The organism is Morganella sp. BCCO 40_0007 (genome assembly GCF_032989665.1).
GTDB lineage: Bacteria > Pseudomonadota > Gammaproteobacteria > Enterobacterales > Enterobacteriaceae > Morganella > Morganella sibonii.
This window is the reverse complement of the sequence record NZ_JAVBIN010000010.1, coordinates 1-57,671: the sequence shown is the minus strand read 5'-3', so window position 1 is coordinate 57,671 and position 57,671 is coordinate 1. Positions and strand designations below refer to the sequence as shown.

50 protein-coding genes and 6 tRNA genes are annotated in these 57,671 nt (G+C 52.0%); 14 read left to right on the top strand and 42 right to left on the bottom strand.

All coding sequences use genetic code 11. The features are described 5' to 3' along the window. The first annotated feature begins 195 nt into the window (after positions 1-195). The gene (locus tag R5268_RS13090) at positions 196-636 is read left to right on the top strand and encodes a hypothetical protein (RefSeq protein ID WP_317419586.1); all 441 of its coding nucleotides are present in this window, start codon (positions 196-198) and stop codon (positions 634-636) included. Between the two features lie 83 nt (positions 637-719). Here R5268_RS13090 and yigL read toward each other — a convergent pair whose 3' ends face one another. Genes yigL through recQ form a run of 3 tightly spaced genes read right to left on the bottom strand, consistent with a single transcriptional unit; the run spans position 720 to position 4,384 of the window. Beyond that, positions 720-1,523: a sugar/pyridoxal phosphate phosphatase YigL gene (gene yigL, locus R5268_RS13085; RefSeq protein WP_025154637.1), complete on the bottom strand. Its 804-nt coding sequence runs from the start codon at positions 1,521-1,523 to the stop codon at positions 720-722. A 21-nt stretch (positions 1,524-1,544) separates the two neighbouring features. Next, entirely contained in the window at positions 1,545-2,546 is a 1,002-nt protein-coding gene (gene pldB / locus R5268_RS13080) for a lysophospholipase L2 (protein WP_107680524.1), read from the bottom strand. Between the two features lie 11 nt (positions 2,547-2,557). Next, positions 2,558-4,384, bottom strand: coding sequence for an ATP-dependent DNA helicase RecQ (gene recQ, locus R5268_RS13075; RefSeq protein WP_046894235.1), 1,827 nt, complete (start codon positions 4,382-4,384; stop codon positions 2,558-2,560). Positions 4,385-4,767: 383 nt separating this feature from the next. On the opposite strand from recQ, the gene rarD reads away from it, so the two are divergent. Together rarD and R5268_RS13065 are read left to right on the top strand one after the other, a co-directional pair. Beyond that, positions 4,768-5,664 (top strand): EamA family transporter RarD, encoded by an 897-nt coding sequence (rarD, locus tag R5268_RS13070; protein WP_046894351.1) that lies wholly within the window; start codon positions 4,768-4,770, stop codon positions 5,662-5,664. 52 nt (positions 5,665-5,716) lie between these two features. Beyond that, positions 5,717-6,226: a DedA family protein gene (locus R5268_RS13065; protein WP_046894234.1), complete on the top strand. Its 510-nt coding sequence runs from the start codon at positions 5,717-5,719 to the stop codon at positions 6,224-6,226. A gap of 9 nt (positions 6,227-6,235) precedes the next feature. On the opposite strand, the gene corA is transcribed toward R5268_RS13065, so the two are convergent. From corA to lptM, 7 genes are all read right to left on the bottom strand, one after another. After that, on the bottom strand, positions 6,236-7,186 hold the full coding sequence (gene corA, locus R5268_RS13060) for a magnesium/cobalt transporter CorA (RefSeq protein ID WP_025154632.1): 951 nt from the start codon (positions 7,184-7,186) through the stop codon (positions 6,236-6,238). A gap of 112 nt (positions 7,187-7,298) precedes the next feature. Further along, the gene (gene uvrD / locus R5268_RS13055) at positions 7,299-9,470 is read right to left on the bottom strand and encodes a DNA helicase II (protein WP_052926761.1); all 2,172 of its coding nucleotides are present in this window, start codon (positions 9,468-9,470) and stop codon (positions 7,299-7,301) included. A gap of 85 nt (positions 9,471-9,555) precedes the next feature. Beyond that, positions 9,556-10,272, bottom strand: coding sequence for a 5-amino-6-(5-phospho-D-ribitylamino)uracil phosphatase YigB (yigB, locus tag R5268_RS13050; RefSeq protein ID WP_317419593.1), 717 nt, complete (start codon positions 10,270-10,272; stop codon positions 9,556-9,558). Then, positions 10,272-11,189, bottom strand: coding sequence for a tyrosine recombinase XerC (gene xerC, locus R5268_RS13045; RefSeq protein WP_317419594.1), 918 nt, complete (start codon positions 11,187-11,189; stop codon positions 10,272-10,274). Before xerC ends, yigB begins: the two co-directional genes overlap by 1 nt. Continuing rightward, positions 11,186-11,896, bottom strand: coding sequence for a DUF484 family protein (locus tag R5268_RS13040; protein WP_317419595.1), 711 nt, complete (start codon positions 11,894-11,896; stop codon positions 11,186-11,188). The genes xerC and R5268_RS13040 overlap by 4 nt, the downstream gene beginning before the upstream one ends. Positions 11,897-11,920: 24 nt before the next feature. Next, the gene (gene dapF / locus R5268_RS13035) at positions 11,921-12,745 is read right to left on the bottom strand and encodes a diaminopimelate epimerase (RefSeq protein ID WP_107680519.1); all 825 of its coding nucleotides are present in this window, start codon (positions 12,743-12,745) and stop codon (positions 11,921-11,923) included. 44 nt (positions 12,746-12,789) lie between these two features. After that, entirely contained in the window at positions 12,790-12,981 is a 192-nt protein-coding gene (gene lptM / locus R5268_RS13030) for an LPS translocon maturation chaperone LptM (protein ID WP_046894228.1), read from the bottom strand. Positions 12,982-13,060: 79 nt separating this feature from the next. Here lptM and cyaY point away from each other — a divergent pair, with 79 nt between their 5' ends. Next, complete coding sequence (gene cyaY, locus R5268_RS13025) at positions 13,061-13,378, top strand: iron donor protein CyaY (protein WP_107680531.1); 318 nt, start codon at positions 13,061-13,063, stop codon at positions 13,376-13,378. Positions 13,379-13,417: 39 nt separating this feature from the next. Here the strand turns inward: cyaY and R5268_RS13020 are convergent, their stop codons facing one another. After that, positions 13,418-16,018, bottom strand: a complete 2,601-nt coding sequence (locus R5268_RS13020; RefSeq protein ID WP_107680518.1) for a class I adenylate cyclase — start codon at positions 16,016-16,018, stop codon at positions 13,418-13,420. A gap of 676 nt (positions 16,019-16,694) precedes the next feature. Here R5268_RS13020 and hemC point away from each other — a divergent pair. Genes hemC through R5268_RS13000 form a run of 4 tightly spaced genes read left to right on the top strand, consistent with a single transcriptional unit; the run spans position 16,695 to position 20,955 of the window. Further along, positions 16,695-17,636 carry a hydroxymethylbilane synthase gene (hemC, locus tag R5268_RS13015; RefSeq protein ID WP_112549911.1) on the top strand — a complete coding sequence of 314 codons (942 nt, stop codon included), beginning with the start codon at positions 16,695-16,697 and terminating at the stop codon, positions 17,634-17,636. Further along, positions 17,633-18,370, top strand: coding sequence for a uroporphyrinogen-III synthase (locus R5268_RS13010; RefSeq protein WP_218454751.1), 738 nt, complete (start codon positions 17,633-17,635; stop codon positions 18,368-18,370). The genes hemC and R5268_RS13010 overlap by 4 nt, the downstream gene beginning before the upstream one ends. A 20-nt stretch (positions 18,371-18,390) precedes the next feature. Next, positions 18,391-19,743 (top strand): uroporphyrinogen-III C-methyltransferase, encoded by a 1,353-nt coding sequence (gene hemX / locus R5268_RS13005; RefSeq protein WP_166708801.1) that lies wholly within the window; start codon positions 18,391-18,393, stop codon positions 19,741-19,743. A 3-nt stretch (positions 19,744-19,746) separates the two neighbouring features. Beyond that, positions 19,747-20,955, top strand: a complete 1,209-nt coding sequence (locus R5268_RS13000; RefSeq protein ID WP_182106152.1) for a heme biosynthesis HemY N-terminal domain-containing protein — start codon at positions 19,747-19,749, stop codon at positions 20,953-20,955. 972 nt (positions 20,956-21,927) lie between these two features. On the opposite strand, the gene R5268_RS12995 is transcribed toward R5268_RS13000, so the two are convergent. From R5268_RS12995 to trxA, 18 genes are all read right to left on the bottom strand, one after another. Further along, positions 21,928-22,004: transfer RNA gene (locus R5268_RS12995), tRNA-Pro, on the bottom strand. Between the two features lie 22 nt (positions 22,005-22,026). Further along, positions 22,027-22,113 (bottom strand) — tRNA-Leu (locus tag R5268_RS12990). Between the two features lie 36 nt (positions 22,114-22,149). Continuing rightward, positions 22,150-22,225, bottom strand: a tRNA-His gene (locus R5268_RS12985). A 66-nt stretch (positions 22,226-22,291) separates the two neighbouring features. Further along, positions 22,292-22,368 (bottom strand) — tRNA-Arg (locus R5268_RS12980). 146 nt (positions 22,369-22,514) lie between these two features. Next, positions 22,515-23,276, bottom strand: a complete 762-nt coding sequence (gene wecG / locus R5268_RS12975) for a lipopolysaccharide N-acetylmannosaminouronosyltransferase (RefSeq protein WP_046894221.1) — start codon at positions 23,274-23,276, stop codon at positions 22,515-22,517. 9 nt (positions 23,277-23,285) lie between these two features. After that, on the bottom strand, positions 23,286-24,641 hold the full coding sequence (gene wzyE, locus R5268_RS12970; RefSeq protein ID WP_046894220.1) for an ECA oligosaccharide polymerase: 1,356 nt from the start codon (positions 24,639-24,641) through the stop codon (positions 23,286-23,288). Then, positions 24,638-25,726, bottom strand: coding sequence for a TDP-N-acetylfucosamine:lipid II N-acetylfucosaminyltransferase (locus tag R5268_RS12965; protein ID WP_052926756.1), 1,089 nt, complete (start codon positions 25,724-25,726; stop codon positions 24,638-24,640). Before R5268_RS12965 ends, wzyE begins: the two co-directional genes overlap by 4 nt. Next, on the bottom strand, positions 25,723-26,976 hold the full coding sequence (gene wzxE, locus R5268_RS12960; protein WP_107680514.1) for a lipid III flippase WzxE: 1,254 nt from the start codon (positions 26,974-26,976) through the stop codon (positions 25,723-25,725). Before wzxE ends, R5268_RS12965 begins: the two co-directional genes overlap by 4 nt. Before the next feature lies 1 nt (position 26,977). Beyond that, positions 26,978-28,108 carry a dTDP-4-amino-4,6-dideoxygalactose transaminase gene (rffA, locus tag R5268_RS12955; protein WP_046894217.1) on the bottom strand — a complete coding sequence of 377 codons (1,131 nt, stop codon included), beginning with the start codon at positions 28,106-28,108 and terminating at the stop codon, positions 26,978-26,980. Beyond that, positions 28,095-28,820 (bottom strand): dTDP-4-amino-4,6-dideoxy-D-galactose acyltransferase, encoded by a 726-nt coding sequence (gene rffC / locus R5268_RS12950; protein WP_317419596.1) that lies wholly within the window; start codon positions 28,818-28,820, stop codon positions 28,095-28,097. The genes rffA and rffC overlap by 14 nt, the downstream gene beginning before the upstream one ends. Continuing rightward, positions 28,798-29,679: a glucose-1-phosphate thymidylyltransferase RfbA gene (gene rfbA / locus R5268_RS12945; protein WP_107680512.1), complete on the bottom strand. Its 882-nt coding sequence runs from the start codon at positions 29,677-29,679 to the stop codon at positions 28,798-28,800. The genes rffC and rfbA overlap by 23 nt, the downstream gene beginning before the upstream one ends. A gap of 9 nt (positions 29,680-29,688) precedes the next feature. After that, positions 29,689-30,768, bottom strand: coding sequence for a dTDP-glucose 4,6-dehydratase (gene rffG, locus R5268_RS12940; protein WP_187143535.1), 1,080 nt, complete (start codon positions 30,766-30,768; stop codon positions 29,689-29,691). Further along, positions 30,759-32,021 (bottom strand): UDP-N-acetyl-D-mannosamine dehydrogenase, encoded by a 1,263-nt coding sequence (wecC, locus tag R5268_RS12935; protein ID WP_054425268.1) that lies wholly within the window; start codon positions 32,019-32,021, stop codon positions 30,759-30,761. Before wecC ends, rffG begins: the two co-directional genes overlap by 10 nt. Beyond that, a complete protein-coding gene (wecB, locus tag R5268_RS12930; protein ID WP_052926753.1) occupies positions 32,018-33,148 on the bottom strand; it encodes a non-hydrolyzing UDP-N-acetylglucosamine 2-epimerase in 1,131 nt (376 codons plus the stop codon). The genes wecC and wecB overlap by 4 nt, the downstream gene beginning before the upstream one ends. A 109-nt stretch (positions 33,149-33,257) precedes the next feature. Further along, positions 33,258-34,313 (bottom strand): ECA polysaccharide chain length modulation protein, encoded by a 1,056-nt coding sequence (gene wzzE, locus R5268_RS12925; RefSeq protein WP_046894212.1) that lies wholly within the window; start codon positions 34,311-34,313, stop codon positions 33,258-33,260. Positions 34,314-34,341: 28 nt separating this feature from the next. Further along, on the bottom strand, positions 34,342-35,418 hold the full coding sequence (gene wecA, locus R5268_RS12920) for a UDP-N-acetylglucosamine--undecaprenyl-phosphate N-acetylglucosaminephosphotransferase (RefSeq protein ID WP_107680510.1): 1,077 nt from the start codon (positions 35,416-35,418) through the stop codon (positions 34,342-34,344). A 197-nt stretch (positions 35,419-35,615) separates the two neighbouring features. Beyond that, positions 35,616-36,875, bottom strand: a complete 1,260-nt coding sequence (rho, locus tag R5268_RS12915; protein ID WP_046894210.1) for a transcription termination factor Rho — start codon at positions 36,873-36,875, stop codon at positions 35,616-35,618. Between the two features lie 473 nt (positions 36,876-37,348). Then, positions 37,349-37,675, bottom strand: a complete 327-nt coding sequence (trxA, locus tag R5268_RS12910; protein WP_046894209.1) for a thioredoxin TrxA — start codon at positions 37,673-37,675, stop codon at positions 37,349-37,351. Positions 37,676-37,794: 119 nt separating this feature from the next. Between trxA and rhlB the strand changes: the two genes are divergently transcribed. Continuing rightward, positions 37,795-39,090 carry an ATP-dependent RNA helicase RhlB gene (gene rhlB, locus R5268_RS12905; RefSeq protein ID WP_107680509.1) on the top strand — a complete coding sequence of 432 codons (1,296 nt, stop codon included), beginning with the start codon at positions 37,795-37,797 and terminating at the stop codon, positions 39,088-39,090. An 8-nt stretch (positions 39,091-39,098) separates the two neighbouring features. Next, the gene (gene gppA, locus R5268_RS12900) at positions 39,099-40,607 is read left to right on the top strand and encodes a guanosine-5'-triphosphate,3'-diphosphate diphosphatase (RefSeq protein ID WP_317419597.1); all 1,509 of its coding nucleotides are present in this window, start codon (positions 39,099-39,101) and stop codon (positions 40,605-40,607) included. 17 nt (positions 40,608-40,624) lie between these two features. On the opposite strand, the gene R5268_RS12895 is transcribed toward gppA, so the two are convergent. Beyond that, entirely contained in the window at positions 40,625-40,846 is a 222-nt protein-coding gene (locus R5268_RS12895; protein WP_182106164.1) for a DUF6500 family protein, read from the bottom strand. After that, a complete protein-coding gene (gene rep / locus R5268_RS12890) occupies positions 40,843-42,873 on the bottom strand; it encodes a DNA helicase Rep (RefSeq protein WP_046894205.1) in 2,031 nt (676 codons plus the stop codon). The genes R5268_RS12895 and rep overlap by 4 nt, the downstream gene beginning before the upstream one ends. Before the next feature lie 387 nt (positions 42,874-43,260). Between rep and R5268_RS12885 the strand changes: the two genes are divergently transcribed. Continuing rightward, on the top strand, positions 43,261-43,782 hold the full coding sequence (locus tag R5268_RS12885) for a hypothetical protein (protein WP_218454756.1): 522 nt from the start codon (positions 43,261-43,263) through the stop codon (positions 43,780-43,782). 409 nt (positions 43,783-44,191) lie between these two features. On the opposite strand, the gene R5268_RS12880 is transcribed toward R5268_RS12885, so the two are convergent. Next, positions 44,192-44,671, bottom strand: a complete 480-nt coding sequence (locus R5268_RS12880; protein WP_107680504.1) for an Hcp family type VI secretion system effector — start codon at positions 44,669-44,671, stop codon at positions 44,192-44,194. A gap of 159 nt (positions 44,672-44,830) precedes the next feature. Beyond that, a complete protein-coding gene (gene ilvC, locus R5268_RS12875) occupies positions 44,831-46,306 on the bottom strand; it encodes a ketol-acid reductoisomerase (RefSeq protein WP_317419599.1) in 1,476 nt (491 codons plus the stop codon). A 254-nt stretch (positions 46,307-46,560) separates the two neighbouring features. Between ilvC and ilvY the strand changes: the two genes are divergently transcribed. After that, positions 46,561-47,457 carry an HTH-type transcriptional activator IlvY gene (gene ilvY, locus R5268_RS12870; RefSeq protein WP_054424112.1) on the top strand — a complete coding sequence of 299 codons (897 nt, stop codon included), beginning with the start codon at positions 46,561-46,563 and terminating at the stop codon, positions 47,455-47,457. On the opposite strand, the gene ilvA is transcribed toward ilvY, so the two are convergent. The 6 genes from ilvA to ilvL all read right to left on the bottom strand — a co-directional run bounded on the left by ilvA (position 47,434) and on the right by ilvL (position 53,987). Continuing rightward, the gene (gene ilvA, locus R5268_RS12865) at positions 47,434-49,002 is read right to left on the bottom strand and encodes a threonine ammonia-lyase, biosynthetic (RefSeq protein ID WP_317419600.1); all 1,569 of its coding nucleotides are present in this window, start codon (positions 49,000-49,002) and stop codon (positions 47,434-47,436) included. The genes ilvY and ilvA overlap by 24 nt on opposite strands. A 2-nt stretch (positions 49,003-49,004) precedes the next feature. Next, the gene (gene ilvD / locus R5268_RS12860) at positions 49,005-50,855 is read right to left on the bottom strand and encodes a dihydroxy-acid dehydratase (protein ID WP_107680501.1); all 1,851 of its coding nucleotides are present in this window, start codon (positions 50,853-50,855) and stop codon (positions 49,005-49,007) included. A 63-nt stretch (positions 50,856-50,918) separates the two neighbouring features. Then, complete coding sequence (gene ilvE, locus R5268_RS12855; protein ID WP_046894200.1) at positions 50,919-51,845, bottom strand: branched-chain-amino-acid transaminase; 927 nt, start codon at positions 51,843-51,845, stop codon at positions 50,919-50,921. Positions 51,846-51,857: 12 nt separating this feature from the next. Further along, positions 51,858-52,136, bottom strand: a complete 279-nt coding sequence (ilvM, locus tag R5268_RS12850) for an acetolactate synthase 2 small subunit (protein ID WP_004234381.1) — start codon at positions 52,134-52,136, stop codon at positions 51,858-51,860. Beyond that, positions 52,133-53,779, bottom strand: a complete 1,647-nt coding sequence (ilvG, locus tag R5268_RS12845) for an acetolactate synthase 2 catalytic subunit (protein ID WP_317419601.1) — start codon at positions 53,777-53,779, stop codon at positions 52,133-52,135. The genes ilvM and ilvG overlap by 4 nt, the downstream gene beginning before the upstream one ends. A 109-nt stretch (positions 53,780-53,888) precedes the next feature. After that, on the bottom strand, positions 53,889-53,987 hold the full coding sequence (ilvL, locus tag R5268_RS12840; protein WP_079549161.1) for an ilv operon leader peptide: 99 nt from the start codon (positions 53,985-53,987) through the stop codon (positions 53,889-53,891). A gap of 487 nt (positions 53,988-54,474) precedes the next feature. On the opposite strand from ilvL, the gene R5268_RS12835 reads away from it, so the two are divergent. Then, positions 54,475-56,007 carry a YifB family Mg chelatase-like AAA ATPase gene (locus tag R5268_RS12835; protein WP_317419603.1) on the top strand — a complete coding sequence of 511 codons (1,533 nt, stop codon included), beginning with the start codon at positions 54,475-54,477 and terminating at the stop codon, positions 56,005-56,007. A gap of 50 nt (positions 56,008-56,057) precedes the next feature. Here R5268_RS12835 and R5268_RS12830 read toward each other — a convergent pair whose 3' ends face one another. Beyond that, positions 56,058-56,396 (bottom strand): DUF413 domain-containing protein, encoded by a 339-nt coding sequence (locus R5268_RS12830; RefSeq protein ID WP_004234373.1) that lies wholly within the window; start codon positions 56,394-56,396, stop codon positions 56,058-56,060. Positions 56,397-56,514: 118 nt separating this feature from the next. On the opposite strand from R5268_RS12830, the gene hdfR reads away from it, so the two are divergent. After that, positions 56,515-57,327, top strand: a complete 813-nt coding sequence (hdfR, locus tag R5268_RS12825; RefSeq protein ID WP_317419602.1) for an HTH-type transcriptional regulator HdfR — start codon at positions 56,515-56,517, stop codon at positions 57,325-57,327. A gap of 185 nt (positions 57,328-57,512) precedes the next feature. On the opposite strand, the gene R5268_RS12820 is transcribed toward hdfR, so the two are convergent. Both R5268_RS12820 and R5268_RS12815 read right to left on the bottom strand, forming a co-directional pair. Beyond that, positions 57,513-57,588, bottom strand: a tRNA-Trp gene (locus R5268_RS12820). A 6-nt stretch (positions 57,589-57,594) separates the two neighbouring features. Then, positions 57,595-57,671 (bottom strand) — tRNA-Asp (locus R5268_RS12815).

Below are 57,671 nucleotides of genomic sequence, written 5' to 3'. Positions count from 1 at the left end.
TCATCTTAAATCAATTATCTGGCAACCATTTTAAATAAAATAAATACAAGTAAGTTAAATTTAGGATGGTGGAATATTGGTATATCTCCGCCAACACGCACCCATGAGACAAAAAGAACTGACGATATTACTTTAGCGGGTAATTATATAAGATAGTTTATTCAGCAGCGGGAGCTATTTTTTTCTGATTACATTATGTGTGATAACGACGATATCCTGAATTCAATTAAAAGTTCGTTTCAAAGTGCATTAAATATTGTAGCAATAAAGGAACATATTGAATCTGAAGTATTTTATATACTTAACTTAGTTAAAGAATCAACAAGTAACATCGTATATCCGGAAATTAAAAACATTGATAAAGATGATATACTATTAAATATGATTTCAGCATATGCAATATATGATAAAGCCATTTATCTGAAAAGTGAAACTAACCCAAAGATAAAATATCTTTTATTTGAATATTCACTAAGTAAATCAACCGGATTTCCGGTAACAGTACGATATAAAAACGAAGAATTTTCTTGTAATACAATAGATATATTAAAGTCAACATTAAAATATATTTTAACCACCCCCGAAACAGCAATGGCTATGGCCAATTTATTTAATGGTAAAGATGCAGATTATTAATACTGCCGATTATTGCAATCTGAAAGAAAAAAACCGCCGGAAGAATAACATCCGGCGGCTTTCTGTTGATCTGAATATCACAATTACTGCTGATATAACCGGCGCAGATAATGGGCGACGGCGTCATCCGCATTAGAACCGATCACTTCCATCTCCGGCAGAATATCTTTCAGACGCTGATGCGCTCCCGCCATAATGCAGCCTTTTCCGGCCATTTCCAGCATTTCGCGGTCATTCATACCATCACCGAAAGCGATGCAGTCATTCAGACGGTAACCCAGTGATTCTGCGACCTGCTGCAGTGCCTCACCTTTTGAGACGCCACCGGCCATCACTTCCAGGCAGCTGCGCAGCGAGAAACTGACATTCACTCTGTTACCGAAACGCACACGGATTTTTGCTTCCAGCGCGACAAGTTTCTCGTGATCATCACAGGTGAAGTAGACTTTACAGACCTGATCCACCGGAAAATCATTGCGGTCAAACAGTTCATACATAAAGACAGATTCCTGGAAAAACTCTTTTTGTTCAGGGCTTTCCCGGTTGATCATCCAGCCGTCACCGCGGTAATAGTTGGTGAGGATATCCGGATTATCAAACTCCATCAGGCACAGCTCACGGACCACATCCGGGTCCACATCATGGCTGAATACCAGCTCACCTTTGGTGTTGTGTACCCGCGCGCCATTGGAGGTGATCATAAACGCATCAATTCCCAGCGCATCACGGATCTGCGCCACATCCACATGATGGCGGCCGGTGGCAAAAACAAAATGCACGCCTTTATTGATGGTCAGCAGGCGGAGAGTTTCCTTGGTATAGGGGGTTAAACTGTGGGCAGGTGATAATAACGTTCCGTCTAAATCTGAAGCAACCACATGATACATATGCAAATTCCTGAAAATTGATTAGTGGAGTCCGAAAAAATGACAAATCGCATTGAGCGCGACAGCGCGCAACGCGTCTTCTTCGAACAGGATCTCGTGATAAGCTCCCTCAAACGTCAGAGGCATATGTTCTTCTTCTTGTCCTGTCCGGGCTTTACGGCGGTTTTCGCAGAAAGCCAGCAACTCCCGATTGTCCACCACCTTATCTTCTGATGCCATCAGCACCATCAGCGGGGTGTTTATCTCTCCCGCCCGCGCAATTATCTTCTGTCCGATATCAATGCTTTCGCGTAACCAGTGATACGTGGGTCCGCCGAGACGTAAAGCAGGATAGTCAGCATAACAGCGCAGGTAACGCCGGTACCGCGGGTAACTGTGGGTCAGCATGTTGATTAAAAACGGCAACGGCTGCCACTTCCCGGTTGATACCGCATACTCATTGCGTTCCGACGGCCGTTTATCGGCGCGGTTCACAATCATATTGGCCAGCCACATCGGCATCGGTAAATTAATGCCGAACATCGGGGCACATAACACCGCGGCACGGAAAGTATCCGGCTCGCGTAACAGATAACCGCCGAGTATCGCACTGCCCATCGAGTGTGCCAGTGCATAGCGGTACGCATAATCTTTCTCCGCCAGCGCGATTTTCGTGAACTGAGAAAAATCATCAATATAGTCGTCGAAACGTTCGACATGGCCTTTTTGCGGGTCATCCAGCATCCGGCCGGAAAGCCCCTGTCCCCGGTGATCCATAATAAAGACATCAAAACCGAGGTGGAAAAAATCGTACAGCACTTCCGGATATTTGACGTAGCTTTCACTGCGTCCGGAACTGATCACCAGAACTTTGTCATGCGCAGGATCGGTAAACTGCACATAACGGATAGTGACATCATCCGCGCCCTGAAACGTCCGCTCATCCCGCCGGTTCCAGAAATCAAGTAACGGGCCGTTAACGAAAGCTGAATACTCCGCTTCGCGTTCCAGCCAGCTTGCTTTCAGGGTGTCCGGTGGCAGCATAGGGTGCTCCTCTAGTCATCGAATCCGGTAAGATGCTCGCGGATAAGGGCCATAAATGCATCGCCGAATCGTTCCAGTTTCCGCTCTCCGACGCCATTTATCAAGAGTAAATCATTTGCCCTGACCGGGCACTGCTCCGCCATTTCAATCAGTGTGGCATCGTTAAAGACCACAAACGGCGGGATATTTTCTTCGTCAGCGATGGATTTGCGCAGCTTGCGCAGTTTCGCGAACAGTTTTTTGTCGTAATTACCACCGTAACTGCGGGCGGTCTGGCGCGGTTTGATATTCTGTATCCGCGGTACCGCGAGTTGCAGCGGGACTTCACCCCGCAGCACCGGGCGGGCGGATTCGGTTAATTGTAACGCAGAATAATTTGCGATGTTTTGCGTTATCAGCCCTAAGTGGATCAGCTGACGCAGCACACTGACCCAGTGCTCCTGACTTTTGTCTTTGCCGATACCGTAAACCGCGAGTTTATCGTGCCCGTATTCGCGGATCCGCTGGTTATTCGAGCCGCGCAGCACATCCACAATATACCCCAGACCAAAGCGCTGTCCGGCGCGGTAGATACAGGATAACGCCTGCTGAGCCTCAAGCAGCCCGTCATACTGTTTCGGCGGGTCAAGACAGATATCGCAGTTACCGCACGGTGTCTGGCGGTTCTCGCCGAAATAATTCAGTAACACCAGACGGCGGCAGGTCTGAGCCTGGGCAAAGGCGCCCATCGCATTCAGTTTATGCTGTTCGATATCTTTCTGCGGTCCGGCCGGTTTTTCATCCAGACAGCGGCGCAACCACGCCATATCCGCCGGATCATAAAACAGAACCGCTTCCGCACTGACGCCGTCACGTCCGGCACGGCCGGTTTCCTGGTAATAGGATTCAATATTGCGCGGGATATCAAAGTGCGCGACAAACCGGACGTTGGATTTGTTAATCCCCATCCCGAACGCCACCGTGGCCACCACAACCTGCAAGTTGTCCTTGAGAAAGGCATCCTGAACCCATTCACGCTGGGAATTATCCAGACCGGCATGATACGCAGCGACACTCAGCCCGCGTTTTTGCAGACGGGCGGCGACATCTTCCACTTTATTACGGCTGTTACAGTAAATAATGCCGCACTGGCCTTTCTGACCGCGGACAAACATCCAGAGCTGATCAAACGCTTTATATTTTTCCACCAGCGTGTAACGGATATTCGGGCGGTCAAAGCTGCTGATGTGGATCAGCGGGTCGCTTAAACGCAGCCGCGAGCAGATATCAGAGCGCGTGGTGTTATCGGCAGTCGCTGTCAGGGCAATCACCGGCACACCCGGCAGATGCTGGCGTAATTCACCTATCGCGCAGTATTCCGGACGGAAATCATGACCCCATTGTGAGATACAGTGTGCTTCATCCACCGCCAGCAGCGATGGCTGCCACTGCTGTAACTGGCGGATAAAGCTGCTCATCAGCAGGCGTTCCGGCGCCACATACAACAGTTTGATGCGGTTGCTGTGACACCCTTCCAGTACCTGCTGCTGCTCCTGCGGAGTCTGCGCCGAGTTCAGATAACCGGCATCCACACCCAGCAGGCGCAGCTGATCGACCTGATCTTTCATCAGGGAAATCAGCGGTGACACCACCACTGTCAGCCCCGGCAGCATCAGTGCCGGAATCTGGTAACACAGTGATTTCCCGCCGCCCGTCGGCATGACCACCAGACAATCGCGTCCGCCGGTCACGGTATCGATAATATCGGACTGTCCGGCACGGAATTGCTGATAACCAAAGACCTGGCGCAGGATAGCGTCAGCGTCGGGCAGGGTATTGATGACTTCAGCGGTAGACACGCAGCTCCTCAGGTGAAACAGAAATCCGGGCAGTGCATTCTGCCGGTGAAAAGATGCTTCTATGCTAGCTCAGTTTGCCATCAGATAACAGACTATCCGCACGGACGGTGATAATATTCGATCGGTGCTGAGTTTTTTTACGCACACCTGCTGGTGTAATTTTGTGATGCACGTTAGACTTTCACATCTTTTTAACGTCTTTACTGCTATCCGGCGTATCGCAGGCGATCACATTTTACGAATAATTAATTAATAACGTGATTAATCACGTTGTAACTATATAATTTCAATGTGATGTGATTTCAATGTGATGTGATTTCAATGTGAAAGTGATCGCACCGGCAGGTATCTTCTTTCCTTTTTTCTTTCAGACTTGGACTATCATGAGCCAGCAACAGACCGTAAAAGGCGTCCTTTGTGCTCTCGGCGCTTACTTTATCTGGGGTATTGCCCCGGTATATTTCAAACTGATCCAACAGGTACCGGCGGATGAGATCCTGACCCACCGGATTATCTGGTCATTCTTTTTTATGATCCTGCTGATCAGCGTATCACGCCAGTGGCCGCGTATCCGTCAGATTATCCGCCAGCCGAAGAAAATCATGATCCTCGCGCTGACCGCCTGTATTATCGCCTCAAACTGGCTGATCTATATCTGGGCGGTGAACCACAACCATATGCTGGAAGCGAGTCTCGGGTACTTTATTAACCCGCTGGTCAACGTTCTGTTCGGGATGCTCTTTCTCGGTGAGCGTTTCCGCCGCCTGCAATGGTTTGCGGTGTGTCTCGCCTTTACCGGCGTACTGATCCAGCTCTGGCAGTTCGGCACCGTGCCGGTGATCGGACTGAGTCTGGCCATGACATTCGGTCTGTATGGTCTGCTGCGTAAAAAGCTGGGTGTGGATGCCCAGGCGGGTATGTTGGTGGAAACCCTGTGGCTGCTGCCGGTTGCCGGTATTTATCTGCTTTTCTTCGCCAACAGCGCCACCAGCAATATGACCATGAACAGCCTGACGCTGAATCTGCTGCTGATTGCGGCCGGGATTATTACCACCGTACCACTGCTGCTGTTTACTGAGGCCGCTAATCATCTGCGTCTCTCCACGCTCGGCTTCTTCCAGTATATCGGCCCGACCCTGATGTTTGTGCTGGCAACCACCGCGTATGGCGAGGCCATTTCCGCCGAACGGCTGATCACGTTTGCCTTTATCTGGGCGGGACTGATTGTCTTTACTCTGGATGCACTTTACACCCAGCGCCACCGTTACAAAAAAGCGTGATACTCTGTAAGACAGCGCCGGGTTTGCCGGTGCTGTCTCCGGGAGGATAAACATGGATTGGATCACGCATCATCTGGCAATATTGCACAACCATCCGCTCTGGCTGCTGGCCATCCTGTTTTGTATCGCCCTGAGCAAATCCACGATTATTCTCTCATCTGTCCTTCCGCCCGCCTCCGTCATGCTGATGACCGTGGTGACGCTGGCATTTCCGGTCGTTCCGGTGGTGATTATCTGGCTGGTGATTACGCTGGGTGCTGCCTGCGGTTCGATGATTTCGTATTATCTCGGGCGTCTGATTGTCACCCGCAATTATTTTCCGGGGCTGATGGCAAAATACAAAACCGCCCTCGGCAAAGCTCAGGCACGGCTTCAGACCAGCGGGCTGCTGATCCTGTTTACCTCACGGTTTATTGCAGTGCTGCGGTATCTGATCCCGATGGCCGCCGGATTACTGCGTTTCACACAAACCCGCGTGCTGGTAACCTGTCTGCTCTCTGCCGGGGTCTGGACAGCCCTTTACATGCTGATTGCAAAGGGCATTGAATTCACATTTTTCTGAGGTTGGACGCTACAGCCAGTTCTTGCGTTTGAAGTAGAGATACGGCGCGAGTGCAGCAGCAACCATCACCCCGATAGCGGCAGGATAGCCCAGCGACCAGTCAAGTTCCGGCATAAATTTGAAGTTCATCCCGTAACTGGATGCCACCAGCGTCGGCGGCAGGAACACCACGGATACCACTGAGAAGATTTTGATAATGCGGCTTTGTTCGATATTGATAAAGCCCATCGCCGCCTGCATCAGGAAGTTCACTTTCTGGAACAGGGATTCATTGTGCGGCAGCAGGGATTCGATATCACGCAGTATTTCGCGCGCCTGCTCCAGCTGATTGGCCGGCAGACGGGTGCGGCGGACCAGGAAATTCAGCGCACGCTGCGTATCCATCAGACACAGACGGACTTTCCAGCCGATATCTTCCTGTTCGGCCAGAGCCGACAGGGCTTTATCAAACTCATCATCCTGTTTGCCTTTCATAATCGCCCGGCTGAGTGTTTCCAGATGACTGTAGATGTTTTCGATTTCATCCGCCAGCTGCTCGATTTTGGTTTCAAACAGATCCAGCAGGATTTCATAGCCGTTGCCATCCTGCATGGTCTGTTTGCGGGCACGCATACGGTACAGCCGGAAAGCGGGCAGTTCCCGCTCACGCAGCGTATATAAACGTCCGTCACGCAGGGTAAATGCCACTGTGGAGTTACCGGCGTGGTCGTCCGCATCTTCGTAATAGAAAAAGGAGTGGACGTGCAGACCGTCATCGTCCTCAAAGAAGCGTGCGGAGGCTTCGATATCATCCAGTTCCGGACTGGTTGCCAGTTCCTGGTTAAACTGCGTCTGAATCAGCTGCCGTTCATGCTCTTCCGGCTCCGAAATATCCACCCACAGCGCATCTGTCAGGGCGTCGCCCTCTTCTAAATCAAGACGTTGCAAACGCTTATTGTCAACTTTAAATGCGCTCAGCATAGTGTGCGGCCTCCGGAAACGAAAGGAAAAGAAAAAGTGTGCGCATGTTATGCGCAGATGAAAAAGGGTGTCAACCGGTTATTCTCCGGTTAACACCTTACTCTGCGGAAGATCAGGGTTTTTCCAGTTTGGCGTAGGAGGCCACCAGCCATTTGATCCCTTCGCCCTGAAACGCTATCTGTAAGCGGGTATGTTCGCCGTTGCCTTCCATATTGATAATGGTGCCTTCGCCGAATTTCGGGTGACGGACACGCTGTCCGAGGGTATATCCGCTGTCATTGGCGGTGATCGGCGTACCGAGCCGCTGGTGGTTGACCGGCCGTGATACCGTGGCGCGCAGACGCACTTCTTCCACACACTCCGGCGGCAGTTCACCGATAAAACGGGACGGCCGGTGATACACCTCTTTGCCGTACAGACGGCGGGTTTCAGCGTAAGTCAGTGTCAGTTTCTGCATGGCACGGGTCACGCCGACATAGGCCAGACGCCGCTCTTCTTCCAGGCGCCCGCTCTCCTCCATCGACATCATGCCCGGGAACATGCCCTCTTCCACCCCGACGATAAAGACCTGCGGGAACTCCAGTCCTTTGGCGGAGTGCAGCGTCATCAGCTGAACCGCATCCTGATATCTGTCCGCCTGGCCTTCGCCGGATTCCAGCGCGGCATGGGACAGAAATGCCTGTAACGGCGTCAGCCCTTCGTCAGCATCCTGATAACTGAACTGATTGGTTGCGGTGACCAGTTCTTCTAAGTTTTCAATCCGCGCCTGGGCTTTTTCCCCTTTTTCCTGCTCATAGTGCGCCCGCAGGCCGGAATCGCGGATCACGCGGTCAGTCTGCACGTGCAGCGGCATACCGTCCGTTTCCTGTGCCAGCAGATTGATCAGCTCGAGGAAACGCCCCAGCGCAGAGGCGGCACGCCCCGCGAGTGCTTTTTCTTCCAGCAGTACGCCGCAGCTTTCCCAGAGGGTCAGTTCCCGCTCACGGGCAGTCTGACGCACCACATCCAGGGTGCGGTCACCGATCCCGCGGGTCGGGGTGTTTACCACACGCTCAAATGCCGCGTCATCATGACGGTTTGAAATCAGGCGCAGATACGCAAGAGCATCTTTGATTTCCTGGCGTTCGAAGAAGCGCTGACCGCCGTAAATACGGTACGGCAGCGCGGCCTGCAACAGTGCCTCTTCCTGTAAACGCGACTGGGCGTTGCTGCGGTAAAGAATGGCGCAGTCCGCCAGGGCACCGCCGTTCTCGTGCCACTGTTTAATGCGCCCGACCACATAGCGTGCTTCATCCAGATCATTAAAGGCACAGTACAGGGAGATAGGTTCGCCGTCCTCACCGTCCGTCCAGAGGTTTTTCCCCAGCCGGTCGCTGTTATGGGAGATCAGGGCGTTCGCCGCTTTCAGGATATTGTTGGTGGAACGGTAATTTTGTTCGAGACGGATGGTGGTCGCGCCGGGGAAATCTTTCAGGAAGCGCTGGATGTTTTCCACCTGCGCGCCGCGCCAGCCGTAGATAGACTGGTCATCATCACCGACAATCATCACTTTACCAGTATCGCCCGCCAGCATGCGTACCCAGGCATACTGGATGCTGTTGGTGTCCTGGAATTCGTCCACGAGGATATTGGTAAAACGATCACGATAGTGCTGTAAAATCGCCGGTTTGTTCAGCCACAGCTCATGTGCCCGCAGCAGCAGTTCGGCAAAATCCACCAGTCCCGCGCGGTCACAGGCTTCCTGATAGGCCTGGTAGATCCGCAGCCAGGTGGCTTCCACCGGGTTGCCGTAACTCTCAACGTGCTGAGGCCGCAGCCCCTCATCTTTTTTGCCGTTGATATACCAGCAGCCCTGTTTGGCCGGCCACTGTTTTTCATCGAGATTCATGGCTTTGATCAGACGGCGGATCAGGCGGATCTGATCTTCGCTGTCGAGGATCTGGAAATCCTGCGGCAGCCCGGCATCGAGGTGATGCGCGCGCAGCAGACGGTGTGCCAGACCGTGGAATGTCCCGATCCACATCCCGCCCTCACTGGTACCGACCAGCTCTTCAATACGGTGGCGCATTTCCGCCGCCGCCTTATTGGTAAAGGTCACTGACATTACCGAAAACGGAGAGGCGTTCTCCACTGCCAGCAGCCAGGCGATACGGTGCACCAGCACCCGGGTTTTTCCGGAACCGGCACCCGCCAGCACCAGCATGTTTGAGCGGGGAGCCGCCACCGCTTCGCGCTGTTTATCATTAAGGCTTTCAAGCAGATAAGAGACGTCCATAATTTCCATCAGTGGTTGTGCGGCAGCGCCGCGAAAGAAAAAGCGACTTCCGGACAGCCGGTTCCGGAAGAACTGGTTTTTTATACAGATAAAATTATAACAGTCCGGTTAAAGAATCCAACTGTGTAATTTCAATATGCGGCAGCAGGCGGGTTTCCGGATCGTGATAAACATCGCGTCCGTCAAGGTTTATCCAGCAGGCCAGCATACCGCTGCACAGCGCACCTTCCACATCCGTATTCAGGTTATCACCGACATGCAGGATGTTTTCTGCCGGGATAGCCAGCCGCTGCGCCGCCGTGCGGTACATATCGCAGAACGGTTTTGCACGTCCGTCCGGACCGGCTTTGAGGATAAAGGCAAAATAATCCGCCAGCCCGCATTTTTCCGGCTCCATATTACCGTTGGTGATAGCCACCAGCGGAATATTTTCCGCCAGCGCGGCCAGGGTATCGTGCGTGGACTGCGGCACGTCGATACGGCTGCGCCACTGTGCGAAATGCGCCATAACCGCATCCGCCCCGGTCTGCGCACGGGCGGCGGTATAGCCGTAATGCAGGAAAAAGGTGCGCCAGGAGAGCAGACGCCAGCGGCTGACGTCATGAAAAATCTCCGGCTGCTGACGGCGGATACGATCACGGAATACATTAATGTAATCAGCCGGTAAGTCACGGAAACGCGGATCATACTGACGGATAAACGCAATCACCTCCTCCTCGGTTTTATCCATCACCGGACGATTATCATACAGCGTGTCGTCAAGATCGAATGTCATGGCGCGGACAGGCGAAAGGGGGCGGTAGAAACGCATTACGATTTTCCTCGTTTGGCCCGCGGATGTGCAACATCATACACATTGGCAAGATGCTGAAAATCCAGATGGGTATAGATTTGCGTGGTGGACAGATTAGCATGCCCCAGCAGTTCCTGCACCGCACGCAGGTCGCCGCTGGATTCGAGAATGTGTGTCGCAAAGGAGTGGCGCAGCTTATGCGGGTTCAGATGGCTGTTCAGCCCCTGATGCAAACCCCGGTATTCAAACCGTTTCTGCACATTACGCGCCGAGATCCGCTTACCGCTTTTGGTGGAGATAAAAACAGCTTTATTCTCAGGATCATACAGTTCACGCAGCGGCAGCCAGCGTTCCAGGCAAGCCACGGCTGTTTTGCCGAGCGGCACTTTACGCTCTTTGCTGCCCTTCCCGAGAACCCGCACCTCACCGGTAACCAGATCAAAATCCCCGGTATTCAGCCCGACCAGTTCCGATAAACGCAGCCCCGCGCCGTACATGACTTCCAGCATGGTGCGATCACGCACTGCCAGCGGGTCATTGCCGCTGATATCCATCAGCCGGGCAATGTCATCCACATCCATATTTTTCGGCAGGTGCCGCCCCTGTTTCGGGGCGCTGACGGCTTTGGCCGGATTGGCGGGGATCATCCCGTTGCTGACCTGCCAGTCGAGAAAGGAGCGCAGGGCGGAAAGACGCAGCGCCAGGCTTGCGGGCTGCAAACCGTTACGGCGGCTTTTCGCGGCCAGCATCCGCACCGTTGCCGGTTCCAGTTGTGCCCAGCTGCGGATTTTGCTGCTGACCATCATCTCTGCCAGCGTAGTGAGCTGACGGCGGTAATTGGTAATAGTCACCGGACTTAACCGGCGCTCCACCCGCAGATACTGCAGAAACTGCTCTGCCGTGACCAGCAGGTCATCTGCCGCACTGTCCGTCATGCCAGCTCCACCCAGCGTTGCAGCAGCTGCGGCAGGAAATACGCGACCTGCTCCAGCATCGCGGTACCCATATCTTTCTGATAATGCTGTTTATCGCGGCTGACAAAAATCACCACGCCGAGATCATGCTGCCCGCCCAGCAGCGACACCGATGCCGAGCCGACAAAGGCACTGTCCGGCAGTAACAGCTGTATTTCCGGTGCAGTCAGCTGCCCGAGATAGTGATTGCGGTCCCCGAAACGGGAAAGACGGATGGCTTCAAAGTGAGCACGGGATAAGGCCAGTTCCTGATGACGGAACGGCGCACCCAGCCGCCAGCTGTCGGTAAACAGACGGATTTTGGCATGGCTGAGCTTCAGCCCTTTCGCCCACTGATTGAGACGTTCGGAAAAATCATCCAGAGAGGTGGCAGAAGACAGCGACGCCAGCAGTTTCAGCAGGCGTGAGAACAAATATTCGTTTTCGCGGGCCTGTATCATCAGCTGCATCAGATCATCCGTCAGCGTGCCAATCCGCTCACGCTGGCGTCCGAGCTGCCACTCAACGAGAGATACCGCCCCTTTTACCGGATGCGGGATGGTCATATCGGTGATCTGCGCGGCATTACGGATGAAAAAATCCGGATGCGCTTTCAGATACGCCAGCACCGCCGCTTCATCCGGTTCTCCGGACGGGGCGGATACGGCGGTATCCTGTTGACTGTCCATTGCTATTTATCCTCTTTATGATGATTAAAGATGGATAACACCATCATATACATGCGTGGCCGGGCCGGTCATAAACAGCGGTTTACCCTCACCCTCCCAGCTGATAAACAGAGTGCCGCCGGGTAAATCCACCTGCACATTTTCTGCCAGCAGACCCTGGCGTATCCCGACAGAGACCGCCGCGCAGGCACCGCTGCCGCAGGCCTGTGTTTCACCGACGCCGCGCTCATACACCCGCAGACGGATGTGATCACGTGACAGGATCTGCATAAAGCCGATATTTGCCCGTTCAGGAAAACGTTCGTGGCTCTCCAGAACCGGACCGATAACCTCAACTTCCGCCGTTTCCGTGCTTTCCACCTGGATAACACAATGCGGGTTACCCATCGACACCACACCGCACAGGACAGTGCGTTCGGCGGCGCGGATAATATACGTTTTCTCTTCTTTTACCGCGCGGAACGGCACCAGCGCCGGTTCAAACTCCGGCACGCCCATGTTCACGCGGACATTATCATTATCCGCGATACTGAGCACCATACGCCCGGATTGTGTACTGACACGGATATCCCGTTTATTAGTCAGCCCTTTGAGACGGACAAAGCGGGCAAAACAGCGTGCACCGTTGCCGCACTGTGCCACTTCGCTGCCGTCCGCGTTAAAGATGCGGTAGTGAAAATCCAGTTCCGGATCATAAGGCGCTTCCACCACCAGCAGCTGATCAAAGCCGACGCCGGTGTGCCGGTCTGCCAGACGGCAGATAAGCTCCGGTGAAAAATAGATATTCTGGGTGACGGCGTCCACCACCATAAAATCATTACCCAGGCCGTGCATTTTGGTGAACTGCATGTTCAGATCCTGTTTACGCCTCAGTAACCGGGGTTATCCGGCGGTCATTTTTGCGTTTTGCCGTTCTCAGCGTTGTCTGTCTGTACAGCAGACTGTTCCGTTGCAGGCTTATCCGCAGGAGCACTTTTTCCGGCGGCCGGCTCTTCCGGCGGGAAGTAGAGAGGGCCTTTCAGTCCGCAGCCGGACAGGGTCAGCAGCATCACGGCGGATACCGCGCAGATCATTTTTTTCTTCATTTACAGTCATGCCTGTTAATCATCGGTCAATACCCTCTATAATCGCAGTTAGATGTCGAAAAGCAAATAGGAAATGACGATGAACGATACAGAATTTCACCGGACGGCGGATGCGCTGTTGCAGGATATTGAAGCAAAATTAGATGATTACGACGGTGATGCGGATATTGACTGCGAAACCAACGGCGGTGTGATGACACTGAGCTTTGAAAACGGCTCAAAAATTATCATCAACAAGCAGGAAGCGTTTCACCAGATCTGGCTGGCTGCGCGCAATGGCGGCTATCATTTTGATCTGAAATCAGATAAATGGATTTGCGACCGCAGCGGCGGCGAGTTGTTTGCTATGCTGGCACAGGCTGTCAGTGAACAGAGCGGCGAACCGTTCAGCTTCTGAGTTGTCAGACTGACGGCACAAAAACTGTGCCGTCGCATATCAGCCGCGGTGCCCGGCGGCCTGATACTGTAACGGCCTGATATCCGAACGGAAATCAGCATGCACAGCATCACGCGTCTCTTCCGTCACAGACGGGGAGAACATCGTGCTGTGGAACGGCGTAACCTGTGTTTTACCGTCCGTTTTTAGGATCTGATAGAACTGCGGCAGATTAAAATTGATAAAGCTGGAGCCGTACGTGAAGCGGTCATGGGAAGAGGAATAGAACCGGCTGACATCCCGGATCAGGTCTTCTTTACTGCCTTCACAGCCGGAATAAATTTCCACCCGGTTTGATTCATCCAGCACATAAATATTGAAGCCGTTATCATCACGGTTTTCAAAGAAAAACTGAATAATCCCCTCACTGGCATAACCATCCACCACATCCGGAAGATGACCGGTTCCCGTACTGATTTTTACCGGAAACCCGCGCAGTTTGTTGTTGGAGATAGCCCCGTAGAATTCAACGGCATTTTCCAGTTTCTGCACAGAGACGTTGAGACGCTCAAAGAACAGTCCCCAGGTCTGACCGGCCAGACGCAGTGCCTTAAAGCGGCCCGGATCCTGGCGGTTGGTGGTCAGCCGCAGTTCAATGCATTCAGAAACCAGCTGGCGGATACGGGTACTGATCAGCCCGCGCAGATGGCGGCTGTAACAGAAGACTTCCACGCCGGACGGTGGTGCGGCATCCTGATGCATCTTGCCGAGAATCGTTTTCAGGGCTTCCAGCACAGACTGTTCGCCGCTGAAATGCAGTGTGCGCACTTCATTCCAGGAGTTGCGGTACAACAGATCAATACTGCCGACCAGGCATTTCTGCTCCTGCCCGAAGCTGAACACATCCAGCTTGCTCATATCAAAATGCACAACCTGCTCGGCGAAACCGGCGGTCGGGTCCTGCTCCAGATTAACAATAATCGCCAGATGGCGGATTTCACACGGGCTGTACAGCGCACGTGGTGTCGGGGCAGGCAGACGGATAGGGAAATTCTGTGACACATCATGCACCAGCTCGTGCAGTTTCTGCTCATCACAATGTGATTCACCGTTATGAATATAGACGCGGGTTCTGTCTGTCAGCAGGCCGTTGAAGTAAGTCCAGGACACCAGCTTATTCAGATAACGGTTATATTCCAGCGGCTGATGGCCGATGATGGTGTGAATAGTCGGCGCCTGATTATACAAATACCAGCCGCTGCGGTTGGCGCGACCCGCCGGGACATAAATAAAGGTCAGATTCTCTTCTGACAGATCCGGCGAAATCTGCGGATTCACCAGGGTGACTTTCCCCGGCAGCGCCTCAAAGGCGGCATACAGTTTTCGTGTCAGCACACCGATATCCTGCGGACTGGCGCTGACACTCAGATTATTACGGCGCGCAAAACGGATAAGGTTACGGTAGCTCTGCATCATGGTGTCGAGCAGCTCATTATGTGCATCCCGTACCTGCTCAATTTTCCACGAATTCCGGCGATCCAGCACAGACAACCGCTCCGGGGACCAACCCCAGCCTTTCACCATCTCGGATAATACCTGACAACGCCAGCCGCAGCAGCCGCAGGACGCACGTTCGCTGACATCCGCAGGCGGCTTTTCACACACTTTCAGGTAGAAGCAGCGGCGGATCAGATCAAGGCGGGTTTCGTCATTGATGGCTTTCAGATAACGGGTCACACGGTCGAGCATCATGGCGTAAGAATCAAGCCCGTGATGGACAATCTCACCGGCATGCAGATGCTTTTTAAATTCGGTTGCCAGAAGCTGCCCGTTCGGGTAATCCCACGAATACGCTTCCAGCAGTAAACTTTTGATCACGGCTTTATAAGGGGAATCCACACTCTTATAAAGCTGCCACAGGCTGGCACCGAAGTACTCTTCCGCGGACAACTCACCCAGCCCGCCCAGATCCAACCACTCATTCGGGGTTAATACACCCTGCGCATAAAGGGAGAGAACATATTCATCATAGTGATGTTCTTCCTCTGCCGGCACCATGGTCCACAGCAGACGCTTACCGGCCATCCGCACAGCGGTCCGGTAAAACTCATCGAGCAGTAAAATATGCTGGGTCGAGCCGCAGTCCTCACCGTTGAGGCTGCCGCTGGCATTGTGGCGAAACCGGTTTTCATCAATCAGGAAGAACGTGACATCAATACCTTTTGCCGCCGCCCACTCTTCAATCAGTGTGCATTTGCGGCGCAGATTCTGTTTTTCATCGTGGTCAAGCCAGGACTGATGACAGACCCAGATATCGAGATCAGAAGAGTGGCTCTGGCCGACAGACGATGTGCTGCCCATAGAATAGATACCGGTAATCGGTAATTCACCGCCGGCATTGCACGGCAGACACTCTCCGTGCTGACGGGAAAACTCCGCCAGCCAGTGTGACTGTTCATCATCGGACGCCCAGAAACAGACACCGTGCGGCACATTACCCGGCACATAGCCCGGCATATCCGGATGGTGATGGTGCAACAGTACCGGCAACAGACTGTACACGTCTTTAAACGCACGACTCATCCCGATGGTCGCGCGCTCTGATCTGAGCTGATTTATTGCATCCAAACGCTGCTTGAGTGTTTCAATATAAAGATACAAAGGATTCGCCTGATTTTATTTCATGTAACTGGAAACGACCTGATGCCCGGCTTTATACGTAATATGAATACAGACTGATAATGTGATGCTGAAAATGATAAGAATCGGAGCCAAAGTTAAATTGCCGGAAACGTGATCAATCTAACACCTTCGGGGCAAAGGGTAAAGCTTCGCACTAAAAAAGGCACGATTACTCAAAGTTGTTATTAGTCCGATAACTAATTGTAAAATATATATTTTCGTTAAAAACCACCGGGATACACACAAAAAATATAAGGAAATATATCGTAAATTGTGTGCGCGTTTGTTTTTGCTCGTTTTTTGAGCAAAAAAAGTAATGCGACTTACACATACAGGGTGTGTTTATTTATTTTAATAATGCTATGAAATAGTTATTCAAATTAAATCGATTTGATTAATACTTTTTTATAATTACTAAATATTTTTATTATTTAAAATATGTTTTAATTATTTACCAGTAAGTACCAGCCGCCAACCCTGACGCTATTTATTCTCTGATCATCCTTTTTTGTTCTTATCTGCCGGGCAGGTCTCGTCGCGTAACTGGAAAAATAATCAGCAAAATGATAAAACAAAGGCAGTTTTTCCTATTTTTCCGGCATGTTTCATCTGAAAAAAACACCGGATAAAAAAACAAGGATCCCTGATAATTATCATGACCACTCAATCTCTGCGTATTGCCACCCGCCAAAGCCCGCTTGCACTGTGGCAGGCTGAATTTGTTAAACATGAGCTGGAGCAGATTCATCCCGGGCTGCACGTTGAACTCGTCCCGATGGTCACCAAAGGTGACATTATTCTCGATACCCCACTGGCGAAAGTCGGCGGTAAAGGGCTGTTCGTCAAAGAACTGGAACTGGCATTACTGGAGAACCGGGCAGATATCGCCGTACATTCCATGAAAGATGTCCCTGTTGATTTCCCGGACGGGCTGGGATTAGTCACTATCTGTGAGCGGGAAGATCCCCGTGACGCCTTTGTTTCCAATCATTATGACAGTGTGGATGCTCTGCCGCCCGGCAGTATTGTCGGCACCTCCAGCCTGCGCCGTCAGTGTCAGTTGCGGGAACGCCGTCCGGATCTGGTGATCCGCGATTTGCGCGGTAATGTGGGCACCCGGCTGGGTAAACTGGATAACGGCGACTATGACGCGATTATCCTGGCGGTCGCCGGGCTGAAACGCCTGAAGCTGGATGAACGTATCCGCTGTGCCCTGCCGCCGGAAGAATCGCTGCCCGCTGTCGGCCAGGGGGCGGTCGGGATTGAATGCCGCCTGGATGATGAACGCACCCGTTCGCTGCTCAGCGCCCTCAATCACGCACAAACCGATATCTGTGTCCGGGCTGAGCGCGCCATGAATACCCGGCTGGAAGGCGGATGCCAGGTGCCAATCGGCAGTTATGCTATCTGGCAGGGAGATAAAATCTGGCTGCGGGCGCTGGTCGGTGCACCGGACGGCAGTGAGATTGTCCGCGGCGAACGCCTGTGCGATCCGCAGGATGCCGCCGCCGCAGGGGTTTCTCTTGCGGAGGAACTGCTGGATAACGGCGCACGGGCTATCCTGACGGATGTCTATCAGGGGCACACGCCTGCATGACCATCCTGGTCACCCGTCCCTTACCGGCCGGTGAAGCCCTGGTCAGCGCGCTGCGCTCACGCGGACAGAATGCCCTTTCTGCTCCGCTCATCCGCATTTCTCCGGGACATGAGCTGCCGCTGCTGGTTGCCAAAGCAGCCGCACTTTCTCCCGGAGATGCCCTTTTTCTGCTGTCAAAGAATGCGGTTTATCACGCAAATGAACAGCTTATTCAACAGAATTACCTGTGGTCTGATAAGCTTTGCTATTATGGGATCGGTCAGTCAACCGCCCGTTGCTTTGAGCAGCTGACCGGATTACCCGCAGCTTTTATGCCGGGCGGGGAAACCAGCGAGCATTTGCTGACCCTGCCGGATTTGCAGGATATGACCGGCCGCCGTGTACTTCTGCTGCGTGGTAACGGCGGCAGAGAGCATCTGGCACAAACACTGCGCGAGCGGGGGGCGGTTGTGGATTATTGTGAATGCTACCGCCGCGAACCCGTGAAGTACGACGGCGGGAAATGCGCCCTGTTGTGGCAGCAGCAACAGGTTCAGACGCTGGTGGTAACCAGCGGGGAAATGCTGCACCTGCTGCGGCAGATGATTCCGGCCGAACACCTTGGCTGGCTGTTACAATGCCGGATTATTGTTGTCAGTGACAGACTGGCAGCTATCGCACAATCACTGGGCTGGCGCACTATTGATATCGCCGCCGGTGCAGATAATGAAGCCTTACTTCAGGCTCTTCAATGAACAGACATGGGACGCCACGAATGACGGAACACGAAAAAAAACCCGGGTCAGCTGAGACACCGGAGACACCTGAAACACAGGATACCGTAATCAGCACCGATCCGCAGGCAGAGAAAAAAGACGCCGCAGCCGGGAAAAAAGCGACCGCCAAGAATGTCACTGACAAAGCGGCTCCTGAGAAAAAACCGGCAGATACTGCGCCGAAATCCGCAGCAGAAGCCCCGCAGTCACCGAAAACAGCACCTGCGGCAGAGCAGAAACAGGCATCCGGTTTTCTGCGCGGCGCAATCGCACTCGCGGTTATCCTGCTGATCGGCGGCGGAGTCTGGTATGCCTCACAGGCAGGTACTCAGACGCTGTCGAAAAACCTGGAAGCGGAAAATGCACAACTGAAATCTCAGATGGCGCAATTGCAGCAGGAACAGCAGCAGACACAAAAACAGATGCAGGAATTTATCGCACAGCAATCTGCTCTCAGCGCACAGCATCAGCAGCAGGAAGCGGCACTGAAACACGAAATGGATTTACTGCGCAGCCGTGTCACAGCGCTGTCCAGTGCTGATGTGAAAAGCTGGCTGCTGGCTCAGGCGGATTTTCTGGTCAAAATGGCAGAGCGCAAACTGTGGAATGACCAGGATGTGGTCACCGCCATGGTGCTGCTGAAAAATGCCGATGCCAGCCTGGCTGAAATGAATGATCCGGGCCTGCTGGATGTCCGTACCGCACTGCGTAATGATATCACCGCACTGTCTGCCGTCAGTCAGATCGATTTTGACGGCACAATTCTGCGCCTGAACCAGCTTGCCGGTCAGGTGGATAATCTGCGTCTGGATGACGGCAGCCGTGACGGCGCGCCTATGGACAGCAGCGACAGCGAGGGGCTGACCTCCTCCGTGGCGGACTGGCGTACCAACCTGACCAAAAGCTGGAAAGGGTTTATGAGTGATTTTATCACTATCCGCCGCCGCGACAGCACGTCCGCACCGCTGCTGGCACCGAATCAGGATATTTATGTCCGCGAAAATATCCGCGCCCAGCTGCTGATCGCCGCACAGGCGGTACCGCGTCACCAGGAAGAGAGCTACAAACAGTCACTGGATGCCGTTTCCACCTGGGTCCGTGCGTATTTCTCTGATAACGATCCGACTAACACCGCTTTCCTGGCCGAAGTGGATGCCCTGGCAGCACAACCGATCTCAATGAGTGCCCCGGACAGCCTGACCAGCCAGCCGCTGCTGGATAAACTGGTACAGACCCGTATCCGCCGTCTGCTCAATGATGAAACACCGCCGCCGGCACCGGCAGAAACACCGCAGGAAACCCCTGCGGCTGCACCTGCACAGCCGGAAGCAGCACCACAGCAGGAGGGATAACAGATGTTTAAAGTCTTTATTCTGTTCCTTATCCTGATTGCCGGAATCATTATCGGCCCGCTGGTGGCCGGGCATCAGGGCTATGTTCTGATCCAGACCGATGATTTTGATATTGAAACCAGTGTTACCGGCCTGGTGATCTGCTTTCTCGGACTACAGGCCGTTCTGATGCTGCTGGGCTGGGGCTGGCGTCGCCTGAAAAGCGGCAGCTCCCGTACGCTCGGCTGGTTTGGCGGTCATAAACGTAACCGTGCCCGCGCGCTGACCAACGACGCTCTGCTCAAACTGGCGGAAGGGGATTTCCGTCAGGTGGAAAAATTACTGAGCCGCAGTGCGGATAACGCAGAACAACCGCTGGTTAACTATCTGCTGGCCGCGGAAGCCGCACAGCAGCGGGGAGATAATCTCCGTGCTAATCAGTACCTGGAGCGGGCTTCTGAGCTGGCCGGGCGTCATCAGTTACCGGTTGATATCACCCGCGCCCGTATTCTGCTGAGCCGTAATGAAATTGCGGGTGCGAGAACCGCGATCGACAATCTGCTTGAAATTGCCCCGCGCCATCCGGAAGTACTGCGTCTGGCGGAACAGGTGTATGCTCGTTCCGGTGCCTGGAAATCCCTGATCGCCATTCTGCCGCAGATGAAAAAATCCGGTGAGTTTACCGATGAGCAGACAGAACAAACGGAAACCCGCGCCTGGCTCGGAATGATGCAGCAGGTTGCGGATCAGGACGGCAGCGATGCACTGCGTCACTGGTGGAAGAATCTCAGCCGCCATCTGCGCCACAACCCGGATATGGCCGTGGCTGCCGCGCAGCACTTTATCGCCGGGAATGATATGGCGGATGCGGAAGCGGTGGTGCTCGACGGACTGAAACGTCAGAAAGATCAGCGTCTGCTGATGCTGCTGCCGCAGATCCGGACAGACAACCCGAAAGCTATCCGCAAAGTGCTGAACCAGATGCAGAAAGAAAATGCTGAGCAGCCGCTGCTCAACAGCACCCTCGGCCAGCTGGCCATGCAGGAAACTCGCTGGGAAGATGCGGAAAAATACTTTAAATCAGCTCTGAGCGTCCGTCAGGATGCACATGATGCCGCCTGGCTGGCTGATGTGCTGGATAAGCAGAAAAAGTATGAGGAATCAGCCATGATCCGCCGTAACGCCCTGCTGAATACACTGACACTGCCGGATGAAAAAACAACCGGCGAATAAACACAGACAGTTTATTTCTTATGATACAGAGCCAATCCTGCCGGATTGGCTGAGATTGCTGACAAAGCAGGATAAAACGTGGTTTTTCCTGCTTTGTGTTATCAGCCGAAAATCAATAAACTGATTTTCCTGGTTTATTTTTACAACCTCTGTCGGTCGTCGCCAACCCCTGCGGGTTTGTCAACGGCCTGAGCCAATCCTGCCGGATTGGCTTTTTTTATACCGGAACATTATGAAAGAGATTGACGGAACAGATAATTGATGGCAAGAATGAGACATAAAAAAACACCTATCGCACAGCGATAGGTGTATAAAATACAATCAGGTCTACAGACGGATGGTGCCTCACTCAACGTTACGTCCTGTTGCTGATGTAAAGATTTCGGGATCTTTTACATCGATAACCCGGACAATAGGCACCGAATTTAGCTCTGCATCATCTCCGGGTTTATGAAGCTTACGCAAACATAAGAAATGAGATGAGCATCTACACCTGATGTAATGCACAATACGTGCCAACTTTTACGCCTTCTCGATTTCCCACGGTTCCCGTGGGTTTATTTTTTCTTCCCTGCTTCCCTGTTGTTAATCACTGATGCAATTCTGTCCGTAGTGTCTCTGTTTTGCGACGTTTTCTGACATCAATATTTAAATCATTAGATATCAATGAATTATATGTCTCTTTTTGACGACAAGCACTATGGCTATTGTCGCCCAATCTATACAACAAATATAACCACATGATTTACATATAAATTATAAGATGCCACCAGAACCGGTTGTTTTACGGCAGCGTATGTAATGTTGTCTGCCTGAACACCACAATAGCATCAGCACAGAAGAGATAAAAATCAGCTGCGGAATAGTAACGCGGAACAGTAACAGAGAAAAACGGCAGGAAAAAACAGGACAGGAAAAACGGAAACCGCAGAAACGAAAAAGCCCCGCTGTAAGCGGGGCTTTTTCTGAATATGGTCGGCGAGATAGGATTCGAACCTACGACCCACTGGTCCCAAACCAGTTGCGCTACCAAGCTGCGCTACTCGCCGAAAGGCTGACTTGTCATGATGATGGTGCGAAGGGGGGGACTTGAACCCCCACGTCCGTAAGAACACTAACACCTGAAGCTAGCGCGTCTACCAATTCCGCCACCCTCGCAGGTTCATCACTACAGTCATGTTACATGTTATTAAATGGGGTGGCTAATGGGACTCGAACCCACGACGACTGGAATCACAATCCAGGGCTCTACCAACTGAGCTATAGCCACCATAACATCGCAACATTTTACTACTTACAACAACGAAATACTATACCGTAACTCTTACACGCATAATGGCGCGCCCGACAGGATTCGAACCTGAGACCTCTGCCTCCGGAGGGCAGCGCTCTATCCAGCTGAGCTACGGGCGCTTTGCGCCGTTGCGGGAGAGGATAGTACGGATTTCTCATCCGTCTGTCCAGTGCTTTTTTTCACAAATGTATTGTTTGCTCAGTCTTTACCCGCTTTGCTGATAAAGAGAGCATTTTCCCGCAAAAAGCCGCCCGGACAGGGGCAATTATAATTTATTACCGTAGTAATAACCCAGAAATTTCAGCAGTTTTAACTGACGGCGGAAACGGGTCGGTTGTGATAACAGGCGGTAAAGCCACTCCAGCCCCATATTCTGCCACACCTTCGGTGCACGCTTCACATGACCGGTAAAGACGTCGTAAGTACCGCCCACGCCCATATACAGGGCATCCGGGTGGATCTTACGGCAGTCGCGCATAAAGATTTCCTGTTTCGGCGAGCCCATGGCCACCGTCACGATTTTCGCGCCGCTATCGCGGATACGCTCAAACAGGGCATCACGCTGTTCTGCGGTAAAATAGCCGTCCTGTGTGCCTGCCAGATTCACATTCCATTGCGATTTCAGTTTTGCTTCGGTTTCCGCCAGCACTTCCGGCTTGCCGCCGACAAGAAAGACCGGGGTGTTTTCCTGCCCGGCACGTTCCATCAGCCCTTCCCACAAATCCGCGCCGGCAATCCGCGTCACATCCGCCTGCGGGTACTTGCGGCGGATAGCCCGGACAATACTGATCCCGTCCGCATACAGGTATTCCGCATTGCTCAGCAGTGTGTGCAGTGCCTCGTCCTGTTCGGCGGTCATGACTTTCTCGGCATTGATCGCCACCAGCGTGCCGGTTCTGACCTGCCCGTCCTTACACAGATAATCCAGAAAATGCGCCTGATTCCGGAAGCCCTGAATCGGGTGGTTACGGATAGAATACTGCGGGATATTTTCCGCGCTGCCGGCATCAGAAGATAACGGTTCCATGCTAATTCCTTACGATGAAAGACGGGTGCGTTTGCCCTTTGAAATCACATAATGGCGGATAAGCCCGGCTGTTTCGAACAGCCAGTACAGTAATTTCGCCGCCACCAGACAAAAGCCGAAAATAAGACAGAAAAACACCACGCGGGAAACGAACGAATCCATTCCCTCGCGGGCCAGTACAATCATGTTAAATATCGCGCCGAAACAAAATGCATGCAGAATGGCCGCTTTATAACGGTTTGTCTCCCGTTTGCCCAGTTCATACAGCCAATCGAACCATTTGATAATCAGCCCGACCACCACCGCACCGAGCGGGATAAACCAAAAGCCGCCCATCACCACCAGCGAACCGATCAGCGTCGGTGAAATCGCCAGCCCGGAATGGTTGTTCAGCACTTCCCAGGTAAAATAGTTCGCCGCATTGAGCACGGTATCCGGCCGGTCCGGCCACAGCCAGGACGGAATGAAGACATAAAAATCACGGATGATCGGCGCCAGTCCCTGAAACTCAATTTTGTCGTAGTTATTCAGCAGCAGGCCGAGGTTTTCCCACGGCGAGAAGGTATCACGGGTCAGATAGAGGAACGTATAAAATGCCTCTGCCCCGCTGACATCCAGACTGTAGCGTTTGAGCGCCAGCCAGAACATTCCCACCACGCCGAAGACCCCGGCGCTGACCAGCATCCACAGTGAAATCCAGCCGCGCACAATCCCGATAAACAGGAACAGCGCAAATGCAATAATGATATTCGCGCGGGTGCCGCCGACAATCACGTAGGTCATAATCCCGAACGCCACCGTGGCGATCAGGAAGAAAATCCAGCGCTGAAATGTCGGTTTGAGAAAGAACACCACCAGCATCGCGGGGATAAAGAAGTAAAAAAAGCGTTTTAAGGCCACACCGGTGACCTGACTCGAGAAAATCTGACTGTAAGTTTTCAGTTTAAACAGCAGCAGCCCGTTTTCCATAAAGAAAATCCCCGCTGTCCCGATAGCAATCGCCGCCAGCAGCAGCCAGGTGAGCCGGGTTTCGGTTTTATTCATGGAAAACAGCGGTGCGCCACTGTAAACCGTATCGGGTTTGCGCAGCCGGGTTTTATATGCCACATAATAAATCGCATAGAAACTGACTGACGCCAGCAGCGCCTGTAATAGCGCGGACGGCGGCACCACCTGCACATCAAACTGGAAAACCAGCGCAAAGGTAAACGGAAAGCCGAAAAAGAATGTCAGCAGATACAGCATCGAGAAAAAGATATTAAAACTGAAGCGGACCCGGCGGAATTCGCGGTAGGTCAGCAGCAGAATAAAGGCCAGCGAGATAAACCAGACGGCAAACAGCCCGATAAAATCAAACTGACTCATGCCTGTTTCTCCTGCGCGGTCGCCAGTGCCTGCTCCCAGCCCTGCACAAAATTCGGGCTGAAGAAGGCGATTTTTTCACGGTCGAGCGCAAACAGCTGCTCCCGTGCCTGCGCCACGACGTCCGGTGTCACGTCATCACCGTAAAACAGCACCGGCACCTGCTGTTCGGTCATATCCTGCCAGAACGGGTTCTGACGGCTTATCACAAACGGAATACCGAACTGGATCAGCAGGCAGAGTGTGCCGATCCCCTGCTGGCGGTTAAAGATAAAATAGCCGAGATCGCATTGTTTCAGCAGGTTCAGATAGATATCAAAATCCATTTTGTCTTTCAGGATCTCCGCCTGCTGATGAGGGAACAACTGCTGTGCGAAAGCATCCACTTCGGCAATATAATCCCCGTTGTTTTCCGGATAGCCCATCGGAATGATGATTTTCACCTTCTCCCCGAACTGCTCACGGATGCGTGTCAGCGCCTCTTTGTGGCGGTTTGAGCGATCACCCGAGTTACCCAGCAGGATCATCATATTATCGTCACCACGAGGCTCAGGCGGCGTTAAAACCGTCAGTGACGGGTCCATCCGTGTCGGGAAATAGAGCAGCTCAGCCGGAATCTTCGGACAGAACTGGGCAAAATAATTTAAATCCCCGCGCGTGCCGAACACATGGCCGACCCGCTTCTGTGCCAGACGGCGCAGATGATAAAACAGTCTGAATTTCAGCTGACGGGAATCCTCATACAGATCCGCGCCCCAGATATGCCAGTAAAACTGATGACGTTTAATTTTGCCCGATAATAACGCCAGCCATATCAGGGCATTAAACTGACCATGGAAGAAAAAGCGGCACTGCCGGTCACTTTTTGCTTTGGCAGTGACGGCATTCGCCAGGCTTTTTTTATCCGGCCAGACATCCAGTTCCAGGTTGGGATATTGCGCCAGAAGCTGCCCGGCGGTGGAAACAACCATAAACTCCGGCATTTCCTCACGCGGCAGTTGCGGTGCCAGCACATCATTGAAGAAGCGCAGCACGGTCTGGTTATGATGCGGGATATCAGATCCTAAAACGTGAATTAAAGTTGTCATGCTCGCCTGCAATAGATCAGAAATACGCTACAACACAAAAGGAAGTAGATAATATATGTCAGCATATACGCCTGCGCCGCACCGACGGCACCGTGTGCCGGAATCAGCCAGTATGCGGACAGCGTCAGTAATGCAAACTGTGTCACTTCCGTGAGGATATAAAACCGCAGCGCGGCTTTGGCAATCACCAGATATCCGAAGACGTAAGCACCCACTTTCAGGACATCACCGACCAGCTGCCAGGCAAACAGGTCGCGCATCCCGGTAAATTGATCAGTGAACAACAGCCAGATAGCAAAATCGCGCAGCAGCCAGACCATAAAACTGGCCGCAGCCACCGCCGGTAACACAAATTTCAGCGATTTAATAATCTCACGGCGGATATCACTTTTTTCCTGTAACCGCGATAATGTCGGCAGCAGATACACAGAGAACGACGCGGTAATAAACTGGAGATACGCATCCGAAATACTGGTCACACCGCCCCATATCCCCACTTCCTCCCAGCTGTAGCGGGAGGCCAGCAGGTTCCGCATCATAATGTACGCCACCGGCAGAGTAACTGCGGTCATCAGTGCCATCAGGGTGAATTTCCCCAGATGGGATGCGATTGCCCGGTCCCAGGCCGGTTTCAGCTCAGAAAGCGGGAAGTGGCGGCGGCGCAGCAGCATGGCGAAAGCCGGAATAATAATCAGCGCCGGGACCAGTGCAAGCCCGGCCAGTGCGCCGTCATAGCCCCACCAGTGCTGGCAGAGGTAATACGCTGTTACGCCGATCAGACTGCCTGCGATCAGTGCCAGCGCATTCCCTGATGCATCACGATAGCCTTTGATAATCGCCAGAAAATAGTTGGCGTAAGCAATTCCCATCTGGATAAAGGCCACCGCGGCAACCACATCCTGATAGGCGTCATTACCATCAAACAGCGCCATACTGATCGGTCTGCTGAACAGCAGGAACACAATCGCCAGCAGTGTCGAGAACACCAGAATCAGGGTTGAGGACGTGCCTAATACCGCGCGGCGTTTTTCCGCGTCATCACGGTGCTCGGCGATATATTTGGTTACGCCGTTAAAAATACCGGCACCGGACAATACCCCCAGCACCGTAATCAGCTGGCGGAAGTTCAGCGCCTGGCCGATACCGGCCGGACCGAATGTCAGCGCCATTAATTTAATGACCAGCAGCCCCGCCCCGATTTTGATCAGGGTGGAGCCTGCGGTCCAGACAGAAGCTTTGGCTAAGGACATACTACGCGAAGAAGCCCTTAATCAGGTGGATCACGCGCTGCTGCTCGTCTTCTGTCATGTTGTAGAACATCGGCAGACGTACCAGGCGCTCGCTTTCACGGGTGGTAAAGATATCCTCACCGTCAAAACGGCCGAATTCCATACCGGCCGGGCAACTGTGCAGCGGCACATAGTGGAATACGGTCAGCACGTCATTGGCTTTCATGTACTCGCTGAATGCGGTGCGCTCTGCCACATCTTTCAGTTTGATGTAGAACATGTGCGCGTTCTGTTCCAGATTTTCCGGCACCACCGGCAGGGTCAGCAGGCCATCCTGCGCCAGCGGAGTCAGTGCATCATAGTAAATCTGCCAGAATGCCAGACGGCGCTCGTTGATTTTCTCTGCTTCTTCCAGCTGGGCCCACAGATACGCGGCCTGTAAATCAGACATCAGGTAGCTGGAACCGATATCACGCCAGGTGTATTTATCGACCTGTCCGCGGAAGAATTCGCTGCGGTTGGTGCCTTTCTCACGGACAATTTCCGCACGGCCAATCATCGCCGGATCGTTAATCAGCGTGGCACCGCCCTCACCGCCGGAGGAGTAGTTTTTGGTCTCGTGGAAGCTGTAGCAACCGATATGGCCGATAGAGCCCAGCGCGCGGCCTTTGTACGTTGACATCACGCCCTGCGCGGCGTCTTCCACCACATAGAGATTATATTTCTTCGCCAGCGCCATGATGGTGTCCATTTCACAGGCCACGCCTGCATAATGCACCGGCACAATCGCTTTGGTTTTATCTGTGATAGCCGCTTCGATTTTGGTTTCATCGATGTTCATGGTATCCGGACGGATATCAACAAACACCACTTTCGCACCGCGCAGCACAAAAGCGTTCGAGGTGGAAACAAAGGTATAGCTCGGCATGATGACTTCATCACCCGGCTGAATATCCAGCAGAATCGCAGCCATTTCCAGCGAGGCAGTACAGGACGGGGTCAGCAGAACTTTGGCGCTGCCGAACCGTTTTTCCATCCACTCTTCGCATTTTTTGGTGAACGAACCGTCACCGCACAGCTTGCCGCTTTGCATGGCCTGCTGCATATATTCAACTTCAGTGCCGACTACAGGTGGTTTATTAAATGGAATCATTGCATCCTCGGTATAACCAGTAGGCAGTGCTGTCAACCGCACCACCGCTTTTTGTATAAAGGCGCATTGCCGCGAGATTACTGAGCTGTGTAGCCACCCGTAATACCCGGCAGCGATGTTCTGCACACCACTGTTGCGCCGCCGACATTAATTTCAGGCCGATACCCTGACCCTGATTGCCCGGCAGTACCGCCAGCAGCCCGATGCGGGCGCTGTGTTCACCTGTCTGACGGAGAGTGACAAACCCGGCAATCTCATTATTTTTATTGCGGATCAGCAGACAGTCTTTATCAAATGTCCCGCGTACCGCTTTTTCCGCCCATACCGCATAAAACCGGGCACTGTCATCCGGCTGATACCACGGCGCACGGAAACGGCTCTGACTGAAAACCTGAGCCGCTGCCTGTTTTATGACCGGGATATCCGTTTCATCCGCATAACAGAGTGTGCAGTCAGATACTGCATTTTCTGTGCCACTCTTGAGTGACAATGCAAAATCCACTTCACTTTCCGCAAGGGAAAAGCCAAGCGCCGATAAACCGTCCAGTGCCGCGTTATCCCCGGCACTGATTTTGGCCTGCACCAGGTCATACGGCGCAAAATCAGCCGCAGACAGGGGTGCTGCGTCCGGGGAAAATGCCAGTTTTGCCGTTTTCAGGGCAAAAAAGTCACTTTCCCAGACGAGATGCTCAATACTGGCGCGGACGGACATGGAGTAAATTCTTCAGATACTGACCATAACCGGTCTTCGCCAGCTGACGGGCGGATTCCGCCACCTGTTCGTCATTCAGCCAGCCGTTGCGCCAGGCAATCTCTTCCAGACAGGCAATTTTAAAGCCCTGACGTTTTTCAACGGTCTGCACAAAGGTACTGGCTTCAATCAGGCTGTCGTGCGTGCCGGTGTCCAGCCAGGCAAAACCACGGCCGAGCAGCTCAACATTCAGTTCGCCGCGCTCCAGATACATCTGGTTGATGCTGGTGATTTCCAGTTCGCCGCGCTCAGACGGTTTCACCTGCTTCGCGATATCAACGACCTGATTATCATAGAAATAGAGCCCGGTAACCGCCCAGTTGGATTTCGGCTGTACCGGTTTTTCCTCGATCGACAGGGCGCGGAACTCGTCGTCAAACTCCACCACACCGAAACGTTCCGGGTCCATCACCTGATAGCCGAATACCGTTGCACCGTGCGTCCGGGCCGCCACGCTTTTCAGTTTCGGACTGAACGCGTGACCGAAGAAAATATTATCCCCCAGCACCAGACTGCAACTGTCGCCACCGATAAATTCCTCACCGATGATAAAGGCCTGCGCCAGGCCATCCGGCGACGGCTGTTCGGCATAACTCAGCGAAATACCGAACTGATCACCGTTACCCAGCAGGCGGCGGAATGACGGTAAATCTTCCGGCGTGGAGATGATCAGAACCTCGCGGATACCGGCCAGCATCAGCACGGACAGCGGATAGTAGATCATCGGTTTGTCATAAATCGGCAGCAGCTGTTTTGACACCCCGCGTGTGATCGGGTGCAACCGTGTTCCGGAGCCGCCCGCCAGAATAATTCCTTTCATACCAGCCTCTTACTTATCCTGTCCCAGTCCCAGACGCTGTCCGGCATACGAGCCGTCCTGCACCCGGCGCCACCAGGTTTCATTATTCAGATACCATTCCACCGTTTTGCGGATGCCGGATTCAAACGTTTCCTGCGGACGCCAGCCAAGATCATGCGCAATCTTGTCAGCATCAATCGCATAACGCAGATCATGCCCCGGACGGTCTGTCACATAGGTGATAAGGTCACGGTATTGCGCGACACCGGCCGGTTTCTGCGGATGCAGCTCTTCCAGCAAATCACAGATAGTTTCCACCACCTGAATATTTTTGCGTTCGTTATGGCCGCCGATATTGTAGGTTTCACCGATAGCTGCCTGTGTCACCACGGTATATAACGCACGGGCATGGTCATCCACAAACAGCCAGTCACGGATCTGCTCACCTTTGCCGTAGACCGGCAGCGGTTTACCGGAAATCGCATTGAGAATAACCAGCGGGATCAGTTTTTCCGGGAAATGGTACGGCCCGTAGTTATTTGAGCAGTTAGTGATGACGGACGGGAAGCCGTAAGTCCGCTGCCAGGCGCGTACCAGATGGTCACTGGAGGCTTTCGACGCAGAGTACGGGCTGCTCGGCGCATACGGTGTGGTTTCGGTGAAAAAGCCGTCAGGCCCTTCCAGATCACCGTACACTTCATCGGTGGAAATATGGTGGAAACGGAATGCGGATTTTTTCTCCGCATCCAGAGCAGTCCAGTAATGGCGTGCCGCTTCCAGCAGTGTGTAAGTACCCACAATGTTGGTTTCGATAAATGCCGCCGGGCCGTCGATAGAGCGATCCACATGACTTTCCGCCGCCAGATGCATCACGGCATCCGGCTGATACTGTGCAAACACGCGGTCAAGCGCCGCGCGGTCACAAATATCGACCTGCTCAAAGGCATAGCGTGAAGAATCGGCTACCGGTGCCAGTGATTCGAGATTACCGGCATAGGTCAGTTTATCAACCACCACCACGCTGTCTGCGGTGTCACGGATAATATGACGCACAACCGCAGAGCCGATAAAACCGGCTCCGCCTGTCACTAAAATACGTTTCAACGCCATACTCCTTTGGTATCAATGATCCATTTCTGCGGGATCTGGCTGCCCGGAATACCTTTGAACGGGGTATGATCCACCAGCAGCAGGATGATATCCGCATCAGTAATGGCTTTTTCGATAGAGACCAGCTCTGCCAGACCTTTCAGTTTGTTCGGCAGTTCATGCACGTTCGGCTCAACGGCCAGGGTTTTCCCTGCATGCCATTCAGCGACCATTTTGGTGACCTGAACCGCCGGGCTTTCGCGCAGATCGTCGATGTTTGGTTTGAATGCCAGACCAAAGCAGGCGATGGTGACTTCGTTAGCACGTTTGCCGGTTTCAGTCAGACAATCAGCAACCGCTTGTTTTACCTGATCAATTACCCACAGTGGTTTGCCGTCGTTGACCAGACGGGCAGTGTGGATCAGACGGGCCTGTTTCGGGTTTTGTGCCACGATAAACCACGGGTCAACCGCGATACAGTGGCCGCCGACACCCGGACCCGGCTGTAAAATATTCACACGCGGATGACGGTTTGCCAGACTGATAAGTTCCCAGACATTGATGCCCTGATCAGCACAAATCAGTGATAATTCATTCGCAAACGCAATGTTGACATCGCGGAAGCTGTTTTCGGTCAGTTTGCACATCTCTGCGGTACGTGCGTTAGTGATGACACACTCACCTTCCAGGAAGATGTAATAGAGTTCACTGGCGCGTTTTGAGGATTTTGGTGTCATCCCGCCGACCACACGGTCGTTTTTAATCAGTTCAACCATCACCTGACCCGGCAGTACACGCTCAGGGCAATAGGCGATATCGATATCAGATTCTTCACCCGCCTGCTGCGGGAATGTCAGATCAGGACGCGCAGCCGCCAGCCACTCAGCCATCTGCTCAGTCGCACCGACCGGAGAGGTGGATTCCAGAATAATCAGGTCACCTTTTTTCAGTACCGGGGCGATAGATTCCGCCGCAGACTGCACGAAAGCCAGATCCGGCTCGTGATCACCTTTAAACGGTGTCGGTACCGCAATCAGGAATGCATCCGCAGGCTGTGGTTTGGTGAACGCTTTCAGGAAACCGCCTTCCACCGCTGTTTTCACAACCGCGCCCAGGTCCGGCTCCACAATATGAATTTCACCACGGTTAATGGTATCAACCGCATGCTGGTTAACGTCCACACCAACCACATTCTTCTGACGGGAAGCGAAAGCTGCCGCTGTTGGTAAACCGATATAACCCAGACCGACAACAGAAATAGTTTCAAAACTCATAATGTCACCTGATTGTTTTTCAATGCTTCAAGAATACGCTGGCACGCTTTTCCGTCCCCGTAAGGGTTATGTGAACGGCTCATCTCATGATAAGCCGCCGGATCGGTCAGCAATCGCGTTACTTCACGAACGATAGTGCCGGTTTCGGTGCCGACCAGACGAACAGTCCCGGCGTCAATCGCCTCCGGACGTTCGGTGGTATCGCGCATCACCAGAACCGGTTTACCTAATGACGGTGCTTCTTCCTGAATGCCGCCTGAGTCGGTCAGGATCATATAAGCATGGTTCATAAGGTAGACAAAAGGAAGGTAATCCTGCGGACTGATCAGCACAATATTGCTGATGTCATGCAGAATCCGTTTTACCGGCTCACTGACATTCGGGTTGAGGTGAACCGGGTAGACAATCTGTACTTCCGGATGCGTTGTGGCAATCTCCGCCAGGGCATGGCAAATCCGCTCAAACCCGCCGCCGAAACTCTCACGGCGGTGGCCGGTAACCAGAATCATTTTTTTGCTGCTGTCGATAAACGGATATTGTGCATCCAGCTGTGCCAGCAGGGCTTTATCCTGCATGATACGATCACGGACCGCGAGCAGCGCATCAATCACCGTATTGCCGGTGACGAAAATATGATTGTCGCTGATCCCTTCACGCAGCAGGTTTTCGCGCGAGTTTTGTGTCGGCGCGAAATGGTACATCGCCAGATGTCCGGCAATTTTGCGGTTGGCTTCTTCCGGCCACGGCGAGTACAAATTTCCGGTACGCAGACCGGCTTCCACATGGCCGACCGGGATACGCTGGTAGAACGCCGCCAGGCTGGTTGCCATGGTGGTTGCGGTATCGCCGTGAACCAGAACGACGTCCGGTTTAAAATCGGCCAGAACCGGCTTTAAACCTTCAAGAATACGACAGGTAATATCTGTTAAATCCTGTCCCGGGCGCATAATATTGAGATCATAATCCGGTGTGATCTCAAAAAGGTGTAATACCTGATCCAGCATTTCACGATGCTGCGCGGTCACACAGACTTTTGCCTCAAAAGCCTGATCCGCTGCCAGCGCATGTACCAGCGGCGCCATTTTGATGGCTTCCGGACGGGTACCAAATACAGTCAATACTTTCACTGAGATTCTCTTTTATTTTATATGATATCCGGCTTTCCGGCCGGTGGCGGTTACCCGCCTTAAAACAGGCCGGGAACAGCGCCCCGGCCGGTTATTCTGCCGCTGCCGTTTACGGACGGCGGCGAACCAGTGCCACACCGGCACCGGTCAGTGCACCGATAAAGCCCCACATAATCATCATGAAGGCACGGCGCGGGCTGTCACGTTTTACCGGCTCATCCGGTGTCCGCAGATAGCGGTAGGCGCGGAAGTTATCTTCCAGCGCCGGACCGACATTCAGCGTCGACAGCATGGCAATATTCTGCTCGTAGTCTTTGTCAAACTCCGGTCCGGCCGCTTCCAGTGTCTCCAGACGCGCCTGTAACATCGGCGTTCCTAACAGGAACAGCTGGGATGACGGCAGTTCTTCCGCCGGTACATCTGTCCGGCTGCGGCTGATTCCCTGCTTCTGTGCCGCTGCGATAGCATTTTTCAGCTGTCCGGTTTCACGCTGATACAGTGATTCCGCCACCATATTCTGACGTTTCACCAGCGCTTTCAGTGACTGCGTCCGGGTTGCCCATGCGCCTTTCAGCTCATCATTCAGATTCTGAGCCGCACGCGCATTAGCAAAATCCACATACTGATTCAGCAGTTTCGCAGAGTCCGCCGCGGATTCCGCCGTCAGCGTCAGTGTGTCATTCACCAGTTTCTTCGTGTCATCACGCGGGGTCAACGTGATGTTATTAATCATTTCGTCCAGCAATGCCGCATCCGCTTTGGCATCATTTTCCATACGGGACTTGTAGTAATCCGTCTGTAACCAGAAATCCCGGCGGGTATCGTAAGAGGCTGCCTGGGTAATAAACTCCTGGTAAGCCTCATTCGGGATCGGCAGCAGTGCGGAAGATTCCTGTGCGGCATTCAGATGCGTATCCAGATTGCGCATAAATTGCTGCTGCGAATAATATCCGCCTAAATTATTAACTGTCGGATAGTCGGTAATCGCCGTGGAGTTCCACTTCTGCTGCATAAAATAACTGGCACCCAGTGCAACCAGCGCAAACACAACCGCCATTCCGGCTATCCATAATTTTCCGCGCCATAACGACATAAATAACGCGCGGATATCTAATTCCTGGTCATACTGCGTTTGTTGCGGGTCCGGAGTATTTTCTGAACGCATATCAACATGTGCCTCTGTGGTTAAAAATTTAGTGAGTGACCGACTTACGACGCACGCGGCGTCTGTGGCGTTTGATAAAACGGGCCACTTTCCAGGCGCGTTTTATGCAGTAGCCGTACATAATAAAAGCAAGCAGGAACAGAACCAGCATCACCCATTCAGGGACGAAACTGAGGACCTGTCCGGTAATACCGATAGCTGCCAATACGGCTGCAGCAAGGGTTATCACCACAAAGGATTCACGGGACGTAAACCCGGAACGCATAATCAGGTGATGAATATGCTGGCGATCCGGTGAGAACGGACTCATTCCTTTGCGCAGACGGCGGTACATAATGGCCACCATATCCATCAGCGGGATAGCGATAATCCACAGTGCCGTCACCGCATTGATCGCATGCGGTTCCCCGCCCTGTGACGCCGATGTCAGCAGCCAGATAATGGTGAATCCGATCAATGTACTGCCCGCATCCCCCATAAACACTTTAAAGCGGCGGCCGAACAGCCCCAGGTTAAAGCAGATATACGGCAGAATGGCGGCGATAAACGTAAAGCACCAGAATGCCAGACCACTGTTGCCGCTCAGGGCAAACAGAATACCCAGCGCGCCGAAAGAGACGCAGGAAAGCCCGCCGAGCAGCCCGTCGATACCATCCACCATATTGAACGCATTCACCGCGCCCCATACCGCGAACAGAGTCAGTACATAGCTGAACGGCCCGAGTGTCAGTTCCCACGGCCCGAATGCATAACCCAGGCTGTCGAGTTTCAGGTTGGCGAATACCATCATAATGATGGCGACCACCGCCTGAACACCGGCACGCAGTTTCACACTGAGATCAAACCGGTCATCAAGCGCACCGACCAGCACCAGTGCACCGGCACACCCGAGATAAATAAATTTATGCGCAATAAACTCATCACTGATGAGAAAAGCAAAACAGACGCTGATAAAAATAGAAATTCCGCCGACTAACGGAACCAGCCCCTGATGCTTTTTGCGGAAATTGGGTTTATCCACCAAACCGACAGCGACGCCGGCCTTACGGGCAACAAAGACCGTAGCGGTGGCGAACACAAATATGATTAGGAGTTCAGTTAACATAGTGAGATTCACAGCAACCCTTTCAGATATTTTTATTATCCCTGCCGGCGGATATCACCGTGCAGAACCTGCCATAACCAGGCAAATAATACATGCAAGAAACATACCATGCCCTGTAATACGGGGGTTTCATGCATGACCGGTAAAAAAAAACGCCACAATATATGCGGCGTCAGTCATAAAGTGTCGTCAAACAGCTACGAGCGTTTCATGAAGTCGAAGAACTCTTCGTTGGTCTTCGTCATCGCGAGTTTGTTAATCAGGAACTCCATCGCGTCAATCTCACCCATCGGATGGATAATTTTGCGCAGGATCCACATTTTCTGCAGTTCGTCCTGAGTAGTCAGCAGCTCTTCTTTACGTGTACCGGAACGGTTGTAATCAATCGCCGGGAAGACACGTTTTTCTGCAATCTTACGGGACAGGTGTAATTCCATGTTACCTGTACCTTTAAACTCTTCGTAGATTACTTCATCCATCTTCGACCCGGTATCAACCAGTGCCGTTGCGATGATAGTCAGGCTTCCGCCCTCTTCCACGTTACGTGCGGCACCGAAGAAACGCTTAGGACGATGCAGGGCGTTGGCGTCCACACCACCGGTCAGTACTTTACCGGAGGACGGTACGACGGTGTTGTAGGCACGGGCCAGACGGGTAATAGAGTCGAGCAGAATGATGACATCTTTTTTATGCTCAACCAGACGTTTGGCTTTTTCGATAACCATTTCCGCAACCTGGACGTGACGCGCAGCCGGTTCATCAAAGGTGGATGCGATAACTTCACCTTTAACCAGACGCTGCATCTCGGTCACTTCTTCCGGACGTTCGTCGATCAGCAGAACCATCAGCACACAGTCAGGATAGTTATGTGCGATATTGGCTGCGATATTCTGCAGCAGCATGGTTTTACCGGCTTTCGGCGGTGCCACAATCAGACCACGCTGACCACGGCCGATAGGTGCGGCGAGATCAAGAACACGGGCGGTTAAATCTTCTGTTGAACCATTACCGCGCTCCATACGCAGACGACGGTTTGCGTGCAGCGGAGTTAAGTTTTCAAACAGGATTTTACTGCGGGCGTTTTCAGGTTTGTCGAAGTTGACTTCGTTAACTTTCAGCAGGGCAAAATAACGTTCGCCTTCTTTCGGCGGCCGGATTTTACCTGAAATGGTATCACCGGTACGAAGGTTAAAGCGGCGGATTTGGCTGGGAGAAACGTAGATATCATCAGGACCTGCGAGGTATGAACTGTCACCGGAGCGGAGGAAACCGAAGCCGTCCTGCAATATTTCCAGCACACCGTCACCGAAAATATCCTCGCCGCTCTTCGCGTGCTGCTTAAGGATAGAGAAGATGATGTCCTGTTTTCTCATGCGGGCCAGGTTTTCCAGCCCCATATTTTCGCCAAGAGTAATCAGCTCTGATACCGGCGTATTCTTTAATTCGGTAAGATTCATAATGGTGGGTTCTTTGACTCGGGGTGTATCTCGAATTATGAACGTGAATAATACGGTAACGTTATCGTTACCAGGTTAATTTTTTACAAAACCGATTTTCACTGTTAATACGAATATTTTTGCATTTCCAGGTAATCGTCTGCAAGGCTGACTGTGAACACCCGGCACAGGGCAAGATGTGATGCACATCCTATTTGGGAGAACAAATTGGGTGACATTCCCGCAAATTAGATTTATCTCCGAGGGATAACCGGACACAGGGACCGGGCTATCGGATACCTTGATGTATCCGGAGATAACAGACTTTCAGACACTACAGAGTTGTCAGTATGCTATGCTGTCAGAAGAAGTTCGGGCGATACCTGATCAGCTGGCGCTAACTTATCATGCTTCAGAGAAGACGTCCAGCGGGTGAACAAGGATTAATTCACGTTCCCGCAGGACATCTTAGCGATACAGACTGAAACCGGCTATCAGATATTGTTATCAATAAACGTTTTCAGCTGGGTTTTGGATACCGCGCCAACCTGCGTTGCCTTCACCGCACCGTCTTTAAACAGCAGCAATGTCGGGATACCGCGGATGCCGTATTGTGGCGCAGTCTGCGGGTTATCATCAATGTTCAGTTTTGCGATGGTGATTTTACCTGCATATTCATCGGCGATTTCGTCTAGAATAGGGGCAATCATTTTACACGGGCCACACCAGGCTGCCCAAAAATCAACGAGCACAGGGCCGTTTGCTTTTAAGACGCTTTGTTCGAAAACGGAATCAGTCAGGTGAATAATTTTATCGCTCATTGTTCCACTCCAAAATTTGTACGATACCCGGTTAGTCTAACATTAATTAATGATAGGATTTACCTATTTCAGCGGATAGACTTCCGTAACGCAACATTAAACTGATATTCTACCTAAATATGAGCAAAACACATTTAACAGACAAGAAGTTTTCTGACTTCGCCTTGCATACTAAAGTGGTAGAAGCACTTGATTCTAAGGGCTTTTATAACTGCACGCCTATTCAGGCGCTGACACTTCCCCTGACGATCAACGGCCGGGATGTTGCAGGACAGGCACAAACAGGAACAGGGAAGACGCTGGCATTTCTGACGTCAACGTTTCATCATCTACTCACTCATCCGGCACCGGAAGGCCGTAAAATCAATCAGCCGCGTGCGCTGATTATGGCACCGACCCGCGAACTCGCGGTACAGATCCACTCAGATGCCGAACCTCTGTCACAATTTACCGGGCTGAAAACCGGCCTGGCTTACGGCGGTGACGGCTACGACAAACAAATCAAAGTGCTGGATGAAGGCGTCGATGTGATTATCGGCACCACAGGGCGCTTAATCGACTTCGCCAAACAGGGTCGTCTTGACCTGAGCGCCATTCAGGTTGTGGTTCTCGATGAAGCAGACCGTATGTACGATCTCGGCTTTATCAAAGATATCCGCTGGCTGTTCCGTCATATGCCGCCATGTGCCGAGCGTATGAATCTGCTGTTCTCCGCAACACTCTCTTACCGTGTCCGCGAGCTGGCGTTTGAGCAGATGAACAACCCGGAATACATTGAAATTGAACCGGAGCAGCGTACCGGTCACCGGATCAAAGAAGAGTTATTCTATCCGTCCAATGAAGAAAAAATGCGCCTGCTCCAGACACTGCTGGAAGAAGAGTGGCCGGATCGCTGCATTATTTTCGCCAATACCAAGCACCGCTGTGAAGATATCTGGGCACACCTGGCCGCTGACGGTCACCGTGTCGGCCTGCTGACCGGCGATGTGGCGCAGAAAAAACGCCTGCGTATTCTTGAAGATTTCACTCACGGTAATCTGGATATTCTGGTGGCAACGGATGTTGCGGCCCGTGGTCTGCATATCCCGTCCGTAACGCACGTCTTTAACTATGATCTGCCGGATGACTGTGAAGATTACGTTCACCGTATCGGCCGTACCGGACGTGCCGGGGAAAGTGGTCACTCCATCAGCCTGGCCTGTGAAGAGTACGCACTGAACCTGCCTGCAATCGAGGAATATACCGGACATCCGATTCCGGTCAGTAAATACAACAGCGATGCACTGCTGACTGAGCTGCCGGTGCCGAAGCGCCGCCGTCGTCCGCCGCGCACCGGAGGTGGTCAGAACCGCCGCAATATGCCGCGCCGCAACAGCAACGGGCCGCGTCATAACAATAACCGAACCAAACGCTGAAGGCTGACATGCTGAGATCGTCCTCGCTTTATGCTGCCATCGATCTGGGTTCCAACAGCTTTCATATGCTGGTGGTACGGGAGATCGCGGGCAGTATTCAGGTACTGTCGCGGGTAAAACGCAAAGTGCGTCTCGCGGCCGGGCTGGATAAAGATAATATCCTGTCACCGGCAGCAATGGCCCGCGGCTGGCAGTGCCTGCGCCTGTTTTCAGAACATCTGCAGGATATCCCGGATTCCCAGATCCGCGTGGTGGCAACCGCGACCCTGCGTCTGGCCAGGAATGCCGGTGAATTTCTGGAAACAGCTGCGGAGATCCTCGGCCATCCGGTCACGGTTATCCGCGGCGAGGAAGAAGCCCGCCTGATTTATCAGGGCGTCGCTCATACCACCGGCGGGTCAGACAAACGTCTGGTGGTTGATATCGGCGGCGGCAGTACCGAACTGGTGACCGGCAGCGGCACCAAAACCACGGAACTGTTCAGTCTGGAGATGGGTTGTGTCACCTGGCTGGAACGCTATTTTACCGATCGTTCCCTGACCACAGAAAATTTCGCCGGTGCCGAACAGGCTGCCCGCGATATTATCGCACCGGTTGCTCCTGCCCTTCTGGCGCAGGGCTGGCAGGTGTGTGTCGGGGCATCCGGCACCGTCCAGGCACTCCAGGAAATCATGATTGCTCAGGGCATGGATGAACAAATAACCCTGCCGAAACTGCAACAGCTGAAACGCAAAGCGATTGAGTGCGGCAAACTTGAAGAACTGGAGATTGAAGGACTGACGCTGGAACGGGCACTTGTGTTTCCGAGCGGGCTGGCCATTCTTATCGCGATTTTCGATACACTCGGCATTGATGGCATGACCCTCGCCGGGGGAGCACTGCGTGAAGGGCTGGTCTACGGTATGCTGGAATTGCCGGTAGAGCAGGACATCCGCACCCGGACACTGAAAAATATTCAGAAACGCTTTCAGATCGATGCGGATCAGGGAAAACGGGTCCGCCAGTTAGCGGATCATTTTTTTCAGCAGGTGGCAACCGCCTGGCAACTGGATATCCGCTGTCGTGAACTGCTCAGCAGCGCCGCGCTGATCCATGAAATCGGACTGAGTGTTGATTTCCGCAAAGGTCCGGAGCATGCCGGTTACCTCGTCAGCAATCTGGATTTACCCGGTTTCACACCGGCACAGCGCCGGTTGTTATCGGTGCTGCTGCGCAATCAGAGTGGCCCGCTAGATATCCATTCTCTCAATCAGCAAAATGCGCTGACACCACGTGAAGCCGGTTGTCTGTGTCGTCTGCTGCGTCTGGCGATTATTTTTGCCAGCCGCCGCCGCGATGACACCCTGCCGTCGCTGCGTATCCGGGCATCTGCCGAAGGGCTGATTGTCACACTGCCGGTCGGCTGGCAGCAATCGCATCCGCTGCGCGCAGAAGCATTACAGCAGGAAATTCAGTGGCAGAGTTATGTGCAGTGGTCACTGATGCTGGAAGAACAGAAGCCATCTACCCTCGGCTGACAGATAATAAGCCCTGATTATCCGTTTCCGGACATTATCAGAGCTTTAATTTTATGAGCCTTTTCAAAGTGATCCAACTTACGGGTCATAATCCACCACGTAGCGGCTTCCATCAGTAATTCCGGATCATCATTTTTATTGGCAAAGAATGCGTAAAACGATAAACCTGTATTTTCACCTTTTTTCAGTATCTTATCATCACATACCGCGATCATTTTTGCTCTGAGTGATTCCCTCATCCGTTTTCTTCCTTTTTCTTTGCCAGCATCGCCTTCAGCCCGGCCACACCGCGCAACCCGGTCTGTTGTTTCTCCTCGGCGGTTTTCACCACTTTTTTGCCGTCGTCCCAGTGCAGATCATCCTGCGGCAGTTCATAGAGAAACCGGCTCGGTTCCGGGCGGATCAGTTCACCGTACTGGCGGCGCTCACGGCACAGGGTAAAAAAGAGCGATTTCTGCGCGCGGGTAATCCCCACATAAGCCAGACGGCGCTCTTCATCCACATTATCCTCATCGATACTGGACTGATGCGGCAAAATCCCCTCTTCCATGCCCACCAGGAAAACATACGGAAATTCCAGCCCCTTTGAGGCATGCAGCGTCATCAGCTGCACCTGATCCAGCTCTTCCGCTTCCTCGCCGCGTTCCATCATGTCACGCAGGGTAAAGCGGGTGACAACCTGTGCCAGCGTCATCGGCTCATTAAGGTCATCACCTTCCAGCATTTCCGCCATCCAGCTGAACAGCTGATCGACGTTTTTCATCCGCATCTCAGCGGCTTTCGGGCTGGCAGACGTTTCAAACAGCCAGCTCTGATAATCCAGGCCGTGTAATAAATCACGCACTGCAATCAGCGGTTCGCGCTCAACCAATTTTTCCACATCGGCCAGCCAGCCGGTAAAATTCGTCAGTGCTGCCAGTCCCTGACCGGAAAGCGTCTGCCCCAGGCCGAGATCAAAACTGGCCTGATACAAACTTTTGTCCCGCGTATTGGCCCACTCACCCAACTTCTGGATAGTGGCCGGTCCTATTCCACGGCGCGGCGTATTCACGATGCGCAGAAAAGCACTGTCATCTTCCGGGTTGGTCAGCACCCGCAGATACGCCAGCAGATCCTTGATTTCCGGACGGGAGAAGAAAGACGTTCCGCCGGAAATCCGGTACGGGATCCGGTTTTGCATCAGCATTTTTTCAAAGATCCGCGACTGATGGTTACCGCGGTATAAGATCGCGTAATCTTTATAATCGGTCTTATTGATAAAGTGATGGGCGATCAGCTCCCCGACCACCCGCTCCGCTTCATGATCTTCATTATTTGCCGTGATCACCTTCATCGGATCACCATAACCGAGGTTTGAGAAAAGCTGTTTTTCAAACACATGCGGGTTATTGGCGATCAGGATATTCGCCGCATTCAGAATACAGCCGGAAGAACGGTAATTCTGCTCCAGCTTGATCACCCGCAGTTCCGGAAAATCTTTACTCAGCTGCACCAGGTTTTTCGGTTGTGCGCCGCGCCATGAATAAATTGACTGATCATCATCACCCACGACAGTAAAATTCGCACGTTTGCCGACCAGCAGTTTCACCAGCTGATACTGGCTGGTGTTAGTATCCTGATACTCATCCACCAGCAGATAACGGATACGCTGCTGCCAGCGTTCGCACACCTGCTCATCACGGGCGAACAACAGCGTCGGTTTAGTAATAAGATCGTCGAAATCAAGCACATTGCAACTGCTCAGATGCAGCTCATAACGGCGGTAACACTCGGCAAATGTATGTTCGCGCTCTGATCGCGCCAGCCCTTTTGCCTGTTCCGGCGTCAGCAGGGCGTTTTTCCAGTTGGAGATCTGACTGATCAGTTGTTTCAGCAAATCTTTGTCTTCTTCCAGATGATCAAACGTCAGCTCTTTAAGCAACGCGAGCTGATCCTGATCGTCGAACAGGGAGAAATTACTTTTCATCCCCAGCGCTTTGTATTCCCGCTTGATGATTTCCAGCCCCAGCGTATGGAATGTCGAGATCATCAGCCCTTTGGTCTCTTTACGGCCCAGCGTCTGAGCCACACGCTCTTTCATTTCCCGCGCGGCTTTATTGGTAAAAGTCACCGCCGCAATCTGCCGCGGCTGATAGCCGGTATTGCGGATAAGATGGGCAATTTTATTGGTGATCACACGGGTTTTGCCGGAGCCGGCGCCCGCAAGTACGAGGCAGGGGCCCCGAACATACTCAACCGCCTGCTGCTGACCGGGATTTAATTTCATACGTGCAGTTAACTCGACTCAACACTGGAACAGGAGGGAATTGTAGCAGAAAGGAGGGACAGCCGTATAATCTGCCCTGCCAACAAATTCCCGTCACCTTAAATTAGATAAAATAGTATTTATATTCAATTAATTATCACTCATTTGGTGTATATCCATGTCATCCGTATATCAGTAACATGATAAAAACAAATACCTTTCGGAAAAACACAGATGGCATCACGACTTGATATTGAAAAATCCAGATTAATATATACACAGGAAATTGGCTGGATAGATCGCAATCATGCATCAGGCGGGGATGCGCGCAACCTGTGGGCGCAACTGCTCACAGAGAATACCACACCCTATTACAAAGATTATTTTCTGGTCAGTTACGATCAGTTTATGGGAAAATTTTTCATTAAAATGGGCGTTACTTCCTGCTGGCTGGTGAAAAAAGGACTCAGAGAAGAAGATAAAAAATCAATTGCCCTTTCAATGATGTTTTATATCTCCACGTTATTTGAAACTCATCAGGGGCGATTTTTATTTTCCGGCCTGTCAGGCAGTGACAGCGGGTTCAGCGGAGAGGATCTTATTTCCAACCTTCTTGGTTTTTATTCAGTGATTGAGCCCCGTGATTACTGGTCACTGATAAAACCGGTTTCCACTGAAACTGCACTGCGTATCTGGGATCATTATGGTCCTGTCGGTAAATATAAAAACAGAGAACTGCGCCCCTGGATTTTCCCGGATCCACAGGAATCCCCCAACGCGGTACCTTTCAAAAAAAACCTGCCTCATTATATGAATACCATTCAGCCCTTTAATTCCTATGAAGGTGATATTGTCATTAAACTAAATGTTACCGATAGCTGGTTCGGTGATTGGGGCTTCAGAAAATGGAATCCATTTGCAAATAAATGATAACTAAATTATTCTCATTAATTATATTCATTCTATTTTTACTTTTTTTATATTGTTTTTTGTCGCCAACTCAATACTTCCCGGTAAAAAATTACATAAAGTCATTACTTTTGACCTCCGATTTTATTCGTAATGCTCCTGATAAGGAGCTGGCAACTTATTATTATCACTTTTGGGGTGACCGGGGTCAGGAATCATATTCTTCTGTTTATTATTGTCAGGATGTTAACACATTTACCGAATTAAAAATAAAGCTTCATCAGTACGCAAATTCCCGCAGGACATTAATTCCCATAAGTGAAATAACATACAAGAATAAATATAATGAAAATTTATTTATTTCTATTTATGAAGCAAAAAAAGATCACGAGGATTGCCTGTTGTTATCTGAATACGAATACCGCTATGATTAAAACGGGTGCTGCCCGCTGATACTGTAACCGGACGTTCCGGCAGAGCAGTGCCGCCAGGTGATACTCTCATAGCTAAGTGTAATACTTTCATGCGGCTGAGCATCATTATGGGTCAGTGCATTCGGATAATGTGATGAGATATTGACAATCGCAGCTTTTGTCAATTTTACCGTATAATACTTCTCCTGAACGCCGGAGATACCTGTCCGGTAAAAAACCAATTCACACGTCAGAATTTCATTTTCAGTAATACTGACCCCCAGTAATGGTGATGATTTATCAATAGGTTTGCTTATAATGACCGGATGATGAATTGTATTTTTCTCACGAAATATATCATGACTGAATGAGTAAACAAAAATCTGGTCTTCATGTCCACTCTGGTACTTATTCCCTATTGATTCCGGTGATGAACATCCTTTTGAAATCAAACCTTGTTTATTACCTTCCAGCCGTAAGTAAATTCTGTTTGCCATAGCATTCCTTTGCTTATAAATCCGGATAATTATTACCGGTAAAGACCTGTGACTAAAAACGAGTGTAGCGGTATTTTTGGCGGTGACAATAACCCTGTTTGGTGAAATTAAAAAAAACGGCACCCGAAGGTGCCGTGGGATAATATCATTATTCTGTTATCAGCCGCCGACTGCGATACGTTTCATATCAGTCATATAACCACGCAGGGTTTTACCCACGGTTTCAATCGGATGCTGACGGATAGCTTCATTGATATCACGCAGTTGTGCGTTATCCGTGCCGTGGTCTGTGCCGGATTTGCCCAGGTCACCCGGTTGCAGTGATGCCATAAAATCTTTCAGTAACGGCACGGCCGCAAACGAGAACAGGTAGTTACCGTATTCCGCAGTATCCGAGATAACCACGTTCATTTCATACAGACGCTTACGGGCAATCGTGTTGGCGATCAGCGGCAGCTCATGCAGTGATTCATAATAGGCCGATTCCGCAATGATCCCCGCATCAATCATGGTTTCAAAGGCCAGCTCAACACCGGCTTTCACCATTGCCACCATGACAACACCGTGGTCAAAGTATTCCTGCTCACTGATTTTCTGCTCAGAATCCGGGTAATTTTCAAACGCTGTTTTGCCGGTTTCTTCGCGCCATGTCAGCAGGTTTTTGTCATCATTCGCCCAGTCAGCCATCATCGTTGAGGAGAAATGACCGGAAATGATGTCATCCATATGTTTTTCAAACAGGGTTTTCATCTGTACTTTCAGAGTCTCAGACAGCTGATAAGCACGGACTTTTGCCGGATTGGACAATCTGTCCATCATCAGCGTGATACCACCCTGTTTCAGTGCTTCGGTAATGGTTTCCCAGCCGTACTGGATCAGTTTACCTGCATACGCCGGGTCTGCACCGTCAGCAACCATTTTGTCATAACAGAGCAGTGAACCGGCCTGCAGCATACCGCAGAGGATAGTCTGCTCGCCCATCAGGTCAGATTTAACTTCCGCAACAAAAGATGATTCCAGAACACCGGCACGATGGCCGCCGGTCGCCGCAGCCCAGGCTTTGGCAATCGCCAGGCCTTCGCCTTTGGCATCATTTTCCGGATGAACTGCAATCAGTGTCGGAACACCAAAACCGCGTTTGTACTCTTCACGTACTTCTGTTCCCGGACATTTCGGTGCCACCATCACAACCGTGATATCAGGGCGGATAGTTTCGCCGACTTCGACAATATTGAAGCCATGTGAGTAACCCAGTGCCGCACCGGATTTCATCAGTGGCTGAACGGCCTGAACCACTGCGGAGTGCTGTTTGTCCGGTGTCAGATTAACCACCAGGTCAGCCTGCGGGATCAGGTCTTCATACGTACCGACGGTGAAACCGTTTTCGGTGGCACGGCGCCATGACGTACGTTTCTCATCAATCGCTTCCTGACGCAGTGCATAAGCGATATCCAGACCGGAATCGCGCATGTTCAGCCCCTGGTTCAGCCCCTGCGCACCACAGCCGATAATCACCACTTTTTTGCCTTTGAGATACCCTGCCTCGTCCGCAAATTCTTCGCGCGCCATAAACCGGCATTTGCCTAACTGCGCCAGCTGCTGGCGCAAATTCAGTGTATTAAAATAATTCGCCATGGTGACTCCGTGTATTGTGTTTGCTCAGATTGCTGTCTTTGCAGCACTGATTTCGTTATTTGGCGGTGTGATATACCCAACGTCATTCAACGTGCAGCCAACGAACCTGCGGTTTGAATGAATAAGGGTATAAACACCCTTTATTTATAATGACTATATGTCATGATTTTCATTGCTTAAATTGATATATTCACAAGATAGTGATGCAATTTATGCAACGTACTGACTAAAACATAATCCCCTGAGAGGTTGTGATGGATATCCGGGAACTCAGACTGTTTTTACATCTCGCGGAGAGCTGCCATTTCGGCAAAACCGCGGCTGCCATGTATATCAGCCCGTCGACACTTTCACGGCAGATCCAGCGGCTTGAGGAATCTCTCGGGCACCCGTTGTTTCTGCGGGATAACCGCACTGTTCAGCTGACAGCCGCCGGTGAACAGCTGAAAAAATTTGCACAGGAAACGGTGCTGCAATACCAGCAGCTGCAACATGCCCTGAACCACCAGAGCCCGTCGCTGACCGGTGAATTACGTCTGTTCTGTTCTGTAACGGCCGCATACAGCCATCTGCCGCAGATTCTGGATCAGTTCCGTGCAGAGCATCCGCAGGTGGAAATCAAGCTGACCACCGGAGACGCGGCGGATGCAGTGGAAAAAGTGCAGTCACAGGAAGCCGACCTCGGTATTGCCGGTAAACCGGAAAAACTGCCGGATAATGTCCGTTTTCATCAGATAGGCGAAATCCCGCTGTCACTGATCGCTCCTGCGCTGCCGTGCCCGGTCAGACAGCAGGCAGTACAGCCGGAACCTGACTGGGAAAATATTCCGTTTATTATTCCGGAGCACGGCCCGTCGCGTAAACGGATTGATTTATGGTTTAAAACTCACCGGATTCAGGAGCCGCAGATTTATGCCACGGTTTCCGGCCATGAAGCGATTGTGTCCATGGTGGCGCTGGGCTGCGGCATCGCGCTGATCCCGAATGTGGTGGTGGAAAACAGTCCTGAGGCTATCCGCAGCCGTATTCTGCAACTGGATAATATTTCGATGGTCGCGCCGTTTGAGCTGGGCGTCTGCACACTGAACAAGCGGCTGCATGAGCCGCTGATCAGAGCATTCTGGCAGTTACTGCCGCGCCACCCCGGATAACTGCGGGGCAAGAAAACGAGCAAAGGCGGTATTGCCGGTTTCATCACGGAAGTCATAGCCGAGTGCATTCAGATGCTGCTCAAACTGCACATCCCCTTCCTGTATTTCAAACGCCGCCAGTACACGACCATAATCTGTACCGTGACTGCGGTAATGGAAAAGCGTGATATTCCAGTACGTGCCGAGTGTTTCCAGGAATTTCAGCAGTGCACCGGGAGCTTCCGGGAATTCAAAACTGAACAGCCGTTCCTGCAGCGGTGCAGACGGACGCCCGCCCACCATGTAGCGGACATGCAGTTTCGCCATTTCATCATCGGATAAATCTGTCGCACTGAAACCGGCTGCGGTAAGACCGTCCAGAATAGTTTTCCGTGCGCCCGGCCCTTCATCGGCACGGACACTGACAAACACCGATGCCTCATCGGAACCACTGTAACGGTAATTAAATTCCGTCACCACACGCGGACCGAGGGCCTGACAAAAGCGCAGGAAACTGCCTTTCTCTTCCGGAATCGTCACCGCAAACACACCTTCGCGCTGCTCACCCAGTTCACACCGTTCTGACACATAGCGGAGCACATGGAAATTCACATTGGCACCGGACAACACATGCGCCAGGTTTTCTCCCTGAATATTGTGCTGCTGAATGTATTTCTTCATTCCCGCCAGTGCCAGTGCCCCGGAAGGCTCCGCCACTGCCCGCACATCATCAAACAGATCTTTCATGGCTGCGCAGATGGCGTCACTGTCCACGGTGATGACATCATCCAGATACTGCTGACACAAACGGAAGGTCTCATCCCCAATCCGTTTGACTGCCACACCTTCGGCAAACAGCCCGACTTTCGCTAATTCGACCGGATGTCCGGCGTCCAGTGCGGCTTTCAGACAGGCCGCCTCTTCCGCCTCCACCCCGATCACTTTAATATCCGGCATCAGGTGTTTGATAAACACCGCCACCCCGGCGGCCAGCCCGCCGCCGCCGACCGGCACAAACACCCTGTCGAGACGGGCATTCTGTTGCAGCAGTTCAAGGGCAATCGTGGCCTGACCGGCGATCACCGAAGGATGATCGAACGGCGGGATAAATGTCATGCCGAGAGAGGTTGCCAGTTCAAGCGCATGCGCTTTAGCCTCATCAAAATTAGCACCGTGGAGAACCACTTCGCCGCCGAACCCGCGAACCGCATCCACTTTGATATCCGCAGTGGCCACCGGCATCACAATCAGGGCTTTCACCCCGGTTTTTCCGGCTGACAGCGCCACACCCTGGGCATGGTTTCCGGCTGATGCCGTCACCACGCCCCGTTGTTTTTGTTCTTCCGTCAGTTCCGCAATCATCGCGTACGCACCGCGCAACTTAAAACTGTGGACGGGTTGTCTGTCTTCCCGCTTGACGGAAATCGTATTGCCGAGCCGCGCGGACAGCTTCGGCATCAGTTGCAGCGGCGTGACCTGAGCGACATCATAAACAGAGGCGCTGAAGGCCGCTCTCACATACTCCGCCGCTGACGGCTGAGCAGATAATGGTTGTTTTGCGGTCATCCTTAACCTCCGAGTTTACTTTTATCCCGTACTGCACCTTTATCCGCACTGGTCGCCAGCAGCGCGTATGCACGCAGTGCAAAAGAAACCTGCCGCTCACGGTTCTGCGGTGACCAAGCTTTTTCACCCCGGGCTTCTTCCGCAGCCCGGCGGGCTGCCAGTGTCTGCTCATCCACGTTCAGGGAAATCTGCCGTGACGGAATATCAATCGCGATAGTATCACCGGTTTTAACCAGTCCGATCAGCCCGCCGTTGGCCGCTTCCGGCGAAACGTGGCCGATGGATAACCCGGATGTGCCGCCGGAGAACCGTCCGTCAGTGATCAGCGCACAGCTTTTTCCCAGCCCCATGGATTTCAGATAGGTTGTCGGATACAGCATTTCCTGCATCCCCGGCCCGCCTTTCGGCCCCTCGTAGCGGATCACCACCACATCGCCGGCCACAACCTCTCCGCCGAGAATCGCTTTTACCGCATCATCCTGACTTTCATAGACTTTTGCCGGACCGGTGAAGGTTAAGCTGCCCTCATCCACCCCGGCGGTTTTTACAATACAGCCATCTGCGGCAATATTGCCGGACAGTACCGCCAACCCGCCATCCTGACTGTAAGCATGCGTTTTACTGCGGATACAGCCGTTTTCACGATCATCATCCAGGGACGGCCAGCGGCAATCCTGGGAGAATGCTTTTGTTGTGCGGATACCGGCAGGCCCGGCAGAATACATCTGTTTTACCGCAGCATCTTTCGTCAGTGTAATATCATATGCCGCCAGCAATTCCGGCAGGGTCATCCCCAGCACATTGCTGACTTCCCGGTGCAGCAACCCGGCACGATCCAATTCACCCAGAATACCGATAACCCCGCCGGCGCGATGCACATCTTCCATGTGGTATTTCTGAGTGCTCGGCGCGACTTTGCATAAATGCGGCACCGCGCGGGAGAGACGATCAATATCCGCCATTGTGAAATCAACCTCCCCTTCCTGCGCTGCCGCCAGCAGATGCAGAACTGTGTTGGTTGAACCACCCATGGCGATATCCAGGATCATCGCATTCTCAAATGCGGCTTTGGTGGCGATATTACGCGGCAGAAAACGGATATCATCCTGTTCGTAATATTTTTTGGTGATTTCCACAATCCGGCGTCCGGCATTGAGGAACAGATTTTTACGATCGGCGTGCGTCGCCAGCAGAGAACCATTACCCGGCTGGGATAACCCCAGGGCTTCGGTCAGGCAGTTCATCGAGTTAGCGGTGAACATACCGGAACAGGAACCGCAGGTCGGGCAGGCGGAACGTTCGATTTGTTCACTGTCAGCATCGGAAACCTCGGGGTTCGCCCCCTGGATCATGGCATCCACCAGATCCAGTTTGATGATCTGATCAGATAATTTGGTTTTACCGGCTTCCATCGGGCCGCCGGACACAAAAATAACCGGGATATTCAGGCGCAGTGACGCCATCAGCATCCCCGGGGTGATTTTGTCGCAGTTGGAGATACACACCATGGCATCCGCACAGTGCGCATTGACCATGTATTCCACGGAGTCGGCGATAAGCTCGCGCGACGGCAGAGAATACAGCATCCCGCCGTGCCCCATCGCGATACCGTCATCCACGGCAATCGTATTGAATTCTTTGGCAACGCCACCGGCGGCCTCAATTTCCTCTGCCACCAGTTTACCCAGATCCCGCAGGTGAACATGACCCGGAACAAATTGTGTGAATGAGTTAACAACCGCGATAATCGGTTTGCCGAAATCGGCATCTGTCATTCCTGTCGCACGCCATAATGCGCGCGCACCCGCCATATTACGGCCATGTGTGGTTGTCGCCGAACGGTACTGAGGCATTGTAATCTCCCGTGTTTGCAAAAATCAGGCGGGGAACGACCCGCCTGTAAATCTGTTTCGTTATTATGGATTTACCGGATCTAACCAGCCCCACTTGTCTTCTGTTTTACCGGTGAACAACCCGAAGAATGCCTGCTGGATTTCTTTGGTGACAGGACCACAGCGGCCGATACCGACCTGAATGCCGTCAACACTGCGTACCGGTGTGACTTCCGCGGCGGTGCCGGTCATAAAGACTTCATCCGCCAGATAAAGTGATTCGCGGGATAGTGTCTGCTCACGGATTTCATAACCCAGCTCTTTTGCCAGCGTCAGAATCGCATCACGGGTAATGCCCGGCAGCGCGGAAGAGGTAAACGGCGGCGTGAAGATAATATTATTTTTCACTTCAAACAGGTTTTCACCTGCGCCCTCTGAGATATAACCGTGTACATCAAGCGCAATCCCTTCCTGATAGCCGTGACGGCGGGCTTCACTGCCGACCAGTAACGAAGACAGGTAGTTACCGCCGGCTTTGGCTGCGGTCGGGATGGTATTCGGCGCCACACGGTTCCAGGATGACACCATCGCATCAATCCCGGCATCCAGTGCTTCCTCACCCAGATAGGCTCCCCACGGGAATGCCGCGATGATGACATCGGTTTTATAGCCCTGCGGCGGGTTAACTCCCATGCCGACATCCCCGATAAAGACCAGCGGGCGGATATAACCACTTGTGAGGTTATTTTTACGCAGCGTCGCACGACAGGCTTCCATTAATTCATCAACGGAATACTCCATCGGCATACGATAGATTTTGGCGGAATCATGCAGGCGCTGCATATGTTCGCGATGACGGAAAACGACAGGGCCCTTATGAGACTCATAGCAGCGAATCCCTTCAAAAACAGAGGTTCCGTAGTGCATGGCATGACACATAACATGAACCTTTGCCTCTGCCCATGGAACCATCTCACCATTGAACCAAATAAAATCAGCTTTTTTTGTCATTGTAATTTTCCTTTATACTGCACAGCTAATATGTTGATAATTTTGTGTATTTTTTGTGAGGACTTCGACATCCGCCACATCCGCCAGCTTAACTAACTGTGTACAGAGCAGGGCCGGCGGCCGCAGGCTTGAAACTGTTAACTCAATATTTACATTATCACCTTCGGAACCTTTCGCCAGATCCATTTTCATAGCACAGACGTTAAATCCGCGGTGGCGCACAACCCGCAGAACCCGTTCCAGGATTTCCGGGCATGAACGTGCCTGAATTGCTAACTGATGCTGCATCATAATGAGCTCTCCATCATATGTTCGTTACCCGCACCCGGCGGTACTAATGGCCAGACGTTATCTTCTTCACGGATGGCGACATGTAATAAATACGGGCCCTGATGGTGTAACAGGGTCTCAATTGCGGACGGCAGTGCGGATTTCTCCGTCACCATCTGCCCGGGGATATCAAACGAGCGCGCCAGGGCAACAAAATCAGGATTGTCATCCAGCACCGTCTCGCTGTAACGCTTATCGAAAAACAGTTCCTGCCACTGGCGCACCATGCCGAGGCGCTGATTATCCAGCAGCAGGATTTTGACCGGCAGGCGCTTGCGTTTAACCGTGGTCAGCTCCTGCACATTCATCATGAAAGAGCCGTCACCGGAAACACACAGCACCGTCGCGTCAGGGCGGGCAATCTGTGCCCCGATGGCTGCCGGTAAACCGAATCCCATTGTTCCCAGGCCGCCGGATGTCAGGAAATTCTCCGGACCGTCAAACGTCATATGCTGCGCCGTCCACATCTGGTGCTGCCCGACATCCGTTGTCACCACACAATCCGCCGGTTTGGCCGCAGATACCTGAGATAACAGCAGTGGAGCAAAAATACTGTCACCGGTATGTGAATAATCCGGAGCATGTTCTGCTTTCAGAGCCCCGACATGGTGCTGCCAGGCGGCTAACGACAGAGGCTGAGACAGCAGCGGCAGAGCCTGTTTTGCATCACAGGCAAGCGATACATGTGTCTGTCGTAATTTATCCAGCTCGGCAGGGTCGATATCCACATGAATCACCTTTGCATGCGGGGCAAATGCATTCAGCTTCCCGGTCACCCGGTCATCAAAACGGGCACCGACCGCAATCAGCAGATCCGCTTCCTGCACCGCGAGATTTGCTGCTTTTGCCCCGTGCATACCGAGCATTCCGAGGTACTGAGGATAATCCGGAGATACCGCACCCAGCCCTTTCAGTGTGCTCACTGCCGGCATACCGGTTTCATTCAGAAATGCCCGCAGTTGCGCGACCGCACCTGACATACCGACACCACCACCGGCATACAGTACCGGCTTCCGGCTCTCCCGCATCAGTTGCCGTGCACGGGAGAGCGCCGTCTGTGACAGAGGCTCCGCATCATTCACCGGCAGAAAATACGGGGTAAATTCACCAATCTGTAATTGAATGTCTTTCGGGATATCAATGAGTACCGGCCCCGGACGCCCACCTGCGGCAATCGCAAAAGCCTCGGTAATAATTCGCGGCAAATCAGTAATTGATTCAACCAGGAAGCTGTGTTTTGTGCACGACAAAGACAGCCCCAGCACATCGATCTCCTGAAAGGCATCCGTACCAATCAGTGATGAACCTACTTGTCCGGTGATAGCAACAACCGGTACTGAATCAAGCAGTGCATCCGCCAGTCCGGTGATAAGGTTTGTCGCCCCCGGCCCTGATGTTGCGATACATACTCCCGTTTTCTGCCCTGCCCGTGCATAGCCGATTGCCGCCATAACCGCTCCCTGTTCATGACGGCAGAGCACGTGCTCCACACCACCGTCATACAGCGCGTCATAGACCGGCATGATCGCCCCGCCCGGGTAGCCGAACACAGTGTCAACGCCCTGTGTTCGTAGTGCCTGCACTAACCACTGTGCCCCGTTCATGTGTGACTCCTTAGTCGCCGTTTTCTTTTTCAGTGAAAAAACATAATGTTAAGGCTAAAAAAAACCCCGCGCCTTTCGGTGCGGGGTTCTCGTGAGATCCTGGCTCGTATCAGCCATTTTCGTATCCGAGTGCAGCCCCGCACGGTGGGATAATAATCACCACCACGCTCACGATAATTAGGCTGATAACCCGGACAATCTTATTCATGGATAAATTCTTCTGTCTGCCGTATTCAGTTGGTCTCTTTATTTTAGAGTTATCATGTTATCGAATTCCTGACAACGGCTATTTGTCTTTTTTTTAACAGCAAGAATAAAAATCCATATAATTCAGTCAACTGCCAGTCACGCCAATATATTTCACTGTCGCTTACCAATATACCGGAATCTTTTTCTGCCAAAATTACCGCTTCCGGAATAACGCAAAAAAAACCGGACATTCTCTGGTACAATTTACTTTTCCTCTGAAGATCATTTCCCGGGATCACGATAAAAAGCGTGGCATTTTTTATTCTGAAATCCGGAAATTAATTCCCTCTCTGTCATTTTTCCGGCACAACACGCAAAATTAATATCATTTTTTGCAACAGACATAAATTTCGTCGGTTCAGGTCGTAAAAAACAGAATTATGCAGCGAAATGACGCCAAAAGCCTGCATCATGATCATTCGTTTACACAACCGCAGGGTGACCTGATGTCATTTGCCATTGTTTATACCCGCGCCATGATCGGAACAGATGCGCCGCTGGTCACTGTCGAAGCTCATATCAGCGCCGGACTGCCCGGATTAACGCTGGTGGGATTACCGGAAACGGCAGTCAAAGAGTCCAGGGACAGAGTTCGCAGTGCCCTGATCAACGGCGGATTTGAATTTCCGGCAAAGCGCGTCACTATCAATCTGGCACCGGCAGATTTACCCAAGGAAGGCGGCCGCTATGATCTTCCTATCGCCGTTGCCATACTCTCGGCATCGGGACAAATCGATACAAAACTGACAGAAAATTATGAGTTTTCGGGGGAATTGGGCTTATCAGGAGAACTGCGGTTTTGCCGCGGAATATTACCGGCAGTGCTGGCCGCCCGCCAGTCAGGAAGACAGGCTGTAGTTTCAAAACAGCATGAGGCTGAATTATGTATTTTACCTTCCGGTTCGGCACTGATGGCAGATAATTTATTACAAATTGCAGCTTTTTTTCATCATCAGCAGATACTGGCAGAAAACGATCATCTGACAGAAAAAGCCGAAAATAACGGCACTGCAACTATTGATGATATTACCGGCCAGCAACACGCCAAACGGGTTCTGGAGATCAGTGCCGCCGGCGGACACAATTTACTCCTGCTCGGCCCGCCCGGCACAGGAAAAACAATGCTGGCCAGTCGGTTGGGAACATTACTCCCGCCGCTGACCGCGCAGGAGGCTCTTGACGTGGCGATAATACAGAGTCTGACCCAAACCTCATCAGAGCAAAACAAATGGCCTCAGCGCCCGTTCAGAGCACCACATCATACCGCATCTTCTGCTGCACTTACCGGCGGCGGCAGTATACCGAGGCCCGGCGAAATCTCACTGGCACATCACGGTATTCTGTTTCTTGATGAGTTACCCGAATTTTCCCGTAAAACCCTGGATTCCCTGCGTGAGCCGCTCGAATCGGGAGAAATAATCATTTCCAGAGCCAAAGCGAAAGTATGCTTTCCCGCACGGATACAACTCATTGCCGCCATGAATCCCAGTCCGACCGGGCATTATCAGGGGATACATAACCGCAGCGGTCCGCAGCAATTACTGCGTTATCTTTCCCGTATATCAGGGCCTTTTCTGGATCGGTTTGATTTATCCATTGAAGTCCCTATGCTGCCGCCGGGAACACTGAGCCGGACAGATAAAGATCCGCCGGTTCATGAACAGGTGAAAATGCGGGTACAATCCGCACGTGAGCAGCAGTACCGCCGCAACGGACAGGAAAAACTGAATGCAGCGTTATCAGGAAAAGAAACGGAAGAAGTCTGTGCGTTATCACCACAGGACGCCCGTTTTCTTGAAGATGCACTGACACAACTTAATCTGTCTGTCCGTGCATGGCACCGTATACTGCGTGTCAGCAGAACGATAGCCGATCTGCGGAATGACGAGGGGGCGGTATCACGAAACGATATACTGGAGGCACTCAGTTACCGTGTAATGGACAGATTTATCCATAAACTTCAGCAGGCGGTTTCCTGAAAAGCGAAAGGGGCACGAATGCCCCTTTTAACTTATTATTTCTGATGATATTAATCATCTGTGTCGGTATAGTCTTCCGACGGATCGATCTGAGGTTTACCACCGGACAGCGTGTGGAAGCGTTTTGGTTTACGAATGCGCTCCAGATACTTAATCCACACTTTTTCTTCTGCTGTTTCCGGCATACGCTCACCACGGCATACAGAAACAAACTGCTTTTCTTCATCCGTCTGGGGGGCGCGTTTACCCATATCCAGTTCGTTGAAAGCAAAACCATGGCGCTCAAGTAACTGAGCTTCTTTTATGGTGAAATGACCATGGCGTGAAAAACCACGAGGATAATGTTTATTATCAAAAAAACGATTAGTCGTGATAAAGCTTTCTGCCATCTGACACACTCCTAATTCTCTACTGACATACTCTTTATGGCGCGGAGTATTAGATAGCATTAGGATTCTGTAAAACAAAATATTTAAATCATAACGACAAATTTTTTTGGAGATACCAGTGGATACAGAGTTACTGAAAACCTTTCTGGAAGTCAGTAAAACCCGTCACTTCGGGCGTGCGGCTGAATCCTTATACCTGACACAATCAGCAGTAAGCTTCAGAATCAGACAGTTAGAGACGAATCTCGGGGCAAATCTTTTTACCCGACACCGCAATAATATCCGCCTGACAGCAGCCGGTGAGCGGTTAGTGCCTTACGCCGAAGCACTGATCAATACCTGGCAACAGGCAAAACAAGAAATTAATCAGGCCTCTGCGCACAATCCGCTGTCCATCGGGGCAACGGCATCATTGTGGGAATCCTGTCTGACGCCCTGGCTGGGACGGACATATCAGTTACACACAGACCTCCGGCTGGAAACCCGGATCGCATCCCGGCAATCCCTGGTAAAACAACTGCATGCACGCGAACTTGATTTACTTATCTCAACTGAACAACCCAAAATGGATGAACTGAAAAGTGAAATTATCGGCGAAATCACACTTCAGTTATTCAATATACAGCCGCTGACGACAGAGAATCCTCCGTCCCTAATCCGCCTGGAATGGAGTGCAGATTTTCAGCAGCATGATGAGGCTGTTTTTGCACGCTGCCAGTCACCGATCCTAAGCACATCGTCTGCTTTTCAGGCCAAACAATTACTGTCAGTCACATCATCGGTAGCGTATTTACCCGCACACTGGAAGAAAACATATCCTGAACTGACGCCAGTGAATAATGACCTGATTACAAAGCCTCTGTACGCTGTCTGGTTGCAAAACAGTGATCAGCAGGGACTTATCGGGCAGTTGATCGTAATACCGGTGTAACGCTGGTCATTGATGATTTAAAAAGACAGTAATGTGGTAATTATCAGACAACAGGAATACTTAAAAGGAAGGATATTTGGCAGGATTTAAGGTTTACAGGCAAAATTCAGATAATAAAAAACCCAGTTCATAACGAACCGGGCTATTAATAAATAAAGATCTTTAGTTATTACTTATCAAGTAAATGGCAGGGGCGGAGAGGCTCGAACTCCCAACACCCGGTTTTGGAGACCGGTGCTCTACCAATTGAACTACGCCCCTAAATGTTGGCGGAACGGACGGGACTCGAACCCGCGACCCCCTGCGTGACAGGCAGGTATTCTAACCAACTGAACTACCGCTCC

Bases quoted from the DNA above. Each gene is read 5' to 3' on its own strand.
- rarD (WP_046894351.1), top strand. From the start codon at position 4,768: ATGAGCCAGCAACAGACCGTAAAAGGCGTCCTTTGTGCTCTCGGCGCT.
- yigL (WP_025154637.1), bottom strand. From the start codon at position 1,523: ATGTATCATGTGGTTGCTTCAGATTTAGACGGAACGTTATTATCACCT.
- cyaY (WP_107680531.1), top strand. From the start codon at position 13,061: ATGAACGATACAGAATTTCACCGGACGGCGGATGCGCTGTTGCAGGAT.
- R5268_RS13090 (WP_317419586.1), top strand. From the start codon at position 196: ATGTGTGATAACGACGATATCCTGAATTCAATTAAAAGTTCGTTTCAA.
- rfbA (WP_107680512.1), bottom strand. From the start codon at position 29,679: ATGAAAGGAATTATTCTGGCGGGCGGCTCCGGAACACGGTTGCACCCG.
- xerC (WP_317419594.1), bottom strand. From the start codon at position 11,189: ATGACGGACAGTGCGGCAGATGACCTGCTGGTCACGGCAGAGCAGTTT.
- yigB (WP_317419593.1), bottom strand. From the start codon at position 10,272: ATGCGTTTCTACCGCCCCCTTTCGCCTGTCCGCGCCATGACATTCGAT.
- wzyE (WP_046894220.1), bottom strand. From the start codon at position 24,641: ATGAGTCAGTTTGATTTTATCGGGCTGTTTGCCGTCTGGTTTATCTCG.
- rffA (WP_046894217.1), bottom strand. From the start codon at position 28,108: ATGATTCCATTTAATAAACCACCTGTAGTCGGCACTGAAGTTGAATAT.
- R5268_RS12880 (WP_107680504.1), bottom strand. From the start codon at position 44,671: ATGGCAAACAGAATTTACTTACGGCTGGAAGGTAATAAACAAGGTTTG.
- R5268_RS12965 (WP_052926756.1), bottom strand. From the start codon at position 25,726: ATGACAACTTTAATTCACGTTTTAGGATCTGATATCCCGCATCATAAC.
- ilvD (WP_107680501.1), bottom strand. From the start codon at position 50,855: ATGCCTCAGTACCGTTCGGCGACAACCACACATGGCCGTAATATGGCG.
- trxA (WP_046894209.1), bottom strand. From the start codon at position 37,675: ATGAGCGATAAAATTATTCACCTGACTGATTCCGTTTTCGAACAAAGC.
- R5268_RS12895 (WP_182106164.1), bottom strand. From the start codon at position 40,846: ATGAGGGAATCACTCAGAGCAAAAATGATCGCGGTATGTGATGATAAG.
- ilvC (WP_317419599.1), bottom strand. From the start codon at position 46,306: ATGGCGAATTATTTTAATACACTGAATTTGCGCCAGCAGCTGGCGCAG.
- ilvG (WP_317419601.1), bottom strand. From the start codon at position 53,779: ATGAACGGGGCACAGTGGTTAGTGCAGGCACTACGAACACAGGGCGTT.
- R5268_RS13040 (WP_317419595.1), bottom strand. From the start codon at position 11,896: ATGGACAGTCAACAGGATACCGCCGTATCCGCCCCGTCCGGAGAACCG.
- R5268_RS13000 (WP_182106152.1), top strand. From the start codon at position 19,747: ATGTTTAAAGTCTTTATTCTGTTCCTTATCCTGATTGCCGGAATCATT.
- lptM (WP_046894228.1), bottom strand. From the start codon at position 12,981: ATGAAGAAAAAAATGATCTGCGCGGTATCCGCCGTGATGCTGCTGACC.
- ilvM (WP_004234381.1), bottom strand. From the start codon at position 52,136: ATGATGCAGCATCAGTTAGCAATTCAGGCACGTTCATGCCCGGAAATC.
- R5268_RS13065 (WP_046894234.1), top strand. From the start codon at position 5,717: ATGGATTGGATCACGCATCATCTGGCAATATTGCACAACCATCCGCTC.
- wzxE (WP_107680514.1), bottom strand. From the start codon at position 26,976: ATGTCCTTAGCCAAAGCTTCTGTCTGGACCGCAGGCTCCACCCTGATC.
- R5268_RS13010 (WP_218454751.1), top strand. From the start codon at position 17,633: ATGACCATCCTGGTCACCCGTCCCTTACCGGCCGGTGAAGCCCTGGTC.
- wecG (WP_046894221.1), bottom strand. From the start codon at position 23,276: ATGGAACCGTTATCTTCTGATGCCGGCAGCGCGGAAAATATCCCGCAG.
- rep (WP_046894205.1), bottom strand. From the start codon at position 42,873: ATGAAATTAAATCCCGGTCAGCAGCAGGCGGTTGAGTATGTTCGGGGC.
- ilvL (WP_079549161.1), bottom strand. From the start codon at position 53,987: ATGAATAAGATTGTCCGGGTTATCAGCCTAATTATCGTGAGCGTGGTG.
- rhlB (WP_107680509.1), top strand. From the start codon at position 37,795: ATGAGCAAAACACATTTAACAGACAAGAAGTTTTCTGACTTCGCCTTG.
- R5268_RS12830 (WP_004234373.1), bottom strand. From the start codon at position 56,396: ATGGCAGAAAGCTTTATCACGACTAATCGTTTTTTTGATAATAAACAT.
- wzzE (WP_046894212.1), bottom strand. From the start codon at position 34,313: ATGCGTTCAGAAAATACTCCGGACCCGCAACAAACGCAGTATGACCAG.
- corA (WP_025154632.1), bottom strand. From the start codon at position 7,186: ATGCTGAGCGCATTTAAAGTTGACAATAAGCGTTTGCAACGTCTTGAT.
- wecC (WP_054425268.1), bottom strand. From the start codon at position 32,021: ATGAGTTTTGAAACTATTTCTGTTGTCGGTCTGGGTTATATCGGTTTA.
- pldB (WP_107680524.1), bottom strand. From the start codon at position 2,546: ATGCTGCCACCGGACACCCTGAAAGCAAGCTGGCTGGAACGCGAAGCG.
- rho (WP_046894210.1), bottom strand. From the start codon at position 36,875: ATGAATCTTACCGAATTAAAGAATACGCCGGTATCAGAGCTGATTACT.
- R5268_RS12835 (WP_317419603.1), top strand. From the start codon at position 54,475: ATGTCATTTGCCATTGTTTATACCCGCGCCATGATCGGAACAGATGCG.
- R5268_RS12885 (WP_218454756.1), top strand. From the start codon at position 43,261: ATGGGAAAATTTTTCATTAAAATGGGCGTTACTTCCTGCTGGCTGGTG.
- hemX (WP_166708801.1), top strand. From the start codon at position 18,391: ATGACGGAACACGAAAAAAAACCCGGGTCAGCTGAGACACCGGAGACA.
- ilvY (WP_054424112.1), top strand. From the start codon at position 46,561: ATGGATATCCGGGAACTCAGACTGTTTTTACATCTCGCGGAGAGCTGC.
- dapF (WP_107680519.1), bottom strand. From the start codon at position 12,745: ATGCAGTTCACCAAAATGCACGGCCTGGGTAATGATTTTATGGTGGTG.
- wecA (WP_107680510.1), bottom strand. From the start codon at position 35,418: ATGTTAACTGAACTCCTAATCATATTTGTGTTCGCCACCGCTACGGTC.
- rffC (WP_317419596.1), bottom strand. From the start codon at position 28,820: ATGTCCGTCCGCGCCAGTATTGAGCATCTCGTCTGGGAAAGTGACTTT.
- ilvA (WP_317419600.1), bottom strand. From the start codon at position 49,002: ATGACCGCAAAACAACCATTATCTGCTCAGCCGTCAGCGGCGGAGTAT.
- hemC (WP_112549911.1), top strand. From the start codon at position 16,695: ATGACCACTCAATCTCTGCGTATTGCCACCCGCCAAAGCCCGCTTGCA.
- rffG (WP_187143535.1), bottom strand. From the start codon at position 30,768: ATGGCGTTGAAACGTATTTTAGTGACAGGCGGAGCCGGTTTTATCGGC.
- gppA (WP_317419597.1), top strand. From the start codon at position 39,099: ATGCTGAGATCGTCCTCGCTTTATGCTGCCATCGATCTGGGTTCCAAC.
- uvrD (WP_052926761.1), bottom strand. From the start codon at position 9,470: ATGGAAATTATGGACGTCTCTTATCTGCTTGAAAGCCTTAATGATAAA.
- ilvE (WP_046894200.1), bottom strand. From the start codon at position 51,845: ATGACAAAAAAAGCTGATTTTATTTGGTTCAATGGTGAGATGGTTCCA.